The 57671-nt window shown below is 56.5% G+C and carries 53 protein-coding genes and 5 pseudogenes (2 of these 58 running past the window's edge); 33 read left to right on the top strand and 25 right to left on the bottom strand.

The genetic code is table 11. The features are described 5' to 3' along the window. From EE949_RS02025 to dxs, 3 genes are all read left to right on the top strand, one after another. Positions 1-94 carry the final stretch of an exodeoxyribonuclease VII small subunit gene (locus tag EE949_RS02025; RefSeq protein ID WP_020289635.1) on the top strand. The gene continues 149 nt to the left of window position 1, outside the view, so the window shows 94 of its 243 coding nt (coding positions 150-243); its start codon lies off the left edge, out of view; the stop codon is at positions 92-94. Next, positions 91-978 (top strand): polyprenyl synthetase family protein, encoded by an 888-nt coding sequence (locus tag EE949_RS02020; RefSeq protein WP_122662397.1) that lies wholly within the window; start codon positions 91-93, stop codon positions 976-978. The genes EE949_RS02025 and EE949_RS02020 overlap by 4 nt, the downstream gene beginning before the upstream one ends. A 160-nt stretch (positions 979-1138) precedes the next feature. Further along, on the top strand, positions 1139-3034 hold the full coding sequence (gene dxs, locus EE949_RS02015) for a 1-deoxy-D-xylulose-5-phosphate synthase (RefSeq protein WP_122662395.1): 1896 nt from the start codon (positions 1139-1141) through the stop codon (positions 3032-3034). Positions 3035-3202: 168 nt separating this feature from the next. Here dxs and EE949_RS02010 read toward each other — a convergent pair whose 3' ends face one another. From EE949_RS02010 to nrdR, 11 genes are all read right to left on the bottom strand, one after another. Next, complete coding sequence (locus tag EE949_RS02010; RefSeq protein WP_122662393.1) at positions 3203-3835, bottom strand: Vat family streptogramin A O-acetyltransferase; 633 nt, start codon at positions 3833-3835, stop codon at positions 3203-3205. A gap of 121 nt (positions 3836-3956) precedes the next feature. Beyond that, positions 3957-4376, bottom strand: a complete 420-nt coding sequence (locus EE949_RS02005; protein WP_122662391.1) for an MFS transporter — start codon at positions 4374-4376, stop codon at positions 3957-3959. Then, positions 4373-4990 (bottom strand): GTP cyclohydrolase II, encoded by a 618-nt coding sequence (ribA, locus tag EE949_RS02000; RefSeq protein ID WP_122662388.1) that lies wholly within the window; start codon positions 4988-4990, stop codon positions 4373-4375. Before ribA ends, EE949_RS02005 begins: the two co-directional genes overlap by 4 nt. Before the next feature lie 304 nt (positions 4991-5294). Further along, a complete protein-coding gene (locus tag EE949_RS01995) occupies positions 5295-5804 on the bottom strand; it encodes a phosphatidylglycerophosphatase A family protein (RefSeq protein WP_122662386.1) in 510 nt (169 codons plus the stop codon). Further along, the gene (thiL, locus tag EE949_RS01990; RefSeq protein WP_122662384.1) at positions 5801-6766 is read right to left on the bottom strand and encodes a thiamine-phosphate kinase; all 966 of its coding nucleotides are present in this window, start codon (positions 6764-6766) and stop codon (positions 5801-5803) included. The genes EE949_RS01995 and thiL overlap by 4 nt, the downstream gene beginning before the upstream one ends. Before the next feature lie 158 nt (positions 6767-6924). Then, the gene (nusB, locus tag EE949_RS01985; protein ID WP_122662382.1) at positions 6925-7425 is read right to left on the bottom strand and encodes a transcription antitermination factor NusB; all 501 of its coding nucleotides are present in this window, start codon (positions 7423-7425) and stop codon (positions 6925-6927) included. Further along, positions 7422-7898 (bottom strand): 6,7-dimethyl-8-ribityllumazine synthase, encoded by a 477-nt coding sequence (gene ribH / locus EE949_RS01980; RefSeq protein ID WP_027901702.1) that lies wholly within the window; start codon positions 7896-7898, stop codon positions 7422-7424. Before ribH ends, nusB begins: the two co-directional genes overlap by 4 nt. Before the next feature lie 114 nt (positions 7899-8012). Then, positions 8013-9104 (bottom strand): bifunctional 3,4-dihydroxy-2-butanone-4-phosphate synthase/GTP cyclohydrolase II, encoded by a 1092-nt coding sequence (ribBA, locus tag EE949_RS01975; protein WP_122662380.1) that lies wholly within the window; start codon positions 9102-9104, stop codon positions 8013-8015. Between the two features lie 17 nt (positions 9105-9121). Continuing rightward, positions 9122-9793 (bottom strand): riboflavin synthase, encoded by a 672-nt coding sequence (locus tag EE949_RS01970; RefSeq protein WP_087267514.1) that lies wholly within the window; start codon positions 9791-9793, stop codon positions 9122-9124. Between the two features lie 47 nt (positions 9794-9840). After that, on the bottom strand, positions 9841-10941 hold the full coding sequence (ribD, locus tag EE949_RS01965; protein ID WP_162874188.1) for a bifunctional diaminohydroxyphosphoribosylaminopyrimidine deaminase/5-amino-6-(5-phosphoribosylamino)uracil reductase RibD: 1101 nt from the start codon (positions 10939-10941) through the stop codon (positions 9841-9843). A gap of 41 nt (positions 10942-10982) precedes the next feature. Continuing rightward, positions 10983-11447, bottom strand: a complete 465-nt coding sequence (gene nrdR, locus EE949_RS01960; protein WP_027901698.1) for a transcriptional regulator NrdR — start codon at positions 11445-11447, stop codon at positions 10983-10985. Positions 11448-11664: 217 nt separating this feature from the next. Between nrdR and EE949_RS01950 the strand changes: the two genes are divergently transcribed. The 3 genes from EE949_RS01950 to trxA all read left to right on the top strand — a co-directional run bounded on the left by EE949_RS01950 (position 11665) and on the right by trxA (position 13821). Further along, positions 11665-12117 carry a hypothetical protein gene (locus EE949_RS01950; protein WP_122662374.1) on the top strand — a complete coding sequence of 151 codons (453 nt, stop codon included), beginning with the start codon at positions 11665-11667 and terminating at the stop codon, positions 12115-12117. Continuing rightward, positions 12114-12815, top strand: coding sequence for a class I SAM-dependent methyltransferase (locus EE949_RS01945; RefSeq protein ID WP_122662372.1), 702 nt, complete (start codon positions 12114-12116; stop codon positions 12813-12815). Before EE949_RS01950 ends, EE949_RS01945 begins: the two co-directional genes overlap by 4 nt. Before the next feature lie 133 nt (positions 12816-12948). Then, complete coding sequence (trxA, locus tag EE949_RS01935) at positions 12949-13821, top strand: thioredoxin (protein ID WP_122662370.1); 873 nt, start codon at positions 12949-12951, stop codon at positions 13819-13821. On the opposite strand, the gene EE949_RS01930 is transcribed toward trxA, so the two are convergent. Continuing rightward, positions 13818-14174 carry a hypothetical protein gene (locus EE949_RS01930; protein ID WP_122662368.1) on the bottom strand — a complete coding sequence of 119 codons (357 nt, stop codon included), beginning with the start codon at positions 14172-14174 and terminating at the stop codon, positions 13818-13820. The two genes, trxA and EE949_RS01930, sit on opposite strands and share 4 nt — an antisense overlap. Before the next feature lie 444 nt (positions 14175-14618). Between EE949_RS01930 and EE949_RS29355 the strand changes: the two genes are divergently transcribed. The 6 genes from EE949_RS29355 (at position 14619) to EE949_RS01900 (ending at position 19166) form a co-directional block, all read left to right on the top strand. Further along, a complete protein-coding gene (locus EE949_RS29355; RefSeq protein ID WP_162874174.1) occupies positions 14619-14822 on the top strand; it encodes a hypothetical protein in 204 nt (67 codons plus the stop codon). A gap of 215 nt (positions 14823-15037) precedes the next feature. Further along, positions 15038-15631 (top strand): DUF2796 domain-containing protein, encoded by a 594-nt coding sequence (locus EE949_RS01920; protein ID WP_122662364.1) that lies wholly within the window; start codon positions 15038-15040, stop codon positions 15629-15631. Between the two features lie 75 nt (positions 15632-15706). Next, on the top strand, positions 15707-16417 hold the full coding sequence (locus tag EE949_RS01915) for an ABC transporter ATP-binding protein (protein WP_122662362.1): 711 nt from the start codon (positions 15707-15709) through the stop codon (positions 16415-16417). Between the two features lies 1 nt (position 16418). Then, complete coding sequence (locus EE949_RS01910; RefSeq protein ID WP_122662360.1) at positions 16419-17684, top strand: ABC transporter permease; 1266 nt, start codon at positions 16419-16421, stop codon at positions 17682-17684. Positions 17685-17695: 11 nt separating this feature from the next. Beyond that, a complete protein-coding gene (locus EE949_RS01905; RefSeq protein WP_122662358.1) occupies positions 17696-18217 on the top strand; it encodes a DUF3299 domain-containing protein in 522 nt (173 codons plus the stop codon). A 262-nt stretch (positions 18218-18479) separates the two neighbouring features. Next, positions 18480-19166, top strand: coding sequence for an OmpW/AlkL family protein (locus tag EE949_RS01900; RefSeq protein WP_122662356.1), 687 nt, complete (start codon positions 18480-18482; stop codon positions 19164-19166). Between the two features lie 167 nt (positions 19167-19333). Here the strand turns inward: EE949_RS01900 and EE949_RS01895 are convergent, their stop codons facing one another. Both EE949_RS01895 and EE949_RS01890 read right to left on the bottom strand, forming a co-directional pair. Beyond that, positions 19334-20263 carry an NAD-dependent epimerase/dehydratase family protein gene (locus EE949_RS01895; protein ID WP_122662354.1) on the bottom strand — a complete coding sequence of 310 codons (930 nt, stop codon included), beginning with the start codon at positions 20261-20263 and terminating at the stop codon, positions 19334-19336. Continuing rightward, positions 20256-21140, bottom strand: a complete 885-nt coding sequence (locus EE949_RS01890) for a sugar nucleotide-binding protein (protein WP_122662352.1) — start codon at positions 21138-21140, stop codon at positions 20256-20258. The genes EE949_RS01895 and EE949_RS01890 overlap by 8 nt, the downstream gene beginning before the upstream one ends. A 433-nt stretch (positions 21141-21573) precedes the next feature. Here EE949_RS01890 and EE949_RS01885 point away from each other — a divergent pair, with 433 nt between their 5' ends. Beyond that, on the top strand, positions 21574-25896 hold the full coding sequence (locus tag EE949_RS01885) for a DEAD/DEAH box helicase (RefSeq protein WP_122662350.1): 4323 nt from the start codon (positions 21574-21576) through the stop codon (positions 25894-25896). 154 nt (positions 25897-26050) lie between these two features. On the opposite strand, the gene EE949_RS01880 is transcribed toward EE949_RS01885, so the two are convergent. After that, positions 26051-28222: a mechanosensitive ion channel family protein gene (locus EE949_RS01880; protein ID WP_346010026.1), complete on the bottom strand. Its 2172-nt coding sequence runs from the start codon at positions 28220-28222 to the stop codon at positions 26051-26053. Positions 28223-28348: 126 nt separating this feature from the next. On the opposite strand from EE949_RS01880, the gene EE949_RS01875 reads away from it, so the two are divergent. Both EE949_RS01875 and EE949_RS01870 read left to right on the top strand, forming a co-directional pair. Next, complete coding sequence (locus EE949_RS01875) at positions 28349-28942, top strand: TetR/AcrR family transcriptional regulator (RefSeq protein ID WP_122662346.1); 594 nt, start codon at positions 28349-28351, stop codon at positions 28940-28942. A 29-nt stretch (positions 28943-28971) separates the two neighbouring features. Further along, positions 28972-29451 carry a DUF1348 family protein gene (locus EE949_RS01870; RefSeq protein ID WP_122662344.1) on the top strand — a complete coding sequence of 160 codons (480 nt, stop codon included), beginning with the start codon at positions 28972-28974 and terminating at the stop codon, positions 29449-29451. 21 nt (positions 29452-29472) lie between these two features. On the opposite strand, the gene EE949_RS01865 is transcribed toward EE949_RS01870, so the two are convergent. Then, positions 29473-30378, bottom strand: a complete 906-nt coding sequence (locus EE949_RS01865; RefSeq protein ID WP_122662342.1) for a LysR family transcriptional regulator — start codon at positions 30376-30378, stop codon at positions 29473-29475. 223 nt (positions 30379-30601) lie between these two features. Here EE949_RS01865 and EE949_RS01860 point away from each other — a divergent pair, with 223 nt between their 5' ends. Next, the gene (locus tag EE949_RS01860; RefSeq protein ID WP_430735924.1) at positions 30602-31594 is read left to right on the top strand and encodes an SDR family oxidoreductase; all 993 of its coding nucleotides are present in this window, start codon (positions 30602-30604) and stop codon (positions 31592-31594) included. 55 nt (positions 31595-31649) lie between these two features. Next, the gene (locus tag EE949_RS01855) at positions 31650-33014 is read left to right on the top strand and encodes an NTP/NDP exchange transporter (RefSeq protein WP_122662338.1); all 1365 of its coding nucleotides are present in this window, start codon (positions 31650-31652) and stop codon (positions 33012-33014) included. Positions 33015-33285: 271 nt separating this feature from the next. Here the strand turns inward: EE949_RS01855 and EE949_RS30080 are convergent, their stop codons facing one another. Then, a complete protein-coding gene (locus EE949_RS30080; RefSeq protein WP_122662336.1) occupies positions 33286-33555 on the bottom strand; it encodes a helix-turn-helix domain-containing protein in 270 nt (89 codons plus the stop codon). A 217-nt stretch (positions 33556-33772) separates the two neighbouring features. Between EE949_RS30080 and EE949_RS01845 the strand changes: the two genes are divergently transcribed. The 7 genes from EE949_RS01845 to EE949_RS01815 all read left to right on the top strand — a co-directional run bounded on the left by EE949_RS01845 (position 33773) and on the right by EE949_RS01815 (position 39541). After that, complete coding sequence (locus EE949_RS01845; protein WP_122662334.1) at positions 33773-34255, top strand: hypothetical protein; 483 nt, start codon at positions 33773-33775, stop codon at positions 34253-34255. A gap of 426 nt (positions 34256-34681) precedes the next feature. Continuing rightward, positions 34682-35032 carry a metalloregulator ArsR/SmtB family transcription factor gene (locus EE949_RS01840; protein WP_122662597.1) on the top strand — a complete coding sequence of 117 codons (351 nt, stop codon included), beginning with the start codon at positions 34682-34684 and terminating at the stop codon, positions 35030-35032. Between the two features lie 22 nt (positions 35033-35054). Next, the gene (locus EE949_RS01835; protein WP_122662332.1) at positions 35055-36344 is read left to right on the top strand and encodes an arsenic transporter; all 1290 of its coding nucleotides are present in this window, start codon (positions 35055-35057) and stop codon (positions 36342-36344) included. An 8-nt stretch (positions 36345-36352) separates the two neighbouring features. Further along, positions 36353-36823 carry an arsenate reductase ArsC gene (locus tag EE949_RS01830; RefSeq protein ID WP_122662330.1) on the top strand — a complete coding sequence of 157 codons (471 nt, stop codon included), beginning with the start codon at positions 36353-36355 and terminating at the stop codon, positions 36821-36823. Between the two features lie 318 nt (positions 36824-37141). Beyond that, a complete protein-coding gene (locus tag EE949_RS01825; protein ID WP_162874175.1) occupies positions 37142-37945 on the top strand; it encodes a TIGR04255 family protein in 804 nt (267 codons plus the stop codon). Between the two features lie 62 nt (positions 37946-38007). Next, positions 38008-38640, top strand: a complete 633-nt coding sequence (locus tag EE949_RS01820) for a hypothetical protein (protein ID WP_162874176.1) — start codon at positions 38008-38010, stop codon at positions 38638-38640. Next, complete coding sequence (locus EE949_RS01815) at positions 38633-39541, top strand: hypothetical protein (protein WP_122662325.1); 909 nt, start codon at positions 38633-38635, stop codon at positions 39539-39541. The genes EE949_RS01820 and EE949_RS01815 overlap by 8 nt, the downstream gene beginning before the upstream one ends. Here EE949_RS01815 and EE949_RS29750 read toward each other — a convergent pair. Further along, positions 39542-39979 (bottom strand): annotated as a pseudogene (locus EE949_RS29750) (hypothetical protein). Then, positions 39927-40049: pseudogene (locus tag EE949_RS01805) on the bottom strand (terminase large subunit domain-containing protein); the annotation flags it as partial. The pseudogenes EE949_RS29750 and EE949_RS01805, both read right to left, overlap by 53 nt. Between EE949_RS01805 and EE949_RS29745 the strand changes: the two are divergent. Both EE949_RS29745 and EE949_RS01795 read left to right on the top strand, forming a co-directional pair. After that, positions 40049-40496, top strand: a pseudogene (locus tag EE949_RS29745) (integrase); the annotation flags it as partial. The pseudogenes EE949_RS01805 and EE949_RS29745 sit on opposite strands and share 1 nt — an antisense overlap. A gap of 15 nt (positions 40497-40511) precedes the next feature. Then, a complete protein-coding gene (locus EE949_RS01795; RefSeq protein ID WP_122662323.1) occupies positions 40512-40712 on the top strand; it encodes a hypothetical protein in 201 nt (66 codons plus the stop codon). 88 nt (positions 40713-40800) lie between these two features. Here the strand turns inward: EE949_RS01795 and EE949_RS01790 are convergent, their stop codons facing one another. The 4 genes and pseudogenes from EE949_RS01790 to EE949_RS01775 all read right to left on the bottom strand — a co-directional run bounded on the left by EE949_RS01790 (position 40801) and on the right by EE949_RS01775 (position 42505). Then, entirely contained in the window at positions 40801-41061 is a 261-nt protein-coding gene (locus EE949_RS01790; protein WP_122662321.1) for a hypothetical protein, read from the bottom strand. Positions 41062-41138: 77 nt separating this feature from the next. Further along, positions 41139-41378 carry a hypothetical protein gene (locus EE949_RS01785; protein ID WP_122662319.1) on the bottom strand — a complete coding sequence of 80 codons (240 nt, stop codon included), beginning with the start codon at positions 41376-41378 and terminating at the stop codon, positions 41139-41141. Positions 41379-41380: 2 nt separating this feature from the next. Then, positions 41381-41643, bottom strand: a pseudogene (locus EE949_RS01780) (hypothetical protein). A 346-nt stretch (positions 41644-41989) separates the two neighbouring features. Further along, complete coding sequence (locus EE949_RS01775) at positions 41990-42505, bottom strand: hypothetical protein (RefSeq protein WP_162874177.1); 516 nt, start codon at positions 42503-42505, stop codon at positions 41990-41992. A gap of 163 nt (positions 42506-42668) precedes the next feature. Between EE949_RS01775 and EE949_RS01770 the strand changes: the two genes are divergently transcribed. The 4 genes and pseudogenes from EE949_RS01770 (at position 42669) to EE949_RS01755 (ending at position 47015) form a co-directional block, all read left to right on the top strand. Further along, the gene (locus EE949_RS01770; RefSeq protein ID WP_162874178.1) at positions 42669-43340 is read left to right on the top strand and encodes a hypothetical protein; all 672 of its coding nucleotides are present in this window, start codon (positions 42669-42671) and stop codon (positions 43338-43340) included. Between the two features lie 140 nt (positions 43341-43480). After that, entirely contained in the window at positions 43481-44242 is a 762-nt protein-coding gene (locus EE949_RS01765) for a hypothetical protein (RefSeq protein ID WP_122662313.1), read from the top strand. A gap of 1035 nt (positions 44243-45277) precedes the next feature. After that, positions 45278-45514: a hypothetical protein gene (locus EE949_RS01760; RefSeq protein WP_103713279.1), complete on the top strand. Its 237-nt coding sequence runs from the start codon at positions 45278-45280 to the stop codon at positions 45512-45514. Between the two features lie 126 nt (positions 45515-45640). After that, a pseudogene (locus tag EE949_RS01755) lies at positions 45641-47015 on the top strand (transposase). A gap of 256 nt (positions 47016-47271) precedes the next feature. On the opposite strand, the gene EE949_RS01750 reads toward EE949_RS01755, so the two are convergent. Together EE949_RS01750 and EE949_RS01745 are read right to left on the bottom strand one after the other, a co-directional pair. After that, positions 47272-48489, bottom strand: coding sequence for a hypothetical protein (locus EE949_RS01750; RefSeq protein WP_162874179.1), 1218 nt, complete (start codon positions 48487-48489; stop codon positions 47272-47274). A gap of 175 nt (positions 48490-48664) precedes the next feature. After that, complete coding sequence (locus EE949_RS01745) at positions 48665-51259, bottom strand: hypothetical protein (RefSeq protein ID WP_122662308.1); 2595 nt, start codon at positions 51257-51259, stop codon at positions 48665-48667. Positions 51260-51757: 498 nt separating this feature from the next. Here EE949_RS01745 and EE949_RS01735 point away from each other — a divergent pair, with 498 nt between their 5' ends. The 3 genes from EE949_RS01735 to EE949_RS01725 form a co-directional block, all read left to right on the top strand. Continuing rightward, the gene (locus EE949_RS01735) at positions 51758-52372 is read left to right on the top strand and encodes a LysE family translocator (protein WP_122662304.1); all 615 of its coding nucleotides are present in this window, start codon (positions 51758-51760) and stop codon (positions 52370-52372) included. Between the two features lie 182 nt (positions 52373-52554). After that, positions 52555-53715, top strand: coding sequence for an HD-GYP domain-containing protein (locus EE949_RS01730; RefSeq protein WP_122662303.1), 1161 nt, complete (start codon positions 52555-52557; stop codon positions 53713-53715). A 29-nt stretch (positions 53716-53744) separates the two neighbouring features. Continuing rightward, positions 53745-57671, top strand: partial view of a response regulator gene (locus EE949_RS01725; protein ID WP_122662298.1) — the 5' portion only. Its footprint extends 480 nt past the window's final position; the window shows 3927 of its 4407 coding nt (coding positions 1-3927); its start codon is at positions 53745-53747; the stop codon falls past the right edge of the window.

Here is a 57671-nt window from a genome sequence, read left to right as displayed (position 1 = left end):
TGCCCTGGCGCAGGCCGAACAGAAGGTTCAGGTGCTGCTTGAGCGCGACGGTGAACTGGCCGAAGAGCCATTCGACGCGGAACAACCTGAATGATCGCGACCTATCAGGCACTGAGTCAGACCCGCGTCAACGCGGCGCTGGAAGGTCTGTTTGCAGCACCCGCTCCAGAGTTGACTCGCCTGTATGCTGCCATGCGCTACAGCGTGATGAACGGCGGCAAACGGGTACGCCCATTGCTGGCCTACGCCGCTTGCGAATCGATGGGCGGCAATGCAGAAGACGCCAACGGTGCAGCTTGCGCGGTTGAACTGATCCACGCTTACTCGCTGGTTCACGACGACTTGCCCGCCATGGACGACGACGATCTGCGTCGCGGGCAGCCAACCACCCACAAGGCATTCGATGAGGCCTGCGCGATTCTTGCCGGTGACGGTCTGCAGAGCCTGGCTTTTACTGCCCTGCTCGACCCACGACTGACCTCGCAGGACGCAGATACACGATTGCAAATGGTGAATACCCTGGCATTGGCTGCTGGCCCTGCCGGTATGGTCGGTGGTCAGGCAATAGACCTGGGTTCGGTGGGTTTGAAACTGGATCAGGCGGCGCTGGAGTTCATGCACCGGCACAAGACCGGCGCGCTGATCGAAGCCAGCGTAAAGCTCGGTGCCCTATCCAGCGGCAATGCCGATCAGGCCCGGCTTGATGCGCTGCAAGTCTATGCCCGTGCCATCGGTCTGGCTTTCCAGGTGCAGGACGACATTCTCGACGTTGAGAGCGATACCGAAACTCTCGGCAAACGCCAGGGTGCAGACATCGCTCGCGACAAGCCGACTTACCCGGCGTTGCTGGGGCTGGAGCCCGCCCGGCAATATGCCTTGCAACTACGAGATCAGGCCATCGACGCCCTGCGACCATTCGACGCGTCGGCTGAGCCGTTGCGCGAACTGGCCCGCTACATCGTCGAACGGCGTAACTGAACCCGAATCCGGAACCGAAAATATCTAGAACCGGCTTTGATCGGCCGGGTCAGATACTTGTGTTTGACAGGTTTGCCTGCGCATCAGCGGCTGCACTTCATGGGCAGCATGCGATGCATCAGGTAAACTGCCGCCTCTTTTACTTATAACGATTCGCCTGATGCCCACGACGTTTAAAGAGATTCCCCGCGTGCGCCCAACCACGCCGCTGCTCGACCGCGCTGAAACGCCGGACGGCTTGCGTCGCCTGGGCGAAGCCGAGCTGGAAGCCCTGGCCGATGAACTGCGCCTGGAGCTGCTCTATTCCGTTGGCCAGACCGGCGGGCACTTCGGTGCCGGGCTGGGTGTGATCGAGCTGACCATCGCCCTGCATTACGTCTTCGATACCCCGGACGACCGTTTGGTCTGGGACGTGGGCCATCAGGCGTATCCGCACAAGATCCTCACCGGCCGTCGCCAGCGCATGAACACCCTGCGCCAGAAGGACGGGGTTGCTGCCTTCCCGCGCCGCAGCGAGAGCGAGTACGACACTTTTGGCGTCGGTCACTCCAGCACCTCTATCAGCGCCGCACTGGGCATGGCCATTGCCGCCCGCCTGCAAGGCAGCGACCGCAAGTCCATCGCCGTGATCGGTGACGGCGCGCTGACCGCGGGTATGGCTTTCGAGGCGCTGAACCATGCGCCTGAAGTCGCCGCCAACATGCTCGTTATCCTCAACGATAACGACATGTCGATCTCACGCAACGTCGGCGGTCTGTCGAATTATCTGGCCAAGATCCTTTCCAGCCGTACTTACAGCAGCATGCGTGAAGGCAGCAAAAAGGTCCTGTCGCGCCTGCCCGGCGCGTGGGAAATTGCCCGCCGTACCGAGGAGTACGCGAAAGGCATGCTGGTGCCTGGCACCCTGTTCGAAGAGCTGGGCTGGAACTACATTGGGCCAATCGACGGCCACGACCTGCCCACCCTGATCGCGACGCTGCGTAACATGCGTGATCTCAAAGGTCCGCAGTTCCTGCATGTGGTGACCAAGAAAGGTAAGGGCTTCGCGCCTGCCGAAGTCGATCCGATCGGCTACCACGCCATTACCAAGCTGGAGCCTTTGAATGCTCCGGCAGCGGCGCCGAAAAAGGCCAGCGGGCCAAAATATTCTGGCGTATTCGGTCAGTGGCTCTGTGATATGGCCGAGGCCGATTCGCGTCTGGTGGGTATTACCCCTGCGATGAAGGAAGGCTCGGATCTGGTCGAGTTCAGCGAACGCTTCCCCGAGCGCTACTTCGACGTAGCCATTGCCGAGCAGCACGCCGTTACGTTGGCAGCGGGCATGGCTTGCGAAGGCATCAAGCCGGTGGTGGCGATCTATTCCACATTCCTGCAACGCGGCTATGACCAGTTGGTGCATGACGTAGCTGTGCAGAACCTCGACGTCCTGTTCGCCATTGACCGTGCAGGCCTGGTTGGCGAAGACGGTCCGACTCACGCAGGCAGTTTCGATTTGTCGTACCTGCGCTGCATACCCGGCATCGTGGTCATGACGCCTAGCGACGAAAATGAACTGCGCCTGATGCTCAGCACCGGCTACCTGCATAACGGCCCGGCTGCCGTGCGTTATCCTCGCGGCACCGGCCCCAATGCAGTGATCGACAGCAGTCTGGCGCCTATCCAGATTGGTAAAGGTATCGTCCGCCGTAACGGCCAGGGCGTTGCCATTCTGGTGTTCGGTGTGCAGTTGACCGAAGCCCTGAAAGTAGCGGAAAAAATCGACGCGACGGTGATCGACATGCGCTTCGTCAAACCCATCGACGAAGAGCTGATTCGCGAAGCCGCAGCCAATCACGAACTGCTTGTCACCTTAGAAGAAAACGCCGTGATGGGCGGTGCTGGTGCCGCTGTCAGCGAGTTTCTGGCACGGGAGAACATCCTCAAGTCCGTGCTGCACCTTGGCTTGCCGGATGTCTACGTCGAACACGCCAAGCCTGCACAAATGCTGGCTGAGTGTGGATTGGATGAGGCGGGTATCGAAGCGGCGATCAACGAGCGACTGGCGTTGATTGGCTGATTACAACAGTCCTGTAGGAGTGAGCTTGCTCGCGATAGCGTCCGTGGAAACGATAAATTCGTCGACCAGGACACCGCATCGCGAGCAAGCTCACTCCTACAGTGGATTGCATTTCAACTCGATGAGTATGCGTTGTTGATAACCGCTCTCCCCGCCACTGATACTGCACTAAACCGCTGCCTGTAACGCCTCGATATCACCTGAAACGATCACTTGCAGATTCCGGGTGATTTTCTCTATCGGCCAGTCCCACCAGGCAATGGCCAAAAGTCGCTCGCTGACTTCAGCAGGGAAGCGGTGCTTCAGGACTTTGGCTGGATTGCCGCCAACAACGCTGTACGCCGGGACATCACTGACGACGACCGAGCGCGAAGAAATAATCGCCCCGTCGCCGATCTTCACACCCGGCATGACCAGCACGTCGTAGCCCATCCACACATCGTTACCCACAACGGTGTCGCTTTTGTAGGGCAAGTCACCAGATTCAGGCGTGACCTTCTCCCAGCCATTGCCAAAGATCTGAAACGGATAAGTAGAGATGCCGCTAATCTTGTGGTTGGCACCGTTCATGATGAATTTGGTGCCTCTGGCCAACGCGCAGAATTTACCGATGATCAGTTTGTCGCCAATGAACGGGAAATGATAAAGCACGTTGCGCTCGAAGTTTCCCGAGTCTTCGGGGTCATCGTAGTAGGTGTAATCGCCCACGATGATGTTTGGATTGCTCACGGTGTTTTTAATGAAGCACACCTGCGGGAAACCGTTCATCGGGTGGGGGTTTTTGGGGTCCGGTCCGTTCATGGGAATTTCCTTTTTTCACGCAAGTACAAACAGCGTCTGTAGGAGCTGCCGCAGGCTGCGAATTCGGTCTGCCATGAAAATGCTTTCGCAGCCTTCGGCAGCTCCTACAGGGGGCAGTACTTCACGCTAGTTGCCGGGGTATGCGGTAGAGGTACAGAAGCACCACACTGGAAAACGCCAGCAGCAACAATGGCACCGTTTCCAGCCCGACAAAGACAGCCAGCGCCGCAATCCAGGCGGGCAATCCAGCGGCAAGAAACGCTACACGGCGGGCGTCCGCGAGGGCGATCCAGGCGGCGGGTTCTTCGGGGGTGTCACGGGCAGCGCCAGTGGCGATCAGTGCATGTTTATAGCGGCCGAAGGGCCTTAGGCTGACAAACATCGACAGCAGGCCTGCCACGAAGAATGGCATCGCCAAAACAGGAAGAATGGCGTTTTTGCTATCGAACGCGCCACTGATCACAAACAGCGGCGCCAGGGTCAACACCAGTTGCCACCACCACGCGAGGGCGAAGCGGCGTCTGGTGTTGTTGCGGTTCAAGCGCGATCAGCCTCGCCCTGATGCTCGTTGCCCATCATGTGGCCGAGCTTGCCGGCCTTGGTGGCCAGGTACAGTTTGTTGTGCGGGTTATGACCGGTGTGCAACGGCACGCGCTCAGCGACGTTGATGCCCATTTCGGTCAAGGCTTTAACCTTGCGCGGGTTGTTGGTCATCAAGCGCAGCGCATCGACACCCAAGTGCTGCAGCATTGGCAGGCAAATGGCGTAGTCGCGCTGGTCAGCGGCAAAACCCAGACGTTCATTGGCTTCAACGGTGTCAGCGCCGCCGTCCTGCAATTCATACGCACGGATCTTGTTCAGCAGGCCAATGCCACGACCTTCCTGACGCAAGTACAGCAAAACACCGCGACCTTCAGACGCGATGGCACGCAAAGCTGCTTCGAGTTGAGAACCGCAATCGCAGCGCTGACTGAACAACGCGTCGCCGGTCAGGCATTCGGAATGAACGCGCCCCAGCACCGGAGCGCCATCGGATACGTCGCCCAGGCTCAACACGAGGTGTTCACGACCGGTCGCATGCTCAAGAAAGCCATGCATGGTGAATTCGGCAAAAGGGGTAGGCAGCTTGGAAGCGGCTACAAATACGACGGGCACCGTGTGCTCCTGATCAGTATGGGACTGGAAATTCGCAAGGCACGCATTGTAACAGCACGCCCCTGTAGACGCTTATGCCGAATTGTCGACCATACAGATCGGGAAGTTAGATTGATGAGAATCTACTGTAGGAGTGACCGGGGTGGCGCTCCACCTTGCTCGCGATAGCGTCAGCACAGGCGATATATTCATCGACTGACAGACCGAATCGCGAGCAAGCTCACTCCTACAGGTACTGTGTTTGCTACGCAACAGCGTGGTATCAGGGACACCGGGGCCGCTCCTACAGGGTTATATTTTCAGCTCAAATCCACGCCCAGGCCCAGACCAGCCCTTGCATGGCGGCCCAAGCGAAGACGCCCGCCAATACATCATCGAGCATGATGCCTACGCCACCGTGAACATGCCGGTCGATCCAGTGGATTGGCCAGGGCTTGAGAATGTCGAAAAAGCGGAATACCAGAAACCCCACCAGCAACCAGACCCACCCCTCGGGCACGAGCCACAGCGTGATCCACATGCCGACCATTTCGTCCCAGACGATGCCTTCATGATCGTGCACGCCCAGATCGTCAGCGACTTTGCCGCACAGCCAGAAGCCGAACAACATGGTAATGCCGAGCATCAGCCAGTAGCCCCAGTCCGGGAGCATCTGCCAGAGCGGAATGAACGGCACAGCCACCATGGAGCCCCAGGTTCCCGGTGCTTTTGGCAGCGTGCCGGAACCGAAGCCGAACGCCAGGAAATGCCATGGGTTGGTCCATACCGACGGTGGAACGAACTCTGCCGGGACCTGCTTTGGATGATCTGTCACGGTGTCTCCCGAAAATGTTGGTAGCCGCGTGCCAGGACAGGAATGTCATGACCATTGGTGTCGATCAGCGCGACGCCTTCGCCGGCCTCGACCCGCCCGATTACATGGATGGGCAACCCTGCGTCGAGCAACGGCTGCACGTGTTCTGATGGCAACGTGAACGCCAGCAAATAATCGTCGCCACCACTCAATGCAGCCTCTCGCGCAGCCTGTAACCCGGTGAAGGCTAGCAAATGCTCAGACATCGGCAGCTTGTCCTGCTCAACCAGCAACCTGACGTGTGACGCACGTGCGATATGGCCGCAGTCGGCCAACAGGCCATCGGAGATATCCAGAGCGGCTGTAGCCTTGCCACGCAACGCCAACCCAAGAGCCAGTTGCGGCTGCGGCGACCAGTACCTCGCCAACAAGGCGTCTGCGGTAGACGCCTCAGTGGTGCGCTGGTTCAACACAAGGGGCAATGCGCCCGCCGCATCGCCCAACGGTCCACCTACACACAGCAGGTCGCCGGGCCGTGCGCCGCTGCGAGTCAATGCCTGCCCCGCCGGCACCCGGCCAAAAACCGTCACCGTGAGGCTCAATGGCCCACGCGTTGTATCACCGCCCACCAATTGCAAGCCGCAACCCTGTGCCATGAGGTTCAAACCTTCGGCGAAAGCCTTTAGCCAGTCAGCAGACACTTCAGGGAGGGTTAACGCGAGGGTGAAGGCAACGGGGGTTGCGCCCATGGCTGCCAGATCGCTGGCTGAAACGCCAAGCGCACGCTGGCCCAGGAGGAAGGGATCGCAGACGTCAGGGAAATGCACACCGACGACCAGCGTATCGGTCGAGATTGCCAACTGCTCACCGGGCGGCAGCGTCAGCAAAGCGCAGTCATCACCAATCCCCAGCGCCACACCCTCGCCCGCTTGAGCACAAGGCGCAGCAGCGAAGTAATTGCGGATCAGCTCAAACTCGCCCATCAGGATCTCTTATTGTTTTGAAGCTGTGTGGGTGTCTATCTGTGGGAGCGAATTCATTCGCGAAGAGGCCAGTACATCCGATAGAAATTTATCGTCTGCACGACCACATTCGCGAATAAATTCGCTCCCACAGATGAAGCTCACAGCCGAAGCAATAATTAGCGCTTGTACGCCTTCACTTCAGCTTCACGCAGGCTTGGGGCCAGTTTGTCCAGCACGCCATTGACGAACTTGTGGCCGTCAGTGGAGCCGTAGACTTTCGCCAGCTCAATGCCTTCGTTGATCACAACGCGATATGGCACGTCGACGCGCTTGAGCAACTCATAGGTAGACAGGCGCAAAATGGCCAGCTCAACCGGATCGAGTTCTTCAATGGTCAGGTCCAGGCAAGGCTTCAGCGCGATGTCGATTTCATCGATGTTGGTCGGCACGCCGCGCAACAGCTCGCTGAAATAAGGGCCGTCGACGTCTTTGAAATCGTTATCGACGCGGAACTGCGCCTCGATTTCATTCAGCGAATGACCCGCCATGTGCCACTGGTAAAGCGCCTGAGTCGCAAGCTGACGGGCTTCCCGACGCTTGACGCTCTTGGATGGCTTGCCCGCGTCCGCAGGTTTTGGATCGCGCGGGTTGAACTGATCGCTATCGTCGGAAATCACTTGGCCTCCAACTGCGCCAGCAGGCTTACCATTTCAAGGGCAGACAACGCAGCTTCTGCGCCTTTGTTACCGGCTTTGGTGCCGGAGCGCTCGATGGCTTGCTCGATGGTATCGACAGTCAGCACGCCGAAAGCAACCGGCACGCCGAACTCCATGGAAACCTGGGACAGGCCTTTGACGCATTCGCCAGCGACGTATTCAAAGTGCGGAGTACCGCCACGAATCACTGCGCCGAGAGCGACGATGGCGGCGAACTCGCTGCGCTGGGCAACTTTCTGCACAACCAGCGGGATTTCGAAGGCACCCGGAGCGCGGATGATGGTGATGTCGCTTTCCTTGACGCCGTGGCGTACCAAAGCATCAACAGCGCCGCTCACCAGACTTTCCACGACGAAGCTGTTGAAACGGCCAACTACCAGAGCGTAGCGGCCTTGGGGAGCGACGAAGGTACCTTCGATGGTCTTCAGGGTCATTCGTGTAAGTCTCGTATTAAAGAGCAAGTACGCCTTGGGGCGGACTATAGGGATGTTAGGCCACGAAACAGATTAGCCGGTGGCACGCACAAAAGCGCACCACCCGACCGGTCTTTATTCGGAGGGCACGTATTCTACAACTTCCAGATCGAAACCGGATATCGCATTGAACTTCATTGGTGAACTCATCAGGCGCATTTTACGCACGCCGAGGTCACGCAGGATCTGCGAGCCGGCACCGACGGTGCTGTAAGTGGTCGGCGATTTGATCGGCAACTGCCCGGCAGTTTCACGAATATGTGCGAGCAAAACGTCGCCATCCAGCGGATGACCGAGTAGCAGCACAACACCGCTGCCCGCTTCGGAAACCGCGGTCATCGCGGCGCGCAGGCTCCAGCGGCCGGGCTGTTTGACCATCAACAGGTCACGCAAAGGGTCCATGTTATGCACACGAACCAGTGTCGGTTCTTCAGCGCAAATCTTGCCCAGGGTCAGCGCGAGGTGGACGTCACCTTCGACGGAATCGCGGTAAGTCACCAGGTTGAACTGGCCCAACTCGCTGTCCATTGGTTGCTCGGCAATCCGCTGAACGGTACGTTCGTGGATCATCCGGTAGTGAATCAGGTCGGCAATCGTACCGATCTTGATGTCGTGTTCCAGTGCAAAGGCTTCCAGTTCAGCACGACGCGACATCGTGCCGTCGTCGTTCATCACTTCGCAGATCACGCCACTTGGCTCGAAACCGGCCATGCGCGCCAGATCACAGGCTGCCTCGGTGTGGCCAGCACGAGCCAACGTACCGCCCGCCTGGGCCATCAACGGGAAGATGTGGCCAGGGCTGACGATATCTTCAGCTTTGGCGTCTTTGGCAGCAGCGGCCTGCACAGTACGGGCGCGGTCAGCCGCAGAGATACCAGTGGTCACGCCTTCGGCTGCTTCAATGGACACAGTGAACTTGGTGCCGAAACCGGAACCGTTGCGCGGCGCCATCAAAGGCAGTTTGAGGGTTTCGCAGCGCTCGCGGGTCATCGGCATGCAGATCAGGCCACGGGCAAAGCGGGCCATGAAATTGATGTGTTCGGCCTTGCAGCATTCGGCGGCCATGATCAGGTCGCCTTCGTTCTCGCGGTCTTCGTCATCCATGAGGATGACCATTTTGCCCTGGCGAATGTCTTCAACCAGTTCTTCGATGCTATTGAGCGCCACGCGGCACCCCCTTCAATTCAGGATTTGAGGTAGCCGTTGGCGGCCAGAAAACTTTCGGTGATGGTGCCAGCCTGCCCTTTCGAGGAATCGGCGGCCTTGTCGCCCATCAGCAAACGCTCCAGATAACGCGCCAGCAAATCCACCTCAAGGTTCACCTTACGGCCCGGACGGTAGTCGGCCATGATGGTTTCGGCCAATGTGTGCGGCACGATAGTCAGCTCGAACTCGGCACCGTCAACGGCGTTCACGGTCAGGCTGGTGCCATCAACCGTGATAGAACCCTTGTGCGAAATGTACTTGGCCAGCTCACGGGGGGCGCGCACTTTGAACTGGATGGCCCGGGCGTTTTCCTCACGGGAAACGATCTCGCCAACCCCATCAACGTGACCGCTGACCAAATGGCCACCCAGACGCGTCGTCGGGGTCAAAGCCTTTTCCAGATTGACCGGACTGCCAGTCTTCAGGTCAATGAACGCCGTAACGTCGAGGGTTTCACGGCTGACGTCAGCCCAGAAGCCATCGCCGGGCAGCTCTACAGCAGTCAGGCAGACGCCGTTGACCGCGATGCTGTCGCCCAGTTTGACGTCACTCAGATCAAGTTTGCCGGTCTCAACATAAACGCGGACATCGCCGCCTTTAGGGGTGATGGCGCGGATGCTGCCGATGGATTCGATGATGCCAGTAAACATGGGTCCTCCAGGAGAACAAGCCCAGCGCGCTGAGCGAAAGGCCGAAATTATACGCCGGGGGCGAGCTTGGGGGTGGCAATGACTCGCCAGTCATCTCCAACGGCGCGGATATCGGTGATTTTCAGCTCCAGCGCTTCGCTCATCTGCGCCAATGGCAGGTCCAGCAATGGCCGGGCTGAAGAGCCGAGAAACTTGCCCGCGACAAAAATCTGAAACTCATCCACCAGCCCCAGGCGAGTAAAAGCGCCCGCCAGACGTGGACCGGCCTCGATCAAAACGTCATTGACGCCACGCGCAGCCAACTCGACCAGTAACTTGCGCAGGTCGACATGACCCCCACTACCGGCCAAGGCCAGCATGTCATGACCTTCATCGTGATAACGCTCGCGGGCCGATGCGGCTGCGCAGGTCGCGACCAGCGCGTGCCCGGCCTGGAAGAAAGGAGCATCCAGCGGCACTCGCAGACGCCCATCGATCAGCACTCGCAGTGGCGGACGCGTCATTGCCAGCGCGGTGAGTTCGGCATTCAGGCCCAACTCATCGGGACGGACAGTCAAACGGGCTTTGTCGGCCAGCACCGTATCGGCACTGGTCAGCACGACACTCGACTCTGCACGCAAACGCTGCACCGCCGAGCGAGCCGCAGGACCGGTAATCCACTGACTCTCGCCGCTGGCCATGGCAGTACGGCCATCAAGGCTCATGGCGAGCTTGACCGTCACATACGGCAAGCCTTTGATCATGCGCTTGAGAAAGCCTTTGTTAAGCGCGCGGGCATCGTCTTCAAGCACGCCACACTGCACCGCAATTCCGGCATTCATCAAACGCAGCAAGCCACGCCCGGCCACATCGGGATTAGGATCCTGCATGGCAGCGACGACCCGGCCCACGCCTGCATTGACCAGTGCATCGGCGCACGGCGGTGTACGCCCGTGATGGCTGCAAGGCTCCAGGGTGACGTAAGCCGTCGCGCCTTTGGCCTTGTCGCCCGCCTGTCGCAGTGCATGCACTTCCGCGTGCGGCTCGCCAGCCCGGGCGTGCCAGCCTTCTCCGACAATCTGCCCGTCGCGCACGATCACGCAGCCGACCCTTGGATTGGGATGGGTGGAGTAAATCCCTTTGCGCGCCAGTTCCAGCGCACGTGCCATGTAATGGGTGTCTAGTGCGGTTTGTTCAGTCAACGAAGCACTCACTCTTTAGCTGGCTCGCGAGCCAAACGATCGATTTCTTCGCGGAATTCGTTGAGGTCCTGAAAACGCCTGTAAACAGAAGCAAAGCGGATATACGCCACTTCGTCGAGCTTTTGCAGTTCGCCCATGACCAGATTACCCACCACCAGCGACTTGACCTCGCGCTCGCCAGTCGCGCGCAGCTTGTGCTTGATGTGCACCAGCGCAGCTTCAAGACGTTCAACGCTGACCGGACGCTTCTCAAGGGCACGCTGCATACCGGCGCGCAGCTTTTCTTCATCGAAAGGCTGACGGCTGCCGTCTTGCTTGATCAGGCGCGGCAGCACCAGTTCGGCGGTTTCGAAGGTGGTGAAACGCTCACCACAGGCCAGGCATTCGCGACGACGGCGAACCTGATCGCCCTCGGCAACCAGGCGGGAATCGATAACTTTGGTGTCGTTGGCACCGCAGAAGGGACAGTGCATGGTGGCAGGCAACAAAAATAGGAAGGGCCGCCATGGTAGCGCATCCCGCTGGCAAGACAAGTCTTGGGCTTTGCGCTATATAGACGCGCATCTGACGCAGTGTTCGGCGATACTGCGCCTTATCGGGCTATTTACCGGCGTTTGCGGGTAATTTAGCACTGCCGTCATCGAGCGGTTTGCTGCTGTCCTTCGTATTGATTTTTTGTTGGAGCTGTTCATGACGCTACGACCGCTGATGTTCCTCAGCCTGTTCGGCTTGCTTGCCGCGTGCAGCAGCAATGAAACACCTGACCCTGTCCCGGCCAAACCGGTTTCAGCGCCGGTCGCCAAAGCGCCGGCTGGCCCTGGCCCGTTGCAGCCGTTCCAGCGTGAATTGAGCGGCCAGTTGCTGGGCGTGCCCGCCGGAGCAGAAGTCGAGTTGGCACTGCTGGTGATTGATGAGCGCGGTCGTCCGCAAAAGCTGCTGACCAGCACCAAACTGCAGGGTAATAACCAATCACTGCCCTTCCAGCTGCGATTCAATCCGGAAGCCTTTCCGGTCGGCCAGCGCGTTGAATTACGCGGTCGTGCCAGCAAGTCCGGGCAACTGATCCTGCACCTGCCGTCATTGCGCATTGAACAACCGACCACACAAGCACTTGGGCCTCTGCAGTTCGAAACTGCGCCATGATTGCACCGCTACACCTGCAACGGGCGCTGAGCGAATTGCTCGGCGATGCACAACTGGTCGCCACAGTTTTGCCTGAAACAGAGTTACAGCTGTGGTTGATCGACGCCGAAAATATGGACCGTGCCTTTAGCCCCGAAGAGACCCGGCGCATTCTTGAAGACCCGCCCTACTGGAGTTTCTGCTGGGCCAGCGGCCTGGCCCTGGCGCGGTTTCTGGCTGAGCATCCGCATTGGGTCGCTGGCAAGCGGGTGCTGGATTTCGGCGCAGGTTCGGGCGTGGCGGGGATTGCAGCGGCTAAAGCGGGCGCGCTGGAGGTGGTGGCCTGTGACCTTGACCCACTGGCCCTCGCAGCCTGCGGCGCCAATGCCGAGCTTAACGGTGTGCAGTTGAGCTATTCGGCGGACTTCTTTGCCGAAGCGGATCGCTTCGACCTGATCATCGTCGCTGACGTGCTGTACGACCGGGCCAATTTACCTTTGCTGGATCAGTTTCTCAGTCGCGGGCGGCAAGCCTTGGTGGCGGATTCGAGAGTGCGTGACTTTCAGCATCCTTCTTATGAACGGCTGGGCGTCTTTGAAGCGCATACGCTGCCGGATCTGGCTGAGCCCCATGAGTTTCGCAAAGTAAGCCTCTACCACGCTGCCCGAGTTGAAATGCAATCCCCTGTGGGAGCGAGGCTTGCCCGCGAAGAACGATAACGCGTTGTCCCTGCCACACTGAGGCGACTGATTCGCGGGCAAGCCTCGCTCCAACAGATCCCTCTACTCATCGCTTTGCGCAACTCCACGCGCCCTTTATAGTTGGCCCCATTCAGATTCCCCGAGATTCGCAATGAACCAGGACACTACCTACATCTTCGACGCTACGGCGGCGACCTTTCAGCAACTGGTCATCGACAAGTCTTTCGACCAACCCGTACTGGTGGATTTCTGGGCCGAATGGTGCGCGCCCTGCAAAGTACTGATGCCACTGCTGGCGCAAATCACCGAGAGCTATCAGGGCGAATTGCTGCTGGTGAAGGTCGATTGCGACGCCGAGCAAGACATCGTCGCCCGCTTCGGCATCCGTAGCCTGCCGACCGTTGTGCTGTTCAAGGACGGCCAGCCCATCGACGGTTTTACCGGCGCACAGCCTGAATCAGAGATCCGCAAGATTCTCGAACAGCACGTGGTCATGCCTGCGCCAGTCGCCGCTGACCCACTGAAGCTGGCTCAGGAAATGTTTGCCGAAAGCCACTTCGCAGAAGCCGAAGCTGCGCTGCAACAGATCTTGACCGAGGACAATACCAACGCCGCCGCGCTTATCCTGTACGCACGTTGCCTGGCAGAGCGCGGCGAGCTCGGTGAGGCTCGTCAGGTGCTGGACGCGGTAAAAACCGACGACCATAAAGCAGATCTGGCCGGTGCCCGCGCGCAACTGACCTTTTTGGCTGAAGCCAAGGCGATCCCGGATGCGGCAGACCTTAAGGCTCGTGTGGCGCAAAACCCGCAGGATGACGAAGCCGTGCATCAACTGGCGATTCAACAACTGGCCCGCCAGCAATACGAAGCGGCGCTGGAAGGCTTGCTGAAGCTGTTCATCCGCAACCGCAACTACGCCGACGGCCTGCCGCACAAAACGCTGCTGCAAGTCTTCGACCTGCTGGGCAACGACCATCCGCTGGTCACCGCCTATCGTCGAAAGTTGTTTGCTGCGCTGTACTAAGCGCTTGTATCAACCCAGCTGTAGAGCGGCGCGTCCTGCCCGCTCTCGACCTTGACTTGCGAACTGTGGCGCAAGCGCACTAACAGGCGCTTGCCTGCCGCTGTGCTGCCGGTCAGCCCTTCCAGTTGATCCAGTAGCTCTGGCCCATTGATCTGCCCGGCCTTACGCAGCAGGTCCAGCGCGATCTGCCAGGTCTTGTCGTCCTGGCTTGCCGGCTTGCTGGCTTCAACTGTTGCTGCAACTTCAGGCTTGGCCGCCTTGAGTTGAGCGCCGAGTTGCGCCCAATCGCCTTCGTCCAGCTCCAGGGTCAAATCCACCGGCCAGTCGCCAACGGTTCCACGAATACGCAACATGAGTGCTTCCTTTTTTTTGCAGGGGGACATGCTCGCATAGGTTAGGCATTTTTCTGGAAGATCTTCTTCGTCTGAATTGACGCCTTCGCGAATGAATTCGCTCCCACAGGTAGATCGCATTTCACAGTGGGAGCGAATTCATTCGCGAAGGGGCCCTTTCACTCACAGAAAATTCCTACGTGACGAATAGCATCTGTTACCTCGTGGATCGCATCCCGTATCGGTAATGTGCGCCGGTCGTTGCAGCAGCAGCGAACGGGTTTCGCAGCCTGCCTCATCAACGTTCGTCAGTATCGCTAAGCTATAAAGCTCAATGGCGGCTGTACGTGTGGACACCTTAGGGTGTGCCGGGTTGGTGCGTTGCTCGGTCTGCGAACCCATGTACAGCTGCCACCTATCGATCGCGGCGATGAGTGGTAGCCCTTTTTTATTTAGGGAACGCACATGACTAAACTCAAAAAAAATCGCAACGCGCACCAACCCATCGACTGCCTCCACGAAGCCAGAACCCAAGGCTTCGCCTACCTTACGCCCGATGAACATCGCCTTATAGAAACCCTGCGCTGGACCACTCATGCCGGACGGACAATTATTTACACGTTGGCTCAAGACCTGCGCCGGGCACGGCCTTGGGAACAGCGCGTTTAACGACTGGAATACATACCCCCTGTAGGAGCGAGCTTGCTCGCGATGGCGATCGGTCAGCTATACAACCGTTCGACAAGCACACCGAATCGCGAGCAAGCTCGCTCCTACAGAGACTTCATCGCTCCCTGAATCCAAATTCCAGCTCACGCCCGCGGCGATAATTGTTATAAGATCACATAACGATCTTTATCCAGTCATGTCCGGAGTCTGTTTTTATGCGCCGTCTGCTGCTCGCTTTGCCCTTCGCCCTGCTTCCACTCGCCATGGCTAATGCGGCCCCCGAGCATGATCACGACCATGAACAAGGCAGCCTCGGCGCGCACGAGCATGGCGTGGGTCGGCTGGACGTTGCGCTGGTCGGCGGCACGCTGGAGTTCGAACTGGACAGTCCGGCCATGAACCTCGTGGGTTTTGAGCATCTGGCGACCAGCGCTGAAGACAAAGCCAAAGTCGCCGCTGCCAAAGATGTGCTGCTCAAACCCCATGCCCTGTTCAGCATTCCGGAAGCTGCCGAGTGCAACGTGGTTTCCCAGAAGCTGGAAAGCCCGCTGTTCGGTGACAAGCCTGACGCTGACGCAGGCCATGATCATGACCACGACGCCAAGGGCGGTCACGATGAGCACGAGCACAGCGAGATCCATGGCACTTACAAATTCACCTGTAAGGTCCCGGCTGTGCTGAAAACCCTCGATCTGTCGAACATCTTCAAGTCGTTCCCGGCCACCGAAAAGCTGCAGGTGCAGTTGATTTCGCCAAAAGGTCAGTCGGGTGCCGAAGTACGTCCGAGCAATCCAAGCCTGAAATTCTGATTCAGCTATTGTTGAACACCGACCGGGCTTGCCCGGTCGTTTGATTTCCAGTCACGGCGGATTCCTACAGCGGTTATGACCCAGGCACTTATCGAACTGTCCGACCTTGGCTTTAGCTGGCCAGGCCATGCGCAATTGCTGGATATCCCGGCGTTTCGCCTGGAGCCGGGCGAAACCCTGTTCCTCAAAGGCCCCAGCGGCAGTGGCAAAACGACGCTGCTGGGCTTGTTGGGCGGTGTGCAGAAACCCAATCGCGGCAGTATTTGCCTGCTGGGCCAGGAGCTGACCGAGCTCTCATCGGGTGAGCGTGATCGTTTTCGTGTCAATCACACCGGCTATATCTTCCAGCAATTCAACCTGCTGCCGTTTCTCTCAGTGCGTGAAAATGTCGAGCTGCCGTGTCACTTCTCCAAGGTCCGCGCAAAACGGGCGAGCCAACGCCACGGCAGCGTAGAAAATGCCGCTGTTACGCTGTTGGCTCATCTGGGTCTGAAAGATCCGCAGATGCTCAGCCGCCGCGCCGACTCACTGTCCATCGGCCAGCAACAACGGGTGGCGGCCGCACGGGCGTTGATCGGCCAGCCTGAATTGGTGATCGCTGACGAGCCGACCTCCGCGCTGGACACCGACGCACGAGAGGCCTTCATCAAGCTGCTGTTCGCGGAGTGTCGTGAAGCCGGCAGCAGCCTGTTGTTTGTCAGCCATGACCAGAGCCTGGCACCGCTGTTCGATCGCAGCCTGTCGTTGTCCGAACTCAATCGCGCCGCCACCGCCGCAGAGGTTTGAGATGTATTTGTTTCGCCTAGCCATGGCCAGCCTGGCTAACCGCCGCTTTACCGCTTTCCTCACTGCGTTTGCCATTGCCTTGTCGGTCTGCCTGCTGCTGGCGGTTGAGCGCGTGCGCACCGAGGCCCGCGCCAGTTTTGCCAGCACGATCAGCGGCACGGATCTGATCGTCGGCGCTCGTTCCGGCTCAATCAACCTGTTGCTGTATTCGGTGTTTCGTATCGGTAACGCGACCAACAATATTCGCTGGGACAGCTTTGAAGAAATCGCCCAGAGCAAACAGGTGAAATGGGCTATTCCGATTTCCCTAGGCGACTCTCATCGCGGCTATCGGGTGATGGGCACCAACGAAAACTACTTCGAGCATTACCAGTTTGGCCGCCAGCAACACCTGGAACTGGCTCAGGGTCGGGCATTCGCCACAGATCCGTTTGAAGTGGTGCTCGGCGCCGAAGTGGCCGACGCCTTGAAGTACAAGCTGGGTGACAAGCTGGTGCTCGCCCACGGCGTGGCGGCGATTAGCCTGGTCAAACACGACGACAAGCCATTTACCGTGGTGGGCATTCTCAAACGCACTGGCACGCCGGTGGATCGCACGTTGCACATCAGTCTCGGCGGTATGGAGGCTATCCATATCGACTGGCAAAACGGCGCGCCCGCTCACGGCAATGGACGTATCACTGCGGATCAGGCGCGCAACATGGATCTGACGCCCAAAGCGATTACGGCCTTCATGCTGGGCCTGAACAGTAAAATCGCCACCTTCTCAATGCAGCGCCAGATCAACGAATTCCGCGGCGAGCCGTTGCTTGCCATCCTGCCCGGCGTCGCGCTTCAGGAGCTGTGGAGCCTGATGGGTACTGCGGAAAAAGCGCTGTTTGTGATTTCCCTGTTTGTGGTGCTGACCGGCTTGATCGGCATGCTGACGGCCATTCTCACCAGCCTCAATGAAAGACGCAGAGAGATGGCGATTCTACGTTCGGTGGGCGCTCGCCCTTGGCACATCGCGACTCTGCTGATCATGGAAGCGTTCGCCCTGGCGCTGGCGGGCGTGGTCAGTGGCATGGTGCTGCTGTATATCGGCATCGCTGCCGCCCAAGGTTATGTGCAAACCAATTACGGGCTATTTCTACCGCTTTCGCTGCCCAGCGAATATGAATGGACGCTGCTCGGTGGCATTCTGGCTGCCGCGCTATTGATGGGCGTTGTGCCTGCGTGGCGTGCGTATCGGCAGTCCCTCGCCGATGGCTTGTCGATCCGTTTATGAGGACGTTGAACATGCGGCGCCTGTTGTTGGTTTTATTGTTGTCGATCAGCTCACCGTTGTGGGCGGCCGAAACGCGGGTACTGACCTGGGAAGAGATGATCCCACCGGACGCACCCAAAATCGCGCCGATTACTGCGCCTATTCATGACATGTCCAAGCTGTCCGATGCGCTGTCAGTGGAGTCAGCGCCCGCCGCACATCAACAAGCCCCTCATGCGCCGGTGGTGAAAGCGCTGGATGGTCAGCAGGTGCGTCTGCCCGGATACATCGTGCCGCTGGAAGTCAGCGAGGAAGGCCGGGTAATTGAGTTCTTGCTGGTGCCGTATTTTGGGGCCTGCATCCACGTGCCTCCACCGCCCTCGAATCAGATTGTGCACGTCACCAGCGAACTGGGCGTCAAAGTTGAAGAGTTGTATCAGCCGTACTGGATTGAAGGGCCGATGCAAGTCAAAGCGTCCACCAGCGAGCTGGCCGATGCGGGCTACAGTATGGAAGCCGACACGATTCTGGTTTACGAGCTGCCCGATAATTAGGCCCTACTGGAGGGGGTTGCATGAACAGTCGCGCGATCCCGTGCAGACTGTGTGGGACCGGATTCATCCGGGAAAGCCGTATTCCTGACGAAGCAGATGCAGCGGATGTGCCGGCCCTTTCGCGAACAGTCCGCTCCTACCGGTTTGGCGCAAAGATCGTTTCAGGGGCTTCATTGCGATTTCATTGAGCTGTGTCAAAGCCTTGGTTCAGACGCTCCGTACCATTGGCGCCAGACAACTTGAATCGCCTTTTGGAGCTCCCATGAACAAGACCTTGCTCAGCGCTTCCCTCTTTGCGCTGGCGCTCAGCGCCCCCTTCGCCGCTCAGGCTTACGAGGCGGGTGACTTCATCGTTCGCGCGGGTGTTGCGCACGTTGAACCGAATGAAGACAGCGGCGAAATCAAACTCGACGGCACCAAAGTCTCCGGCACCAAAGCAACGGTTGATGGTGAGAATCAACTTGGCCTGACATTCGGCTACATGATCACCCCGCACGTGGGTATCGAGCTGCTGGCCGCGACGCCTTTCAGTCACACTGTTTCGGTCAAAGGCCTTGGCCCGGGCCTGGATGGCAAGCTGGCAGACGTTAAACAACTGCCGCCTACGCTGTCGTTGCAGTACTACCCGCTGGACGCGTCGTCGAAGTTTCAGCCGTACGCGGGCGTCGGCATCAACTACACCACGTTCTTTGACACCGACCTGACCGGCAATCGCAAGGATCAAGGCTTCAGCAACCTGAAGATGAAAGACTCCGTTGGCCTAGCCGCGCAACTCGGTATGGACTACATGCTGACCGACAACATTCTGGTCAACGCCTCGGTCTGGTATGTGGACATCGATACTGAAGCCACCGTTGATGGCCCTTCAGCGCTGAGCGTTGGCAAGACCAAAGTGAGCGTGGACATCGATCCATGGGTTTACATGGTCGGTGTGGGTTACAAGTTTTAAGACGCGGCGCACACTGGACCTGTAGGAGCTGCCGAAGGCTGCGAAGCATTTCTTCTGGCACACCGCGATCGCAGCCTTCGGCAGCTCCTACAGGTCAACGGTTTGCAGTAACCGCCCCAAAAAAAAAGCACCTCGACGGTGCTTTTTTTGTGGGTCTCGATCAGCTATCAGCGACCGAGCAATTTCGCCAGACCGACTTTCAACGGTGTTGGCTCACCCAAGGCGAACCGCTCCAGCAAGCGCTGGTTGTTGGCTCGTGAGTGACGGATGTCGCCGGAACGCGCGGTTTGATACGTCACTTGTGGCTGCTTGCCCACTACTTCTGCCAATGTTGCCAACAGCTGATTCAACGACGTGGTCTGGTTCAGACCCACGTTGACCGCGCCCGAGTCGACCTTCGGCAAATCCAGCGCTTGAGTCAGTAGCTTGACCACATCGCCCACGTAGAAAAAGTCCCGGGTTTGCTCGCCATCGCCAAACACCGCGATGGGCAGACCTTTTTCTGCGCGCTCGGCAAAAATGCTGATGACGCCAGAATAGGGAGACGAAGGATCCTGGCGAGGGCCGAAGATGTTGAAGAAACGAAAGACTACCGGCTCCAGACCATGCTGACGGCCGTAGAAATCGAGGTAGTGCTCACTGGACAACTTATCCGAAGCGTATGGCGTCAGAGGAGCTTTGGGCGTGTCTTCGCTAATCGCTTCGCCTTCGCCATTGTTGCCGTACACCGCCGCACTGGAGGCAAAAACCACGCGTTTGATACCCGCCTCGCGCATGGCTTCACACACATTCAGGGTGCCGATGAAGTTGCTCTGATGTGTACGCACCGGATCATCCACAGAGGCTTGCACCGAAGCAACCGCCGCTAGATGCACAACAGCCTTGCAGCCCATCGCCGCGCGCTTGACCAGACCGGAATCTGCGACATCGCCTTCGATCAGTTCGATACGTGGGTTATCCAGCGGCAAGTTACTGCGTTTGCCCGTGGAAAGGTCATCAAGAAGACGCACCGCATGCCCTTGGGCCAGCAGTGCGTCGGCCAGATGCGAGCCGATGAAACCGGCACCGCCGGTAATCAGTACAGGAGAATCAGACATGACGGTAATAACGATCCAGAAGGCTCGGCAACCCGGCACGCCATGCGCGGGGTTTGATACCGAAGGTATGGAGGATTTTCTTGCAGGCAAGCACGCCATGTTGCGGCTCGTCGCTGGCATCGGCACCCGCAGCATGGGCCTGCGCAGTCGGTGCTTCAACCGCAAGAGGATGTAGCAAGCGGGCTTCAGTGAGAATGGCCTGCCCCAGCGCCAGCGGCGTTGTCGCCTCGTGGCCAGCGTAGTGGTAGGTGCCCCACAGCGGCGCTTCGCAATCGAGTTGCTTGAGCACTGCAATCATTACCCGGGCTGCGTCATCCACAGGTGTCGGGTTGCCACGCCGGTCGTCGGCCATCAACAGTTCCTGGGCCAGTTCGGCACGGCTCAGGAAACGCCCCAGCACGCCATCGACGCTGTCATCGAGCAGCCAGCCAAAACGCAGCAGCAGATGTTGCGGGCAGGTGGCACGCACGCTTTGCTCGATACGCAGTAGCGCCTGGCCACGAGCACCGAGCGGGACCGGTTCGTCCTTTTCACTGTAGGCAGTCGCTCGCGAGCCATCGAATACCCGATAGCTGGAAGGTTGCAGCAGAACAATGTTGTGGTGCTGACACAGCTCGGCAAGGCGCTCAACCGAGCGTTCCTGACTGGACAGGCGGGCCTCACTTACCGACTCCGCCTGAAACCAGTCGAAGTAGTAGGCAAGGTTAATCAAGGCATCGGGACGGGTGTCATCAAGCAATTGCGTCAGACTCGCTGCATCCCAGCCGTCTTGCGGCGGACGCGGTGCCAGGAAGCCAATGTCTTCCTCGGCACCCAGACGAATCAGCGCCTGCCCAAGGGCATTCCCGCCGCCCAACAGCATAAGGCGCATTCGCATAGAGTCAGCAGGCTCGATATCAAATTCAGTTGAAATATTAGATGTAAAACGCCTGCAAACATATCACGTTGACGCGCAACCCCCAACCGTTGAGGGGTGTGGGATTTTTCTCATAAGAATGCAGGTGCAGGATTAACACCGCGCCCACAGGGAGGACATGATCTCAGGCTGATGATGGACGTGTGGGACCGACCCGGGTGACGCTCCACTTCATTTCGGGAAGGCGGTGTTTCAGTCTATAAAAAGGCTGAGGATGTACCGGCCCCTTCGCGAATAAATTCGCTCCCACAGGAATTCGAGCTTGCAGGCCAGCATAGAATCTCCCGTAGGCCGCAGCATTCCCGTTCAACAATGTCAGAGCTTCCATTCCCTGCAAGCAACCGCCGATCAAAGGCGCTTGCATCTTCCCCTCGCCACCCTCATTAATTCGCCCATGAACCTCCCGCTTATCCCAGACCCGGCACTCGATGGCTTTCACCCGGCAGTCAGCGCCTGGTTTCGCAGTACATTCCCGGCGGTGACACCCGCCCAGGCGCAAGCGTGGCCGTTGATCAAGGCGCGACGCTCGACACTGATTGCCGCACCCACCGGTTCAGGGAAAACCCTGACGGCGTTTCTTGCGGTACTCGACGACCTGGTCCATCAGGGCCTTGAGCATGGCGGGGAACTGCCCGAGCAAACCTTCGTGGTTTATGTCTCGCCGCTCAAAGCGCTGTCCAACGACATTCAGATCAATCTGCAAAACCCGCTGGCGGGCATTACCGAGCAGTTGCAGCGCATGAATCTGCCGCCACTGCGCATAAGCACTGCTGTGCGCACCGGCGACACGCCGCAAAAAGTACGCGCCGCCATGCGCAAAACGGCGCCACACATTCTGGTGACCACGCCCGAATCGCTGTATGTGCTGCTGGGGTCAGACTCCGGACGGCGCATGCTGGCAAGCACCCGCACGGTGATTGTCGACGAGATCCATGCCATCGCTGCCAGTAAACGCGGCAGCCATCTGGCGCTGACGCTGGAACGTCTGCAAGCGTTGTGCAGCGAGCCGTTGCTACGGATTGGCTTATCGGCCACGCAGAAGCCCATCGAGTTGGTATCACGCTTCCTGGTGGGTGCCGATCCACTCAAACGGCCCTGCTCTATTGTCGATATCGGCCACGCCCGCCCTCGCGATCTGGGGATCGAAGTCCCGCCCGTGGCGCTGGGCCCGGTCATGTCCAACGACGTCTGGGAACTGGTTTACGACCGCCTCGCTGAACTGGCACGCGAGCACCGCACTACGCTGATTTTCGTCAATACACGACGCATGGCCGAGCGCATGGCCCGTCATTTGAGTGAGCGGTTGAGTAAAGAAGCGGTGGCTGCGCACCATGGCAGCCTGGCAAAAGAACAGCGACTGGACGCAGAGCAGCGTCTCAAGCGTGGTGACTTGCAGGTGCTGATCGCCACCGCCTCGCTGGAGCTGGGTATCGATATTGGCGACGTCGATCTGGTCTGCCAGATTGCGTCGCCTCGTTCCATCTCGGCATTTTTACAGCGGGTCGGACGCTCCGGCCACCACGTCGGTGGTACGCCCAAAGGCCGGCTGTTTGCGACCTCCCGGGACGACCTGATCGAATGCGCCGCATTGCTTGACTGTGTGCGGCGTGGCGAGCTGGATATTTTGCAGATCCCCAAAGCACCGCTAGACGTACTTGCGCAGCAGATTGTTGCGGAAGTCAGCCTCCAGGAATGGCCTGAGCAAGCGCTGTTGGATATGTTCCGTCAGGCATCGCCCTACGCAGATCTGGACGCCGATCACTACCAGGCTTTGCTCGGCATGCTGGCTGACGGGTACAGCGGACGGCAGGGTGTGCGCAGCGCTTACGTGCATCGCGATGCTCTGAACCGAACACTGCGTGGCCGCAGAGGTAGCAAGCTGACGGCGGTGACCAGTGGCGGCACGATACCGGACAACGCCGATTACAGCGTGATTCTCGAACCTCAGGCGCTGAACATCGGCACGGTCAACGAAGACTTTGCTGTCGAAAGCATCGCGGGCGACATTTTCCAGTTGGGCAACACGTCTTATCGCATCCTGCGGATTGAAACCGGCCGGGTACGCGTAGAAGACGCCAACGGTCAACCGCCCAATATTCCTTTCTGGCTGGGTGAAGCCCCTGGCAGAAGTGATGAGCTGTCGTTCGCTGTAGCACGCCTTCAAGGTCAGATTGATGAACTGCTGGGCGCCCACCCCGGTGATCTCCAGCCCTGTACCGACTGGCTGATCGACACGCTTGGGTTGAACCTGGCCAGTGCCGAGCAACTGGTGGATTACCTGGCCCGAACCCGCTCGGTCTTGAGTGCATTACCGTCGCAAGACACGCTGATCATGGAGCGTTTTTTCGATGAGTCTGGCGGTACTCAACTGATTATCCACACCCCTTTCGGCAGCAGGCTCAACCGCGCCTGGGGGCTGGCATTGCGCAAGCGTTTTTGTCGAACGTTCAACTTCGAGCTGCAAGCGGCTGCCAGCGAAGACGCAATTGTCTTGTCGCTGTCTACCAGCCACAGCTTTGAGCTCGCCGAGGTCTGGCGCTATCTGAATTCCGGCACGGCAGAACATCTGCTGATCCAGGCGGTGCTGGACGCGCCGTTGTTTGGCGTGCGTTGGCGCTGGAATGCGGGCACAGCGCTGGCTCTCCCCCGCTATACCGGCGGCCGAAAAGTCGCGCCACAACTGCAACGCATGAAAAGCGAGGACCTGATCGCGACGGTATTTCCAGACCAGATTGCCTGCCTGGAAAATATCGTTGGCGAGCGCGAGGTGCCCAATCATCCATTGGTGGAACAAACCCTCGACGATTGCCTGCACGAAGCAATGGACGCTGAAGGCTGGCTGCACCTGCTGCGCCGCATGGAAAGTGGTGAAGTCAGGTTGATCGCTCGTGACTTGCCCGCACCCTCGCCGCTGGCCGCCGAAATTCTCAACGCCCGACCTTACGCCTTTCTCGACGACGCGCCTCTGGAAGAGCGACGAACCCAAGCCGTGCTCAACCGGCGCTGGAGTGATCCGCAATCGTCGGACGATCTCGGAGCTCTGGATGCAGACGCCATTGCCGCCGTGAACGAAGAGGCGTGGCCGCAACCGCAAAACCTTGATGAAATGCACGAAGCGTTGATGAGCCTCAGTTGTGTGACCAACACCGAGTCCGCGGCAAATGGGGACTGGCAGAGATGGCTGGAACCCCTGGCCCGCTCTGGACGGGTTACGCGCCTGCAGGTGGGCGTCGATCAGGCGTTATGGATACCTGTGGAACGCCTGAATTGCTTCCGGGCAATTTATCCACACGCGCAAATGCATCCACAGCTGAGCGCATTGTCAGGCTTCGATGAAGATTGGGATCGCGACGAAGCGATTGTCGAGGTGGTTCGCGCTCGCTTGAGCGGTTTCGGTCCACTGCCAACGCGAGATATTGCTCAACCGCTGGCTTTAAGCGTCAGCCAGATCAGTCAGGCGTTGGCGCGCCTGGAAAGCGAAGGCTACGTGCTGCGTGGCCGCTTCAGCCCTGGCGCCAGCGAGGACCAGTGGTGCGAGCGGCATCTGCTGGCAAGGATTCATCGCTACACGGTGCGGCGTCTACGGCGCGAGATCGAGCCGGTTTCGCTGCAGGACTTCATGCGTTTCCTGTTCGACTGGCAGCATTTGTCCACAGCCACTCGCAGCGAGGGCCGCGCCGCACTGCCGGAAATCATTGCCCAGCTTGAGGGCTTCAGCGCTGCCGCCGGGGCTTGGGACAGCGACTTGTTGTCCGCACGGATCAAGGATTACTCGCCCACATGGCTGGATGAAATCTGCCGTTCCGGCAAAGTCGTCTGGACGCGATTGGCGGCCAACAGCAAAACCGGGGGAGCGGCCTTACGCAGTACGCCGATTGTGCTGCTCCCCCGCAGCCAGGTCAGTGTGTGGAGCGGCCTGGCCGCACAGCCGGAACCAGACGAACTCTCGCCTAAAGCGCAGAAAGTACATGCTGCGCTGCTCGCCCACGGAGCGATGTTTTTTGACGAGTTGGTGAGCGAGGCGCACTTGCTGCGAGCCGAACTGGAAATCGCCTTGCAAGAGTTGGTGGCCGCCGGACTGGTCAACGCCGACAGCTTTGCCGGACTGCGCGCCTTGATCACGCCCGCCAGCAAACGGTCGGCGCACACCAGCCGACGTAATCGCGGGGCGTTTATCGGCGGGATGGACGATGCTGGACGCTGGGCGTTATTAAAGCGTTCGCCACGGCCAGAAGTCACTACCGGCAAGCGCCCTCAGCCCGTAGCCCCGGAAGTACTGGAACACGTTGCGATGACCTTGCTGCGGCGCTATGGCGTTGTGTTCTGGCGCTTACTGGAACGTGAAGCCGATTGGCTACCGAGCTGGCGAGAATTACTGCGCACCTTTCATCGCCTTGAAGCCCGAGGCGAAATACGGGGCGGAAGATTTGTCAGTGGCCTGGCCGGCGAACAGTTTGCGCTGCCGGAAGCAATTCCAGTGCTTAGGGAAATCCGCAAGCGCGCCTTGGACGCCAGCCTGATCAGCCTGAGCGCTGTGGACCCTTTGAATCTCGTCGGTACGTTGTTGCCGGGCAGCAAAGTCCCGGCGCTGGCAGGCAACAGACTGGTGTACCGAGACGGCATTCCGGCTGCGGCAATTATTGCGGGCAAGCCGCAGTATTGGCTGGAGCTGGATCAGGAAGCGATGGCTCAGGTGCGCGACAGGTTGTTGCGGTAGACGTGTCTGGACGAGACCTCGGCCCCCTATCACGGTTGCAGGAGATGCATATCGATGTGGGAGCGGTGCTTGCCCGCGATGGGCGATTAAACGATATGCCTGATGTACCAAGGCGTCTGTATCGCGGGCAAGCACCGCTCCCACAGCACGACATTTATGCCTTCGGCTGAACCGGCGGGCTCTCAGAGCCATCGACGTTCACCACATTGCCTTTGCCCGATGCCGGTTGGGCATCTCTGTCGACGGAAAGCTGCTGCACGTGCCCGGCATTCGGGCTGATCACGGCCTGTGGATAAGTTTGCGCGAAACGCACGTCATCGGATTTATCCACAAGCTTTTTCAGTCGCTCATTGAACGCACGACCCACGCTGTATTGCCCGCCGGAGGATGTCCGGAACTGCGCGGTGAGCACTACGCCATTGAGATCCATACGGTCTACGCCAAACACCTCCAGCGGCCCCTGCAGATTGCTCTTGAGCAGAATGTCTTCAGTGATCGACTGCCCCACTTCGCGAATCAGAGAGAGCGCGCTGTCGATGTTGGAATCGTAAGTGAACTGCACGGAGAAGAACGCATAAGCAAACTGCCGGGATTGATTGGTCACCGCCTTGATCTGACCAAACGGCACCGAATGCACAAAACCTTTACCGTCGCGCAAGCGCACCGTACGAATGGTCAGGCTTTCAACGGTTCCGGAATGCCCGGTGCTCAGCACCACCCAATCACCGATGGAGAAGGTGTCTTCAATGATGATGAACAGACCGGTGATCACGTCCTGTACCAATTGCTGCGAACCGAAACCAATCGCCAGACCTACGACACCGGCACCGGCCAGCAGTGGCGCGACGTTGATGCCCAGGTTTGCCATGGTGGTAATGGCACAAATCACCACCAGAATGATTTTTATCGCGTTACGCAGCAGCGGCAGGATGGTCTTGACTCGCGTACTGGGCTGACGCGAAGCACGATGGTTGAGCGGCGCTTTCAGTGCTTCCTGAATGGCCGTATCGAGCACCACCCATAGCATCCAGGTGACCATGAAAATCAGACCGATACTGCTGAGCGACTCGCCGATCGCTCTCCCCAAGCTGTTGCTCTGAGCGAATTCGAACAGCGAAAAGCCCCAGATCTGGCCGAGGATTTCAATAAACGCCACCGCCAGAATAATCCGTGTCAGCCCATGCGCCAGATTCAACAGCCGCGCTTTGTAGATATGCCCGCCACGCCCCTCAACGCTGGCCGGCTTGAACAGGTGCTGAAATACCGTACTCAGGAACACTGTGGCGATCAGCAGCACTGTGGTGAACAACGCGCAACGCAAAGCTTTCTGACTGTCTTCTCCAGCGCCGATCAAATTCACGGCCGAGACCAGGATCATCAGCAGAATCGGCAAATACCAGAGATTGGAGAACACCTTCAGGGACTCTTGCAGCGCAGGTCGAGCCATACGGCTGCTCAACGGGCGGTTGCGAATAAGGTGCGCGATAGGACGGCGCATCTTGATCACCAACATGCAGAAGACCACCGAAGCGAACAATCCGGTGAACACCGCTACACTGGTGGTGACGTTATTACCGATCTGACGAGCGATCTGCGGGCTGGTCAACGCGTCGCTGAGAGCCGCCATGAAACCGATAACGAACAGCGGTTTGGGGCTGAAACGACGAATCATTCTGACAGCCGGGCGTTTGTGCCCGGAATTGAACATGACAATCACACACAACAGCACCGACGTAGACACGATGCCGCTACTGGTGGAGTAAGCCAGGCACAGCGCCAGCGCACGACCCACAGAAGCTGTCAGAAAATGACTGACATAGAGGGTCAGCGGCAGGCTGATCAACGCCGGCAAGGTGTAGGGCAGTACATAACCAAGCAGCGCCTGACTGCGCTCACGCACCTGAAAAAACGGACGGCGGCTCAGACGCATGGCAACGAAGCTGCCGAGGGTGGTCAACGCCGCGAAGGCACCGATCCAGACCACTGAGAGCATCAGGAAATCACCGACTACCCCCCACTTTGAACGCGAGGTGGGTTTGTTGACCAGCTTGTCCAGCTCATCGGCCGCCCGATCAGCTCGCAGGCGCCAGCTATCGAGAACTCGCCCATCCAGAGCCAGGGTTTCCTGCACGTCATCAATGCTGGAGCTGATCACGCCAAGCAACCCGCCCTGCACGAGGATTTCCGGTGTTGCCGGGGCCTCAGGCGTTTCGGCCGCTGTATCGGCGGCAGGAGCAGCCGCCACTTGCTCGGCAGCCTGCACGTTGAAGCTGCCAGCAAAGAGCAGCGCGCAAAGCAGAACGATGGATGACTTGAAGTTCAACAAGCGCGGGGCGCTCCTCTGGTAATCAGGCACTAGGAACTGATCCGTATGCCGTGGACAAGTTCGTTTTTGGACCATGAAAACCTCGACACCTTGACCAAGGTAGAATGATCGTTCTACTCTTTGACCATGAATAAGACATCGACCACAGCCGTGCAGGACAAAATCCTGCAAACCGCCGAACAACTCATCTACACCAACGGGATTCATGCCATGGGCATGGACTTGCTGGTGCGAACGTCCGGCGTTGCGCGCAAAAGCATCTATCGATATTACGCCACCAAAGAAGACGTGGCCGTGAACGCGCTCAGCGCTCGTGACGTGCGCTGGATGCACTGGTTTCGATGCGAAACCGAAAAGGCAGCCACCCCTGAAGCGCGCATTCTTGAAATGTTCACGGTGCTAAAAGGCTGGTTTAAGTCGGAAGGCTTTCGTGGCTGCGCGTTTATCAACACCGCGGGTGAAATCGGCAACCCTGAAGACCCGATCCGTCAGTTGGCAAAAACACACAAACAGAAGCTCTTTGACTACGCCCTGGAGCTTTGTCAGCAGTTAAACATCGAACAGCCGGAAACGCTGGCCAAACAACTGCTGATCCTGATCGACGGCGCCATCACCCTCGCTTTGGTCATGGGCGACCACAGCGCCGCCGACAGTGCCAGGGACATGGCGCAACTGCTGTTGAAGTCTGCCCTGAAAAATCCTGCTCCCGCTGCAAGCTGATCATCCACTCTTCGTCCAGAGGTTATGCCATGTCATCCAGCACTGAAACCCGCCCGCCTTTGCCGCCCTTCACCCGGGAATCCGCGATCCAGAAAGTCCGCCTGGCTGAAGATGGCTGGAATGGTCGCGATCCTGAAAAAGTCGCTCTTGCCTACACGCTGGACACTAAATGGCGCAACCGTGCGGAGTTCGCGACTAACCGCGAAGAAGCCAAGGCGTTCCTGACCCGCAAATGGGCCAAGGAACTGGATTACCGGTTGATCAAAGAGTTGTGGGCCTTCACCGATAACCGTATCGCGGTGCGCTACGCCTACGAATGGCACGACGACTCGGGCAATTGGTTCCGCTCATATGGCAACGAGAACTGGGAGTTCGACGCCAACGGTCTGATGGCCAACCGCTTCGCCTGCATCAACGACATGCCAATCAAAGAGTCCGAACGTAAATTCCACTGGCCGCTGGGACGCCGTCCGGATGATCACCCGGGGTTGTCGGAGTTGGGCTTGTAATCAACCGGTCCAGCAATTGCCCTACATTTCAGCGGGTGCCTGCTCCTTTATAAAATCGACGAAGGCCCTTAGCGGTGAGGGCATATGGCGACGCCCGTGATAATAAAGATAGGGGCCGTCGAAAGACTGCCACCAATCTTGAAGCACAGGCGTCAGGCGCCCATCCGAAAGAGGCTCGCGGATGAAATCCTCGAAGGTATAGACGATGCCAAATCCATTGATGGCGGCGCTGATCTTGAGATCATGAGAAGAGGTCAACAGCTGCCCATTGGGTGGAATACGCAACGTCTTGCCTTCTTTTTCAAACTCGAAGATCCCGACTTTACCGCTTTCAAAACGGTGGCCAAGCAAGTCATGATCCGTCAGTTGCGAGGGATGTAGAGGCGTTCCACGGGCAGCCAGATAGGCCGGTGCAGCCGCCGCGACGAAGCGCTGCCGACGCGGGCCTATGGGTATCGCAATCATGTCTTTGGCCAGACTCTCCTCATAACGCACACCGGCGTCATACCCTGCCGCGATGACATCAATGAACGTATTCTCCATGGTCACCTCGACATTCACGCCAGGATAAAGCCTGAGAAAGCGAGTCAGCAGATCGGGCATCAAATAACGCGCTACCGGGACCGGCACATTCAGCTTCAAATTGCCCACCGGACGCTGCGATTCATCATCCAGATCGTTGAACGCTGCGCCGATCTCATCAAGCGCCGGACGCAAACGCTCAAGCAAGCGCTCGCCAGCGGCCGTTGGGGTAACACTGCGAGTCGTTCGGTTGAGCAAACGCACCCCCACCTCGCGCTCCAGGCGACGCATGCAATCACTCAGTGACGACGCAGAAATCCCGCATTTCTGTGCTGCCGCCCTGAAACCTCCGAACTCGACAACAGTGGCAAAGACCGCCACATCACTCAGGTTGGGTTGACGCATGACGCCTCCATTATTGGTCGCCAACTGTACGACTGCCCGTACGACCCGTCCACCTCCGCCTGGATTATCGGGACCAGACCGTACGGTGATAATCGTCTGCGTCGACCGACTGCCCACCTGCAGGCCGGTCATCCCCTTAAACGACGATCAGGATACCGATATGTGGAGCACAACCAACGCTCTTGAAACCGGCACCGCGAGCATCGCGCGCCAACTTATGAACATGACCAAAACGCTGGTGGCGGGACTGGCTCTGACAGGCGCGGTCACTGTTGAGGCTGCCAGCCAGATTCCGCCGAAACCTGACTGGACCGCAGCCGACATACCCCCGCAGCGAGGCCGAATCATCCTGATTACCGGCGGCACCAGCGGCATGGGCTACGAGGACGCATTGGCTCTGTCCCGTGCTGGCGCCCAAGTGATCATTGCAGCGCGTAATCCCGAGCGCGGCGAAGAAACTATCACCCGCATACGTCAGGAAGTCCCAAACGCCAGCGTGCAGTTCGAAACGGTGGACCTGGCCAACCTGGACTCGGTTCGCAGCCTTGCTGATCGTCTTAAAGGCCGGTTGTCGCGGCTCGACGTATTAATCAACAACGCCGCCATCATGTCGCCACCACAACGGGGCACATCGGCAGATGGCCTTGAACTGCAACTGGCAACCAACTATCTAGGGCCCTTTGCGCTGACAGGCTTGTTGATGCCTTTGCTACGGCAGAGCGATGACGCCCGAGTCGTGAGCCTGTCGAGCATCGCCGCCGCTCGTGGCCAGATGAACTACCAAGACCTGCAGGCCGAAAAGACCTACAACCCCTTTGCGACTTATGCACAATCCAAATTGGCCGTACTCAAGTGGGCTTTTGAGCTGCAGCGCCGCAGTGATATCAACCATTGGGGTGTTCGCAGCTTAGCGGTACACCCGGGTGTCGCGGTCACTGAGTTGATTGCGCGCGGTCCTGGTCTGGACAGTAAATTCGGCCAGGAATGGGCTCAGGATCGCGAAAAATACCATTCAGCGGCGCAAGGTGCATTGTCGTCCCTGTATGCCGCTACCGCGCCGGAAGCCGTTGGAGGTGCGTATTACGGTCCGATCGGCGAAGAGGAAAAACGCGGCCCCCTGGGATTTGCGACAGTCCCTCCGGCCGCTGTAGCGCAAGACGACGTAGAAAACTTCTGGCAACTCTCGGAACGCCTCACCGGCGTCACCTACCCCTGAATGCAGCGACACGGGCATGCGTCCGTGTCTCGCCCCTCACTTTTCAGGAGCCTCTATGAGCACGCCCTCTGTCCTGCACCGTCTGAGCGCCACCATCAATGCCGAGGATCAGGAACTGCGCCCTGCGCTGTCTGGTTTTCTATTATTTTTTTGCCTGTTTACCGGCTACTTCATGCTGCGCCCCATTCGCGAGTCCATGGGCATTTCGGCGGGCGTGGAAAATCTGCAATGGTTATTTACCGCAACCTTCTTCGTCATGCTCGCCGCTGTTCCTCTCTTCGCATGGCTCAGCTCCAGGGTTCCGCGCCTGCATTTCATCGACTGGGTTTACGGATTCTTCTGCGTAAACCTGCTGATTTTCGCGGCGCTGTTTCAGTCATATGGCGAAAGCATCTGGATGGCCCGCCTGTTCTACGTATGGATATCGGTCTACAACCTGTTTGTCGTCTCGGTCGCGTGGAGCCTGATGGCTGATGTGTTCGACGGCGCCCAGGCCAAGCGCCTGTTTGCTTTCATCGCCGCAGGTGCGAGTGTCGGCGGTCTGGTTGGGCCAGGCCTCAGTGCATTACTGGTCAACAGCATCGGCGAGTCGGGGCTGATACTCCTGGCCGGGCTGTTACTGGGCATCGCGCTAAGCCTCAAGCACTCACTGATGCGCTGGCGTGAAACCGGCGGCGCTGGCCGACCCGGCGCAACGGCAGTTGAAAGCACCCGCAAGCCATTGCCCGGCAATCCCTTTAGTGGCATCACCCGCGTACTGCAATCGCCCTACCTGCTGGGCATTGCGGGCTTCGTGATTCTGTTGGCCACCGTGACCACGTTTCTCTATTTCGAGCAGGCACGTTTGGTCGCCGAGCTGTTTCCGAACAGGCAAGAGCAGATCAGGGTATTCGGCACCATTGACCTGATTGTCCAGGCTGGGGCACTTCTCTCGCAGATATTTCTAACCGGTCGAATCGCGCAACGGCTCGGCGTGCGAGTCCTGCTGGCGATCGTGCCATTGTTGATGTGCATCGGCTTCGTGGGTCTAGCGCTGGCGCCGAGTTTCGCCATGCTCGCAACGCTGATGATCGTGCGTCGTATCGGCGAGTACGCCTTTGTTCGGCCCGGTCGGGAAATGCTCTTTGCGCCCCTGGACGCCGAGAGTAAGTACAAGGCAAAAAATGTCATCGATACGATTGTCTACCGCGCCGGTGACGCCCTCAGCGGCTGGGCCAAAAGCGTGTTGGACATGCTCGGCCAGGGAGCCGGACTGGTGGCAGTGGTCGGCGCCGTCTGCGCTCTGCTGTGGGGCTATCTGGGATGGAGACTTGGCAAGGAGGCCGATGGGCGAATGCAGCGGCCAGCACAAGCGGGCACGGAGTTACTTAGACCCGCCCTTTCAAGAGCGACTCGCAGGCATAGCAGCTCAACAGAGTAAAACCTGCAAGAAACCTGATTCGTACGCCATAAAAAAACCCCAAGAGCAACGCTCTTGGGGTTTTTAGGCAACCGGTACAGGCTAAGCCAGAGATATCCTAATACTTTTCGTCATACCAGAGAAAACAAGCAATCGAACCTAGGCACTGATTATAAAGAAATTTTCCCAAAAAATAACGAATTTGTTAGGTTTTTTGTAAAAAATATCTCCCTTTGAAGGCCCTTTCTTTACACAGTCCGATTGAGGAGGAGATTACATCCGCGCAGCCTATTCATTTCCCTAAATCCTCAAGCTCCTGCTTCACTTTTGCCAGTAACCTCTCAGAGCTCTCATCTTCTCCTAGGTGTGAAAAAGCGAGAAGGGTCACCGGATTGATATCCAGACTGGCGGCAAGTTGCTCAAACCTCTCAAGCGTTGGACTCCGCCTCCCCCGCTCGATGCTGCTGATGAACGATTGGCTTGGGCCAAGTGACTCCTGTGGGATTCGTTTCTGGTTTCTGATCTGTCTTAGCGCTATCCCGAAATCGCTCTTACTAGCCATGTATTAACTCGCAAAAGGTACGATAAAGCCCTCTTGCTCGCTCAAGTGCTATGCTGCATACAGCATATGTGGCATTCTTTTTCTAATTTGGTGTGACGTTTGACACCATACTGTTTATCTGTAGCCCTTCCGAAGCAGGTAGAGGTTATGGAAACTCACCTTGGCTCGATATTCAGAGTTACACCACTAAGAATATCTACGCACTGCTGGAGGAAAAATGTTCTTCACCGACTCGCTAGATGAAGTGGGAAGCACTGAGAGCGTTCTTTCTCAGCCCCACAGAAAGATATGGCGGAGATTTGATACCTATGAGACAGTTTTTCAGATTTTTCAAAAATGTGTACGTAATGGAGCAGTAGATACCAGGGCCACGTTCGTAAGCGACCCGTATGAGCTAGAGTTTTTGACGACTGCCTCAACTAGACTGATAGACTCCGAAGCTCCTTTAGTTTTAATTTCCACTCCAGGGCATGTGAACGGCACAGAAGACTGGTCGCACGACACCCTCCTGATCCTATACCTCGCGGCACACAAAGTTAGGGACGATTTTAGAATCATCTACGTGACTGACAGCGGTGTGTTCGGGATGAATCCCGGCGAAGACCTAGCTATGTACTTGAGAGAAATCTTATACATAGCTCCGGAACAAGCGATCGACTTGTTTGATCAAGATATTTGTCGACTAAGGAACGGTAGTTAGGCAGCGCGGTAACCGAATGCACCGGCATTTGCCTATGCGCGCCGGCATCGACACGGCACAAAGCGCACAGGCCAGGCATTGATGATTGACGCAATGGCATCCGGTGATGCGCTCTGCCTGGAAAATTACCTAGCATCTGACCACCCATTTCCATTCGCGCTGACCACTCAATTGCATTCCACCTGACCAGCTATCCTGCCATTACGCTTAGCGTACTGAATCCAAAATCGCGCTCAGCGAGCATCCATTCGAACATCAAACCACCGCACGCGTGGTGAGGCGAATGCTAACCCCTCCGTGTCGTGCCCCGTGGTTGACCGGTGAGCTTGATCCCCATCGTTAATCCCGTCACAGGCATTTGTGCAAGCGGGCTGAATGTGGTTACATCTGCATATTCGATTATCCACATATGCAGAGCAATTGCTTATCAGCATGGCACCACACACATTCTTCAAATGCCTTGGAGACGAAACCCGCGCTCGGATCATACTCATGCTTTGGGCTGAAGGTGAGCTGTGCGTGTGCGAGTTGATCTGGGCACTGGACGATAACCAGTCGAAGGTTTCGAGGCACCTCGCCCAGTTACGTGCCTGCGGGCTACTCGCGAATCGCAGGCAGGGTCAGTGGGTTTACTACCGCCTGCATCCCGAGCTTGAACAATGGGCAGTGGATGTTCTGAACGTCACTACGCAAGCCCACCAGTCCTGGGTTAACGATCATCAAGGACGGCTGGCTTCCATGGAAGACAGACCCGTGCGCCAAGCCTCCTGCTGCTGACCTTCTGATTCGGAACATACCCATGCTCATCGCTGCGTCAATTTTCGTAGTTACCCTCGTCTTTATTATCTGGCAACCCAAGGGGTTAGGTGTCGGCTGGAGCGCGGCAGCGGGTGCCGTTCTGGCACTACTGACTGGCGTCGTAAGTCTGGGGGATGTGCCAGTTGTGTGGCACATCGTCTGGAACGCGACCGCGACCTTCATTGCAGTGATCATTATCAGTTTGCTGCTTGATGAAGCGGGCTTTTTCAAATGGGCGGCGCTTCATGTGGCCCGCTGGGGTCTGGGCAAAGGCGGACGCCTGTTTGCACTGATGATCCTGCTCGGGGCAGCGGTCTCAGCGCTGTTCGCTAACGATGGCGCAGCGCTAATCCTGACCCCCATCGTTATCGCGATGTTGACGGCGCTTCGTTTCAGCCCGGCATCCACTCTGGCATTCGTGATGGCCGCAGGCTTCATCGCCGATACCGCCAGTCTGCCCATGGTCGTGTCCAATCTGGTCAACATTGTTTCGGCTGACTTTTTCGGGGTCGGTTTCGGTGAGTACGCCTCAGTGATGTGGCCAGTAAACCTGGTGGCGGTGGCCGCGACGCTGTTCATGCTCTGGATGTTCTATCGCAAGGACATTCCCACCCAGTACGACGCGAATCAGCTTGAGGCACCAGAGGCTGTGATTCGTGACCGGGCGACCTTCATTGCTGGATGGTGGGTGCTTAGCCTATTACTGGTTGGCCTGTTCGCACTGGAACCATTAGGTATCCCCATCAGCGCCGTCGCTGCTGTGTGTGCGCTGATCCTGCTGGTCATCGCAGGGAAAGGCCGCATCATCTCGACGAGGAAAGTCATCAAGCACGCACCCTGGCAGATCGTCGTGTTCTCGCTAGGCATGTATCTGGTGGTCTACGGCCTGCGCAATGCCGGTCTGACTAACTCCCTCTCGGGGCTGCTTAACACATTTGCCGAGCATGGACTGTGGGCCGCGACCTTCGGCACGGGCATCACCGCCGCGCTGCTGTCCTCGATCATGAACAACATGCCAAGTGTGCTCATCGGCGCTCTGTCCATCCAGGGCAGCGACGCTACGGGGCTGGTGCGTGAGGCCATGATCTACGCCAATGTTATCGGTTGCGATCTCGGCCCAAAGATTACGCCAATTGGAAGCCTGGCCACGCTGTTGTGGCTGCATGTCCTGGCGCAAAAAAATATCCGTATCACCTGGGGCTACTACTTCAAAGTCGGCAGCATCCTCACCCTCCCTATCTTGCTGGTAACGCTTGCGGCACTGGCGTTGCGGCTGAGCATCCCCGTCTAGGAGGACCCATGAAAGTACTATTTATGTGCACGGCCAACAGCTGTCGGAGCGTTCTCTCGGAGGGGCTGTTCAACCACTTGGCCCCGAACGGTTTTACTGCCGTCAGTTCAGGTAGCCTCCCTAGTGGACAGCTGAATCCCCGCGCGATGAGCACGCTGGAAGCGCTGGGCATCGATACCTCAGACCTCTACAGCAAAGGTTCAGAAGTGTTCTCTGATTCGCCGCCAGATGTTGTGATCACCGTGTGTGACAAGGCTGGAGGCGAACCCTGCCCGGTCTATTTTGGGCCTGCTGTCAAAAGCCACTGGGGCCTTGCCGACCCTTCTGATGTAGACGGAACGGACAGCGACATCCAGGCCGCATTTGACGCGACAGTCATCCAGATCAAAGATCGTTTCGCAGCATTTTTCAGTCTGGATCATTCGACGCTTACACCACAGGAACTGAAGCGCGAGCTAGATCGAATAGGTGAACTGTAATGGACGAATTTTCCTCGGAAAGCAGTCTGGATCTTCCAAGTCTGGATCTATCACTGGTTGATATCCCCACACTGGACCTGCTTCAGGGCCGCGATCGACCTGCCCACTAAGGGCGCATGCAGCGATAGCATCCATCCCGAGTACCTGACGTCGGCTTTCAGGATGGTAGAGAAATCTCAGCGTGCATTTCTTTATGCTTATAAAGCGGCGAACTGCGCTAGCGAAGGCCCCCTACTCGTCTGAAAAATGCGCAAGCAGGTGTTTACTTTGGTGTATAGTTAAGTCTAGAAGTTAACTACACCTATTCCAGGCATGAAAATGACCAACCGCACCGGCATCCTTCGAAACTCGCCTCTCACCCATGCGGTGGCTTCCGTCAGGTTCGCCCCTTGGGCAAATCTGCCGAATAAGATCGCCGAGATTCAGGATGAACTGCGCGACATTTTGCCACTGCTGAATGCGATACAGTTTGAGCAAGGCGTTCCCGGCCAACACTCTGCGGCACCGGTTGCTCAAGCGTGGATGCTCATGTCCTCTGACAAAAGCCACTGCATCCAATTCGCTCCTGACCAGTTGCTCATGTTCACTACGCGGTACACACGCTTTAGTGACTTTATAGCCATTTACCGCAGAGCGCTTTCGGTCTTGTTAAATCATATGCGCTTTGTTGACGTGATAAACATGGGTGTTCGATACGTAGACAGAATTACTGCACTGCCAACCGAAAGCCTATCCCAATATATTACTGACAAGTGGCTCCCTCCTGTGCTCGCCAATTCAGAGCGAGTAGGCGGAGCTATTATCGGCCAATATAAAATAGGCTCAACTTATCTAAGAGTGAATGCTCAATCACTACCCAATGTCCTTCCTATCCCTAACGATATTATTGGGATGACGTTAATGGCTCAAGGTCAAGCTGGAGAAATACAACTCCAGCCCACCTCTGACAAAGACTTAATATTGGATATGGATTCAACAGGTGCTTTTTCTCCACCTGAAAGAATGGATCTAGAACAAGTTATTTTACACCTTAATAGCTTACATAAGATCGCCAACGAGTTCTTTCGAAATTCAGACACACTGACAGATCACGCATTTAATGTCTGGCAAGGGGAGGCATAAAAATGTTTCTAGATACCGTACCAGTGCAAACTGCTGATCAGACCTCGCTCAGGATGGTCCCTATGAGCAGAGGCTGGTCTTCAGAAGCAGATCTTTCACTCGCTCAGCGTATCGGTGATTACTACCAGCAAGATATGGGGAGAACCTCTTTTCTTTCCAAACGCAGTGCGACCGTACGCGTAAATACAAGTCCAGTGGTGATTGGTTACGATCGCACAATTGATCGCGTAGTCATATTCGCACCAGTTAACGATTTAGTGCCCTTTAAAATTAGTGCGCCGCTACCTTTCTCTGCACGCATGGAATCGGTACAAAACAAGTACAATCTATCCATAACTCAGTTGGCGCAGCTTTTCAGTGTTACACGCAAATCGGTCTATGACTGGATGGAAGACAAAAGCAAACCACGTGCGGCTATAATTGAAAAAACCGAAATACTAATTGATATGGCGAATGAAGCCCCGCCAGGCATAGACCTTTCGCGGTTGAAAACGGTGTGGAGCATTCCAATGGATGGACAGTCGTTTCTAGACCTGCTCCATGATGATCGTATTTCGACTGAAGCCTTGAAGGATCGTGCGCTTGTCAAACTTGAAGCGTTAGGCCCTAAGCTGGGCAAAGGTGAAATTTCATCAAAAGAGGTTAGGCATCCTCTTTCAACAATTATTGATATCGACCGGTCTATAGATGCATGACGCAGAAGTTTTAGCAGATATTAAGTCGGCCAATTGGTGGCAGGGCTCCATAGTGAGCTCTGCACAGCTATCAAAAGCAGGAATTGATTTATCAGAAAGCGGCAACCATTGGATTGTGTCATCTCAGACATGTAACCTTTACAGCGCTGACTTTGTTGGAATTCCGGTAATAGAGCTGGTCGGAGCCGAGCGTATCGACAAAATAAATCCTGCTTTGGTTAAAGGTGACCATCCGCGCACCCTACATGTATTAAGTAGCATAGAGGATGAGACGGCGTGCTTTAGCCTCAATATATTGAACCGAAAATGGATATCCAGAGAGACACTCAGCCGTCTCCGCCCGGAGTTCAATCTGTATGATCATCTTCCTGACTCTGGGCCTGAATGGAGAAAGAATCAGTGGCTAAACCTATACTCCGGCTGGCTTGGCAGGAGCTATACTCGCGTTGCACTCCCGGATGAGTTCAATGATGCGCTGCGTGCATCGAAGATCCGCGACGTGCTAAACGATAAACTCGCTAAACAAGGCGATAAGCTCTATGGAATTTACCTATCAATAGGCCCAGACAGGGAAGAGCCTTGGGAGGGGATTCTTGGGCTAATGCCGCCACCGTACCTGCTTAGTGTCAAGTTGGTAGTTGATGCTGGGGAGGATGCAGACTCAATTAAATCGATATTACTAAAGCAGCTATTTGAGGATAAGGTCGAAGATAAAACAGATATCGAAAACCCGTCAAAGACCAGAGCTGAACTTGCTGTAAAACACGGAATTAGAATAATTAAACAGGGTATTGAAGCTCAGTCCACTGAAGAAATCACACTGGATGAGCTTCGGTATTTTATCCGTTACTCAATGGTGGATCACTTATCAAACGCCTCTATGGCGGCCCCAGCCCACTGATTAATCAGCTCGCTCCTTAACGAGCATATCAAAGCTCGAAAACCTAACAACTTCCTCACCAAGCCAGTCGTTCACTTGCTGCAGGCGAGCCTGTATAGGCTCCAGCTCGTTCATCGCCCAAATCTGCGCGGCCTCTTTGATCGATCCGAAGCCGCCAGCGTTTTGCGGAACGATGCCCATCAATTGGGGCGGGATGGGGAATGAAGGTGCGGGCCAGCATGTTGCGTTTGAAGTTCAGGCCCGACTGAAGAACACGCTGGCCCGGGAGGACTTGGCCAGCCCGTCTAATGACATCGGCGGCTCGTACCAACGACCGTTCAGCCAGCACTCCAGGTAATCAAGAATCCCGCGCTCATCAAGCACAGGTGTCGGATCGCCGAAGGTGGTTCTTCGATGCCGACAGGAAGATCTGATTGCGCCCAGTGACCAACGCGTCAATGAACGCTTCGCGAGCGAAATAATAGGTAGCCCCGATCTGCCGGCTTTTCAGAATCGCTCTGGTGCGCTGAGGTCGTGACCCTAACAGACGCCAACGAGCTGGAGAGCGGGATTCTGACCAACCGCCGTAAAGGCAACCGTGACAACATCGTTCGCTGGACGCCTCGGTTACGCAAGGTGTGGGACAACGCCAAGGCCTACCGTGCCAAGGTGTGGACAAAACGCAAGACGGCGATCCCTCTTCCCCCGCACGCAGAACCATCATCGTGGCCAGCCACGGCGGGCCACTTAGAAAATCGAGCCTCGACACCGCCTGGCAACGCTTCATCACCTTGGCCCTGAAGATTAGATCATCACACCGGAACAGCGCTTTGCCTTGCATGACCTTAAACGACGGGGCATCACCGATACGGCCGGAAGCCGAGCGGACAAACAAGAGGCCAGCGGCCATCGTGATCCAAAAATGATGGATGTGTATGACCTTAGCCTGCCGGTTGTTTCGCTTGCAGCCGACTGACGATGAGGAACACGAATGAATTTTGTGGCGCTGGACCCGGCAGGTCGTGTGCAAGCCGATCAGCTGGATACGTTCATTGAGCGTTGGCATGCGGGCGTCGCTGGAGCGGACCTGACGCTGCATGACTACCTGGGCTTCACCTCGGCCGAATATCAGGTGTGGGTCGCCCGCCCGGCGGCTCTGGATTCGCTACTGCTTGAAAGGACGCACGCTTGAAAGCGGGGGGACCTGGCTCAGCCAATATGTGAGATGGGTTAGGTGCGCAGCGCTGTGCAGTTGCGCACCGGTATTTCCACTGCCCCCCCTAATGAAGCAATTGGGGGATCTGCTTCAGCAGCGAACTCAGCTCCTGCCAAGGATAAGCACCGTACTGCGTGGCGAGACATCCCGGAAGATGCACAAACTTCTGATGGGCCATATCAATCGGCTGGGCCACCAGACACTGCGAGCACACGACAAAGTCGCCCATTAATGTCCATCGGCCAGACCAACCGATCTGTTGTTCATTCAGCACCTGGCTCGCGCTGAGCTCTACGCACCGCTCAAAGATTACATTCCTGTTCATTGCACACCTCCCTATGTGATCCGACCACTGTCCAGTGGATACCGCCTACAAAGCATAGACGAGTAATTCAGGCTGCGTCAGACCTCGACCTGAAAGGCCCGGATCCCCGCCGACTCGGCAAAGCGGCCCACCGCCGTCAGGCTGGCCCAGGTCCGCACCGCCTCTCGCCGCGAGCGTATCGGTAGCCAGCGACTTCCGGCACCGCCGAGTCGAATGGCCAGCGTCCATTTTTTATCCTGCCGACTGACCGGCACATCACGTACCGCGCCGCCTTCAAGCATGGCGCGCAGCGCATCTTCGTGAATCCCTTGGGGCATGATTAAGCCAGCTTCCTGATCCGGTCGGTAAAGTCAGTTACCTGTGCGGGCGACAGACAGTTCAACTCACCAAGTCGCTCCAAGTGCAGGATCATGGCTTCGTGACTGCCTGGCTCACCGGCGACGATGCGGCGGCAGGTCTTCTCCAGAAGCAACCGGGCCAGTTCCGGGTTGTCGATGGTCGAGGCGTCGAATGCCAGCGCGACTGCAGTGGCCAGCTCCCCAAGGTGGGGTCGGTGCGTTTTAGTGCGCGCAGGGCATTCAGTTGCCGAGCGGTTGTGACATTTCACAATAGATGCACATTATCGAAAATAGATGAATTGCAGAATCATCAACCACACTGACTGACTATGCAGCCGACCCAGAGAAGACGGGGCTTCGAGAACGCTACCGAGGCTGTAGCGCTGCCGGAAGGCGTATGGGCGGATGTTTTGAGAACCCCAACCAGGGGACCGCCAACGTCAGGCATTGAATGAGCGGGATACGAGGATATTGACTGAAGACCTTTCGCAACGACAGGTATTCGAAGACAGGTTCATCGGTCGTGAGACCAAATTCGCGCTGCCTCGAGCTTTGCGCATCGACGGCGTTCTGGTCACTCATGTGATCATTCAGCAGGGAGTGAATCGTGATGCGGTAGTGAGGTGCGGCCAGTTTGCATGCAGTGTTTCAATAACCGACCTGTCCGACCAGGCATCATGCTGATAGATGCCAACTGCATAGAATGCATCATCAGTTGGAAAGCCGAAGGCCCCTAGACCTGTGCGTTCGACGAAACTCTTGTTTTTTGCGTGCTGTGTTTGCCCAAGATGGAGGTGGTAAATGCCCCAATCCAGTAGCAGCCCATCCTTGCCCTTGAAGTATTCAATTTTCAGGCTCAGATGAGGCGAAAGGTCTTCACCGGTTTCTATTTTAACTTTGAGCTCTGCCCACCCTGCTTCGTGTTCAATTGGGCAGGCGAAGGCATCAGATAAATGTACGGCCCTGGCCCTAGGTTCCACTCGGCGTGTTCTGGCATGGAAAAACAGCGCGGCCAATTCGTCGCTCCGCGCTGAAGTAAGGTCCATAGACCAATGCTTTTCCATAATCCGCTGCATCTCGGCGATCCAGACTGCCTCAAAGTCCATTTTCAGGAGCACCAACTCAACCTCTGGTCATTGGTAGATGGCTCCTGTCGAGCAGGGTTCTCGACTGGCGCCAAGCATATTAATGCCACATTGGCATCACGACGGTATAGTTGCGCAACTCGGACGCATGCCACGTACTAAATACTTGAAATCAGAGATTAGAATGAAACGTCAGGAAAGATTTAAGCGGTTCGACCGTAAAAATAAATACAGAGCAATCGCCATGCGCTCACTCAAAATTCTGTCAAGCTTGGGGGGGGGCGGTATTGTTATCGCAACTTCCTACAGCTTTCTTATTGGCGACACCCAGCTCGTTTATGAAAAGCCATACGGACGCTCTTACGTTTTTTCATTAGTAAACGATTCGCCTGCTGACATCCTCGTTGAAAAATTCAAAATCTCGTATCCCGAACAGCCCGTAATCGCAAAAACCACCAAAGACATCTATGTAGAGTCTAAGGACGGTGGGTTGGTGATGCCTGGTGGAAACATCAGCACGATTCCAATCGTCGAATTTCATGAGCTGGATGGGGAAATGATTTCCGCCAGAGGCACCCATAAATTCAGGCTTCCTCCTATTAACAGTCGAGATTATTTGCAACTGGAAGCTGCCATTTTTGAAATAACTTATGAGGTAACTCCTAAAAATAAATTGCTCAGACATATCGATCGGTCACTTAAATTTTTCGCACTGAGAAGTAGAGAAAAAGTTACTCGTTACATAGTAGTCGATAACTACTGGATACCTACTCGCTCTAAATCCCCTTATGAAGCTATCCGTATCGCATGTCGAGATAATGACACGCTTTCCAGAGGGCATTTATGCACGCAGTGAATTAATTGCAAGAGCTTGCACTCGGGGCTTTTCGCCCGCGAATTGGATCTATAGTGGAAACGAATTCGTCATTCCATGGCAACCTTCCTAGGTAGCCGTAAACTACGCGACTTAACAGGGACACACCCCTAAGGAAAACCATGACAAGTTTGAAGCAGGCCCAAATGAATATGGAGCCTCTAGCTACAGTTCGCGAGGTGTATCTTTTCGAGTCGCCTCGCGAGACCGGCCGCATGCTTTTGATTGTAGCATTGGAGCAAGCGCACATCACATCCAGCAGTGACAGTCGCCAACTTAAGCCGGACTTCGAATATTTCCGTGCACGGGCAGAAATGCCGCAGGGCCACGGCAAGCACTTCGACCTTTTTGGAAACTCTATCTCTGTAACGGTCTGCCATAACACGCGAACAGTGATGTTCGGTCCGACCAGCCAGATCCAGATGTACCCTGAGGGTCATGGCCTAGGTCCAGCGCTGATGGTCAGGGTCATCGCATGGCTTCACGTCAATAAACTGCAGGCTTATTTAGTCCAATCAGGAATGCTTTCCAGTGCGACAGTAAGCACTCCTGAAGAGCGCATCCGCCGCAACCGGTTTTACACCAACGTTGGCTTCACAGTGACTGGCAGCAATTCCAACCAACAGCCCGCTGTAGGTGACGATGTCTTGAACGGCCAATTCGCTGCTCAGACTGTCGGTCACCTGCAGGTACCATCCGACTACTTCAAGCGCTTGGAACGCTCCTCGTCGTTCTACAGCAAGCTCGTGACCGAACGCTACGTCGCGCAGCAGAGCGTTTTGGAACTTGAGGGCATCAAAAAATGGGCGAAGGGTAGTAGCGCATTAGCCGTCGTAAAACGGGCAGTTCTATCTTTGATGGGATCGGAAATCGGCCGCCGCTGACCCATCAAGTAATACCGCAGGCCAGTGCAATATGCCTGGCCTGTGATTTGGACACTTGGTTTGGGTTAAGCGCCGTAATCCCAATTTCTACCGCTTGGTGAAGTCACAGCCAGTTTTCGGCCCCCCCTGCATGATCACAGCTGCGTCCTGTGCTCATCTCATACCTGCCCCTACAGATTAACTACTCTTGATCATCCTTAATCTGCTGCCGCAAATTCAGCAGGATGTACAAAAAGCGTGGGATTTGGATGAATTTTATTCAAGCGATTGATAGGATTTTTTGAAATGATCAAATCGCTCCATTCGGAGTTTCGAAAAACAGGGGTTTTGTAGTTGAAAAATACGGATGTGGTCTTTAAACACCTGTTTTACTGCGCAGCAACGGTGGGCCTTGCGTGCATAATCGTAGGATGCGGCGATTCCGAAAAGCAGAAGCCACTCCAAGGTGATGGTGCGTGGTTATTGATCAGCGGAGATGTGCTCGCCCAAGACTCAACAGGCCAAGCACAGATACTGATCCAAAAAGGCGACAATCGAGCCATTCTGACTGCCCCCTACAAGGTGACACGACACGGTTTCGGAGGTGCGACTGTCACACTTTCAACCAAGTGCGGAGCGCTACCAGTATTGGTGACAGCAAGTGGCGACGCTGACCCCATCAATAGCAGACCCATTCCCGCAGACACAAACTCGATTCCCAATTGTGGACTGGGTTCGACCTTAAAGCGTGCGGGGACTTGGCACACTCTCACCGGCAGAGACATTTAGTGCAGAACGCCGAATCAACCCGTGCATCCTCTACACAGGTGTGGCATGCGTAATTGCAAGGGCTTGACCACCTGTTTTGCATTCGACTTGACCAGTTGTTACATCTGATTTGACCTGCGTACTGCGTGCCCTGTGACCGGCAGAAGTCGGCCGATTCTGTTGAAAAAAGTCGGCATTTGGATTCAGTTCTTCTAGCGAATCGATCCGTCGCGGCATGCCGTCAGAGTTTGGGGCATCATGACAACCCTAGAAAACTGAGACTCGAAGATGAATCACGAACTTTGGCAGGAACCTGATGGTTGTCAGACCTTTTGCCTAGCTGGTGCTCACGGTGATAGTGCGCGTGTGCTTATGCATTCAGAAGCAGAGCTTGTTTGGGAGGTCGAGGCTGAAAGTCATTTCGAGGCGATGACTAAATATTATGCGCACATGCAGTGGGGTGAATACCTGACTGACTTTCCTGAACAAGACATGACCCCCTACAGAAAACTGGGTTGGGAATGACTAGCCATGGTCAGATCTCTGCACGCGCGAACCTAGCTCAAAAACAGCACAGCGCGTCGGAAAAAATAGCGCTTCCCGCCGACGTGGAAGACAATCTGCACATCGGCCCGCGTGAGGATTCGCAGCATGATGGGACAGTTATCGAGTGGGCAGGAGCGGCTGTTTTACTCGTTCAACCTTGAAGACCACATCCCAACAAATCACCTCCTGCGCAGCATTGATCGATGCCTCGATCTAAGCGATCTGCGCCATTATATCGCCGATTTTTATAGCTCAATCGGGCGTCCATCGATTGATCCCGAACTGATGATTCGCCTGTTGGTGGTGGGCTACTGCTACGGCATTCGCTCCGAACGTCGGTTGTGCGAAGAGGCTCATTTGAACCTGGCGTATCGCTGGTTGTGCGGCTTAAGCCTCGAAGACGAAGTCCCCCAATCACTCTACGCTCTCCAAGAATCGCCACGGTCGTTTTCGTGACAGCTCGCTGTTTCGCTGGCTGTTCAATGAGGTGCTGCGTCGCTGCATGGATGCGGGTCTGGTCAAGGGCGAAGGTTTTGCTGTGGACGCCAGTGTCATCAAGGCAGATGCCAGTCGGCAACGTGGCGTACCTGGCGATGATGAAATCAACTGGCGCGATCCGTTGCTGAGTACTCGCGCGGTGCGTGAGTATCTCGAAGCGCTGGATGAAGAGGCGTTGGCCGAAGCACTGCCCAAGCGCCTGTCACTGACTGATCCACTTTCTCGTTGGACAGCAGCGCCAGGAGGCCCGGCGTTTTTCGCTTACTCGACGAACTACCTGATTGATGTCGAGCATGGTGTGATCAAGGATGTGGAGCCGACCCCAGCGCATCGAACCGCCGAGGTCGAGAGCACCAAGACCATGATCCAGCGGGTCGAAGAACAGTTCGACATCAAGCCGGATCGGCTCATCGGCGATACCGCTTATGGAACCGCACCGATGTTGGCCTGGATGGTCGACGAAAAAGACATCGAGCCACATGTACCGGTTTGGGACAAAACCGAGCGCAAGAACGAAAGCCTCTCAATCAGCGATTTTCAATGGCATGAAGAAGCGCAGGAATATCGTTGCCCCACCGGACACGCTCTGCGTAGCGAATGGCGGGCCTTCAAGAACCAACGCTCACATATCACGAAAGCCGACACCATCATCTTTCGATCCCGGCAAACCGACTGTGCTACATGCTCAATGAAAGAGCGCTGCTGCCCGAACACTTCGTTTAGAAAAATCGCACGCAGCGTCCATGAAGCGGCGCGCGAAGTTGCGCGGCGCATCGCCAAGACACCTCAATACGTGTGCTCTCGCCATGAGCGCAAGAAGGTCGAAATGCTGTTCGCTCATCTCAAGCGAATCCTGAAACTGGATCGGTTGCGACTACGAGGAATGACCGGTGCGAACGACGAATTTACCTTGGCGGCTGCGGTACAAAATCTAAGACGACTGGCGAAACTTACCTCACAAGGGCCTCCGGCCACGGGATAGGCATGCCCGAAGTCAGCAAAAACCCTCAAATCAATCCACCGACCAAGATGCAACGATCAACACAGAACCAAAAAGCCACGCAACGTGGTGAACAGGTTCTGAAGAGACGATCAACTTCGAAATCGTCCAGTTTGAAAATCCGACTTTTTCAACAGAATCGGCCCTATTGCGAACATTCAACGGCGCGCAATCAGCGCACTATCAGCACTGGCGCAACGAGCTTGGGCATTCCCTGATACATACAGTTATGCACCATCTACCTCGACAATTTGCTTGGCCGAGTGATATTTCCCTGCACAACCACGGTGATCACCGACACGTTGGCGGGTGGCTGGGACTTTAGAATCGCGATGCCTTCTCCGGCCGGCCAAGGCGCTGCAGTTTTTATTCGGCAGTCCAGCACGCAGAGCACAGCAACACGCTTTTCCTTGGATACTGCATAACTTGCAGTTTGCTCAACATAGACTTGGCAGTCCTCTATCACCTTTACTCCAGCTGGTAAGGACTTTAACTCGATAACGATACCGCGATAGCTGAGGTCTGTGATACCGCCTGAAGCCTTGGGATGTTCGTCAAGATCAGAGCCAATTTGAGGGTTGCGCCGAAGCTCCTTGCGAATCGCATCCTGGAACTGCGCCTCTGACCAGACACCATCGAATTCAGCGTCTTGGATGGCACGCCCCGCCACCCCTCCTAAAACCTTAAGCACTTCAAGCACATCACTAAGTTCGATGCTGTTTACGAGACCATTTCGACGCAAAAAGTCCCGAATGCTCAGAATTTTCTCGTCAACTTTCGGATATCCAGTGATGGGATTTGACCTGACATCAAGGCCTTCGATTAGAAGCGTTCGGTGTCCTACTATAGCTACTGGCTGTTCTGAACTGATCGGCTCAAATGAGGCTGAATACTTGAACTCGTAGGGCCGTGCGTTCATCCCTTGCACTAGCTGCAGGGCAGCGCGCCCCCGCTGGAAAAGGGTGTACGGTGGTTCGCCCGTAGGCTTGTCGAAAACGAACTCCGAGAGGTCGTAGCTGGTACGCAGCTCCGTTGAAATAGGGGACAGTCTCAGCGTTACTGCAGATTCGGGCCAGCGTGATACACGTACTTCAATTTCAAGGTCATGAAGCACTAATGGTGTCAGGTGGTGAATGCTTCCGGCGGCCTGCCCATCAATTTGGAATTTTAGGAAAGCCACCGAAAGCTCGGCGGGAAGAGGAGGAGGTGTTTGTTCGTCAACGGATCTGGGCATGCTCAGAGCCCCTTGGGAAAAAACGCCCACAGGCAAAGGTACCGCAGCGATTGCCACGCAAAGGTCTTCGAAATCGGCAAGTGATCCTACGCGGGGGAGAGCCTCAGCAGCTTTGACGAGCGATTGAGCGGCGGCCTGCTCGCCATATTCATTCTGCCACATGCGATATCGCTCGAATGCGCTTCGTAAAAAACGCTCCACTCCGTCACTTGCAGCGAGCACACCTTCCCTCCATTCAGCAAGACTGGCGACAAGCCTAAGTAGGCCGGCCAAAGCGCTGTAGGTAGTTCCGTTTATGGCTCGCCCATACCGAAGTGAAGCTTCGTCTAGCTCTGCACTGATAGCTCTTAGAACCTCTGGCTCGACTGAGTTTCCAGCCCCCAACGACCTCAGTACTTCAACTGTCCGAATCCGGCTGTAGAAAGCTTGGGAGAGAACTACGTCTGCTTGCATATTGTTTTTCATCCTCCTTGAGGGTTTCTTCGAGTTGAAGCCATTCCATTTGCAGAGCTTCCTGGCGGGGAGGATCTTTTGCAGCGACTGCAGCCTCAAACTGCACGGCAATCACATGAAGCCTCCGATACCACTTTAAACGTCTTTCTGGCGCCGTATCTGGAACAGCCTCCCAAGAGGCTTGCATCGCCGCAACAGCTTGGGACCAAGCACCTACGCGAGACAGCAGCTCCACTACTGCCCCCACGAGCATAAAGCGATCACATTGTCGCTTAACCAATTTAACTAAGTCATCGGCCCGTTGGAGGGCTACCGCCTCTGGAATGAGATGCACGAGGCTACTGGCATCCTCTTCACCGTGCTCACTCAGTTCTGGATCATCGAGCGTGCGAATCACCAAATCAGTAAAGTTTGAGGCGGTAGCGAGTGCTTTCCCCATTCGTGAGAGGTCATGGGTATGAAGATTGGCAGGTGCTGTCATCAAAAATTTGATGAAGAGACTGCCAAGACCGTACTGAAGCTGTTCAGAAGATGCGAACCGAGATACGTGTAAGCGAATGCACCGTATCAGAAAGTGGTGCTCATCCCTTTTGCCATTGTAGTAGGGGATGAGCTGCAACAGAGCCTCACCAGCACGTCGCTCTAGATGCTCCGGCAGAACGATGCTGGGAAGTGCGCATACGGCCGCCTTGTGCACCATCACATATTGATCCAGCAACAGCAGTACAAACGCTTCTAGTACAAGCTCAGGGAGGTCGGAGATACGAGCTCTGCCTAGGTTTCCTAGTGCTTCACTTGCAGCCGCACGTTTACGAACTGAGGCTCCTACCAGCGATGAATAGAGGGCAGGTAGAACAACATTTAGTGTGGAGGGGCTATCAATTAGATACGTAGTCGCTTTGGTAATTGTGGAGCTCAGTCCATCGCGCCGTTCATCAATGCTATTGAGAAATTCAACGTAAGACAGAACGAGCAGTTCACTTCCCTTCGCAGCTTTGGCAGCAATCAGAGCGCATGAGTCGCGGAGTTGGTAGAGGGTGGTTGCCGAATTCTGGGCCTCAAGGTACTCATTGAAGTTGGCCGCTGGCGTGGCGTTTCGTTCCGCTTCAAAAGCTTCAATGCGCGCATCTAAAACAGCTGCTGTGCCGAGCAAAGCATCAATATTCTGTTTTCCAGCTGCGACGATTTCGTCTGGCTCGTTTCTGAACGCCTGAATAACGAGTCGCAGAACCTTCTGATTTGTAGACGTTCCTGCGAGGTTGAGTAGACGCCTCAGGACCACCACATATGCGGCAACGTCAGCGGGTGTCATTTCGCTTCTACGGTCCCCACCGAGCCGTATTGAATGCCGCGAAAGTTCCTCATAGACCCGGGTTAAGCGCTCCTCACCTTCAGAGGATGCGCTATCGAAAAACTCAGAGATTAATGCGTCGGTATCTTCAGGCGCAGCAAGGAGGGCTGCTACGACGATACGTCTTAGGTCGCCGCACACCATTCCAAGTTCTCGATCAGACGGATCCTTCTCAAATAACAAGTGAGCACGGGCGAGCTTTGAAATCGTTGTCCTAGCAAAGCTTGGAAGTAGTCCAGCATCATCTCTGAACAGGACGTGCAGAGCGGCGACACCCAAACGAACTGGGTAAGACTGCTTCGAGTCGAGCAGACGCTGGATAGCGTGTCGGACTACCTCCGGCCAAAGTTTGTAGATTTTTTTGAGCGGTTCTGGCTTAGAGATCGGCTCATCTATAGACAGATGTGCTCGAGGACGTCGGGCAAGAGCTATCAGCGCCGGTACAGCGCTCTCCACCTTGGGTGGTGCCACCATCCCTGGGTATGCAAAGACGATATCCGCGGCAACCCCGATAGCCTCGTGCTTTGCAAGGCAGTCGAAGGCCATTTCGGAAAGGCGAGGCTTGTCTGCACTGACTAGACGTAGAACCGAAAGTGCTTGCTCTTTAAGATTCATTTTGTCGGAGGTGGCAAGCTCGAAGAAGTACTCAACAATCGGAGCGGTGAAGACTTCAGGAGCTAGCTTAGCTGTCTCGACGATGCGGATCTTCACCTCATCCGATGAGCAGGCATCAAGTGTGTCGAGATCGTCGAGAAGAGAACAGCACGCAGCGCTCTGCCCTACTCTGAGAGCTGCCCTCTGCGCGACCCGCCCTTGATGGGCTGCTTCAGCTTGGGCTTGAGCTTTCTTTTGGACCTCCCTTTGCCTTTCTAGAGCTCTACCTCGATCCTCAACTAGCGAAAGCAAATTGGGCATTCGAACAGCCAAGCGCTTATCGCAATGAGCGCAATTCCGGTCATGGAAATCAACAGCAATAGGTTCGAGATACCAACCTGCCATTCCAGACGCTGGTGCGTGGTCACAGTGCACGCCAAGCATTCCGAGCGGGAGCCCGGTCGCCTGGGCAATCAAACCTACCCCGCCGCGGTTGACGACTCGAGCGTGAGAGCAGTAATTGTGCACAAGCTTAAGAACTTCATTGTTGCGAAGGCCTGTTTGGATCGCTTCTTCGTACTCGTCTTCGTTCATGTTCAAACGTATCCAACCTTGGGTGGATGTGTATAACCATGTAAACCTGCCATTGCCGCTATCAATAATGCTGGATTTCACCGTGCAGTGTTAGGGGTACCGTATGGGCAGCGTTTGCCTTTCATTTGGTCCGGCCCGTTGTATAAAGCCACTGAGGATTTCCCTAAATCCAAGTTGATCTACCCTAGGTTATGTAGGCGCCTTAAAAACCAAAGTCGAGCCTAGGTAGACGTCCGCTTTTGGCCAAAAGCAGACTCACTCCTTCCTCGAACTCAGGGTGACTATGCGCGAAGCATTGTTGATTGGACATTAGCTATCCATCGCTTAATGGTCGCCGAGCAGGGCTTAATTGGCCTAAAGGTCCACTGTATGGGAATTTTTCGGAGAGTCTGTGCCTGACCCAACTCCCCGTTGCTCGCTAACATCAGTGCTTTCGCGCCGAAATCTTGATGGAAGTCCAACAGGACGCCGATTAGCGAAAAGCTACGAGGAATCGACATGTTCGACACTGCGGCAGTGATCACTGTTTTTTGGGTATACCTGGCGGGCGTGGTAATACCCGGGCCTAACTTCGTCGCCGTTGTTCACAAGGCAGTTGCAGCGACACGGGCCGAGGCGCTGGCCTTGGTCGCAGGTATCGTGACCGTGAACCTGCTCTGGTCTGGCTGTGCGATTACAGGCCTGGGCTTGGTGTTTGCAACTTTCCCTTGGGCGGCATTGGTCGTGAAGATACTGGGCGCGGCGTACCTTATGTGGTTTGGCGTAAAGCTGATCATCAACGCAGGCAAACAGTCCGCCGTGCACAGCAGCGAGGAGTCGACGGGCAGCGTCCGAAAATCCTTTCTGCAGGGCATCATTACCAACATCGGCAATCCTAAATCCATGGCTTTCTACGCCGCTGTGTTTTCAGCAGCAGCCCCCACCTCCGTCTCGGTCAGCACCTTTACCTCAATGCTGGCGGTTGTCCTGATCGTTTCGTTGACCTGGTATGGACTTGTCGCGGTGGCCTTGTCGCAATCAAGGATTGCCTCGGCGTATCAGAAGGCCCGGAAAGTGATTGATCGCCTGTGCGGTGGTCTGATTCTAGGGTTGGGCGTACGACAGCTGACCTAAGTCAATAGTCAAACTCGAGAATCATGGCAGGCGGCTCTCGGCCAGAAGCGGACGTCAGACATCGGCGACTAAAATTATCTAGAGGCGGCAGGGCGTAGTAGCGATGGCACATTTCTCGGCTACGCTCCCAAAAACGGAGCGGCTTTTTGAGCTCTCCTCGATTGGCAAGGGAGCCGAAACCCATGGATAGCCTGCACGATATTCCTCAGCCACCAACTACTGTCCTGGTGGTCGACGACACCGCCGACAATCTGATGCTAATGGTCGATCTGCTCAAGGATCGTTATCGCATCAAAGCAGCCAATAGCGGCAAGAAGGCGTTGCGTATTCTTGAAAGCGACCCGTTACCGGATCTGATTCTGCTAGACATAATGATGCCTGGGCTGTCCGGCTACGAGGTGGCCGAGCGCCTAAAGAGTTCCCTGCGAACTTGCGGTATTCCAATCATCTTCCTTACCGCCATGGCCACCATAGAGGATGAGATCCTCGGCCTTGAGATGGGAGCTGTCGACTACATAACCAAGCCGATCAGCCCACCTTTAGTTCTGGCAAGAGTCGATACCCAACTCAAGGTGAAGGCGGCTGCCGACTTCCTGCGCGATCAGAACGACTTTCTTGAGCAGGAGGTGCAGCGGCGCACCCGTGAGGTGATGGCGATTCAGGACGTCACCATCCATGCAATGGCTTCTCTTGCCGAGACCCGTGACAACGAGACCGGCAACCATATCCGCCGTACTCAGCACTACATCCGTTTATTAGCGGACCTGCTGCGAGAGCATCCACGATTTCGGCATTTTCTAGATGAGGACACCATTAGGCTGCTGTTCAAATCCGCGCCTCTGCATGACATAGGCAAGATCGGAATTCCCGACCACATTTTGCTCAAACCTGGGCGCTTCACCCCGGAAGAATTCGAGGTAATGAAGACTCACACCACATTGGGACGCGACGCCATCCAGCATGCCGAGAATCAGCTGGGAGTGAAGGTTGATTTTTTACGCCTTGCCAAGGAAATCGCTTACAGCCATCAGGAGAAATGGGACGGCAGTGGCTACCCAGAGGGGCTGGCTGCTGACGATATTCCTATCAGCGCCCGCTTAATGGCGGTAGCGGACGTGTACGACGCCCTGATCAGCCGTCGCGTGTACAAGCCGGGTATGCCCCATGAGCAGGCAGTCGGCATTATTCGCGAAGGGCGCGGCTCGCATTTCGATCCAGATATCTGCGACGTCTTTGTGGCTAATGCAGGGCGCTTTCGGGAAATATCCGAGCGCTTCTCTGACACCGACCAAGACATGGCCAAGCAGCTGGCAACGCTCAACAGCATTGCCCTGCAGCCTTGAGTACAGTGCGCCCTGTTAAGAGACGATAAATGACCCGATTATTCGACTTGCTGGAACGGCTTCCTCTGGGGCATAAGCTGCTGATTGGCTTCACCACTCTGCTCGCGATGATCCTATTGCTTGGTGTGCAGAGCCTACGTACTCAGAACTCTCTCAAGCACGAGATGCAGCAGCTGTATCAGCAAGACTTGGTGGGGATAGAACTGGTGCAGGAGGCCCGGGTGCAGTTGCCCCACGTGATGCAGGCCCTGCAAAGAGCGGTCGGCACCAACAATGCGGAAATCCGTATAGCTGCATTGACCCACATGCATGACGCGCAGAAGCGCTTGCAGGAAGCTGTAACTCAGGCACGCCCCACCCTGCGTCGACAAACTAGCCTGAAGGGCTTGGCTGAGTTCGAGGCTTCCCTGCAACGCCTGCTGGACAGCGGTGATGATGCGCTCGCGCTGGTAGATCGCGGTTCTCTGGGCCAGGCCATGGCTGTGCTCAATAGCCAGCAGTTCATAGATCTAGAAATGGAAAGTGACGCGCTGTTGGATCGTGTGGCGGAAAATAAGAGCGCCGATATCCACGATACGGCGAAATATCTCGCAGATTATGCAGTGCGCAGCAGCAATGTCACCTACGCCCTGTTGTGGGGTGGTTCAACGTTGGCACTAATACTTGCGTGGTTGGTGAGCCGATCGATTCGCCTGCCTCTCAACCGGGTGCGCGTTGCTGTGGACGAGCTGGCCTCCGGCAAGCTTGATCAGCAGATTCCCCATACAAACCTGCAAAACGAGACCGGCGACTTGGCGCGTGCTATAGCCAAGCTCCAGCTTGAGTCGCGTCAGCTTGAGCGTCAGCGATGGATCAAAGGGCACGCTTCCTTGCTGCAGATCGACCTACAGCAAGCGGAAACGCCGCAGGGTCTGGCCCAGGCCTTCTTCAGCCGCATAATCCCGCAGTTGGGCATGTGTCAGGGGGCGCTGTATGTCCTCCATCAGGGAGCTTCACAGCTGCGATTGCTAGGAGGCTATGCCGTGGATGGCAAGAGCCCGCCGTGCTTAGAGGTGGAGCTCGGAGAAGGGCTTGTAGGCCAATGTGCCCGTGATCACGAACCGCGTCAGCTAAGCAATCTTCCAAAATCCTTTTGGCATGTACGTTCCCAATTGGGCGAGGCTCGAGTCAGCCATCTACTGATACAGCCGATAATGCGTGGCGAGCGCCTGCTCGGCGTGCTGGAGCTAGCCGGGTTCCATCCTCTGGACGAGAACGAGGAACTGCTGCTGCAGGAGGTGCTGCCCAGGTTGGCTGGTGCGTTGGCGATCATGGAACGTAGCGAAACCGCTCAGGCATTGCTGCAAGAGACGCGTCGCCAAGCAGACGAGATGGGAAATCAAGCGCAGCAGCTGGAGCGCCAAACTCAGGAGTTGGAGGCCCAGCAGGCAGCACTGCGAGCGACCGAGGCCTGGTATCGCGGCATCATCGAGGCATCGCCTGACGGCATGTTGGTACTGGGTGCTGACGGCCGCATCATGATGACCAATCCGCAACTCGACGTTCTATTTGGCTATGAACAGGGCGAACTAATCGGAGCTTTTGTCGAGCAGTTGGTACCGCATGCCGCTCGCGAACGGCATGTTGGTTTGCGGGACGGTTTCATCGCTAGCGGCACCACTCGTCAGATGGGGGGTAACTCAGATGACCTGCGCGGCGTGCGTAAAGACGGCAGCCAATTTTCGGTTGAGATTGGCCTCTCACATCTGCCTAGCCTTGAGGGGCGTGGTATTTGCGTTTGCGCATCGGTGCGTGACGTCAGTGAGCGCCGGGCGATGGAAACCAAGCTGCGCACGGCAAGCGACCGCTTGAGTCTGGCTCAGGAGGCGGGTGACATTGGCCTGTTCGACGTTGACTTGGTTACTGGTCACGACTACTGGACGCCGCAGTTAGAGCACATGTTCGGGCTCGAAGCTGGTGATTTCGGCGGGACTATGGCGCATTGGAATGCTCTCCTGCATCCCGATGATGCGGATGCTGCCCATGCCTCTTACGCGGAGGCGATTGTCAGCGGTGTTGACCGTTTTGAACTGGATTTCCGCATAGTGCGGCGGAACGACGGAGCGGTGCGCACCTTCAAGTCGCTCAGCCGTTTCACTCGTGCCGCAGACGGCAAGCCACTGCGTGCTACTGGTGTCAACATTGACATCACTGAACTGGTCGAGGCGCGGGCCGTGGCTGAGGAGGCCACTCGAGCCAAGAGCGAGTTCCTCGCCAATATGAGCCATGAAATTCGCACTCCGATGAACGCCATCATTGGCATGAGCCACCTGGCGCTGCGCACCAAACTGGACAGCAGGCAGCGCAACTATATCGAAAAGGTGCATCGCTCGGCGGAGAATCTGTTGGGCATCATCAATGACATCCTCGACTTCTCCAAGATCGAGGCGGGCAGGATGAGCCTTGAGCACACTCCCTTCCGACTGGAGGACGTACTCGACAGCTTCGCGAGCATGGTCGGCTTGAAGGCTGAGGACAAGGGATTGGAGTTGCTGTTTCATACCCAACCGGAATTGACTACTGCGCTGATTGGCGATCCCCTGCGCCTGGGACAGGTGCTTATCAATCTGGGCAACAATGCCGCCAAGTTCACAGAGCGTGGTGAGATTGTGGTCGGCGCAGAGCAGATTGGTGCGAATGACGAGCAGGTTGAGCTGCATTTCTGGGTGCGTGATACCGGTATCGGTATGACGCCCGAGCAGTGCGAGCGAATGTTCCAGTCGTTCAGCCAAGCCGACAGTTCGACCACGCGCAAGTACGGGGGCACCGGGTTAGGTCTGTCCATTTCTAAGAAGCTGGTGGAGCTGATGCAAGGACGGATCTGGGTGGAGAGCGTCCCGGGACTGGGCTCTACCTTCCATTTCCAGGTGCGCCTAGGCATTCAACAAGGTGTACAGCCTCGGCGCATGTTAAGGGCAGACGAATTACCGGGTATGCGTGTGCTGGTGGTGGACGACAACGCCAGCGCCCGCGAAATCCTATCAGGTATGGCGCGCAGCTTCGGCCTAGAGGTAGACGTCGCCGAGAACGGCAGTATGGCCCTTCGTCTATTGGCCGATGCCGAGGCGCGGGAGCTGCCTTACGACTTAGTGCTGATGGACTGGCGGATGCCTGGTATGGACGGTATGGAAACGGTGAGCCGAATGCGTTCTGGCAACCTGCGCCTCACGCCGTCAGTGATCATGGTTACCGCGTTCGGTCGTGACGACGCCCGCGATGAGGCCGAGCGGCAGGGCATCCAACTGCCAATTGTGTTGACCAAGCCGGTTACCCCATCGTCATTGCTCGAAGCCATCGGCGCAGTGTTGGGCCGGGTGCCCCAGGGTGAGACCCGGACGAGCGAGCGTTCCGAGCAGAGTGCCAACACTGTTGCCGGACTACGCGGCGCACGGCTGCTGCTGGTGGAGGACAATGAGTTGAACCAGGAACTCGCATGGGAGTTGCTGGAGAGCGCCGGGATACAGTTGCGCCTGGCGCGGCATGGCCAGGAAGCTCTGGACATCCTTGTTGTCGATGCCGACTTCGACGGGGTACTGATGGACTGCCAGATGCCGGTAATGGACGGCTATACCGCCACTCGCAGGATTCGTGAGCAGGCACGTTTCTCGGAATTACCGGTACTGGCTATGACCGCCAACGCGATGGAGGGTGATCGCGAGCGGGCGCTGGCTTGTGGTATGAACGACCACATATCCAAACCACTGAACGTCGACGGTATGTTCGCCACTCTGGCCAAGTGGATCCATCCCAAGACTTCTCGCCATGAGCCTGCACCCTCATTGCCGGAGCCGGCTTTGGACGACCTGCCGCAGCGTATCGAAGGCATCGACATCACGGCCGGCTTGAGCACCTGCATGGGGCGTCGTGATCTCTACCTGCGTCTGTTGCGCAAATTCCGTGACACACAAACTGGCTTC

The organism is Pseudomonas viridiflava (assembly GCF_900602065.1).
In the GTDB taxonomy this organism is placed as follows: Bacteria; Pseudomonadota; Gammaproteobacteria; order Pseudomonadales; family Pseudomonadaceae; genus Aquipseudomonas.
This window is presented reverse-complemented; position numbering and strand designations above follow the sequence as displayed.

What these genes read in the sequence shown, in the direction of transcription:
- nrdR (WP_027901698.1), bottom strand. Translation starts at nt 11,447, where the DNA reads ATGCACTGTCCCTTCTGCGGTGCCAACGACACCAAAGTTATCGATTCC.
- EE949_RS01815 (WP_122662325.1), top strand. Translation starts at nt 38,633, where the DNA reads ATGCATGACGCAGAAGTTTTAGCAGATATTAAGTCGGCCAATTGGTGG.
- EE949_RS01845 (WP_122662334.1), top strand. Translation starts at nt 33,773, where the DNA reads ATGTTCTTCACCGACTCGCTAGATGAAGTGGGAAGCACTGAGAGCGTT.
- EE949_RS01760 (WP_103713279.1), top strand. Translation starts at nt 45,278, where the DNA reads ATGAATCACGAACTTTGGCAGGAACCTGATGGTTGTCAGACCTTTTGC.
- EE949_RS01860 (WP_430735924.1), top strand. Translation starts at nt 30,602, where the DNA reads ATGACCAAAACGCTGGTGGCGGGACTGGCTCTGACAGGCGCGGTCACT.
- EE949_RS01730 (WP_122662303.1), top strand. Translation starts at nt 52,555, where the DNA reads ATGGATAGCCTGCACGATATTCCTCAGCCACCAACTACTGTCCTGGTG.
- EE949_RS01785 (WP_122662319.1), bottom strand. Translation starts at nt 41,378, where the DNA reads ATGCCCCAAGGGATTCACGAAGATGCGCTGCGCGCCATGCTTGAAGGC.
- ribD (WP_162874188.1), bottom strand. Translation starts at nt 10,941, where the DNA reads ATGGCACGTGCGCTGGAACTGGCGCGCAAAGGGATTTACTCCACCCAT.
- EE949_RS01865 (WP_122662342.1), bottom strand. Translation starts at nt 30,378, where the DNA reads ATGCGTCAACCCAACCTGAGTGATGTGGCGGTCTTTGCCACTGTTGTC.
- trxA (WP_122662370.1), top strand. Translation starts at nt 12,949, where the DNA reads ATGAACCAGGACACTACCTACATCTTCGACGCTACGGCGGCGACCTTT.
- EE949_RS01830 (WP_122662330.1), top strand. Translation starts at nt 36,353, where the DNA reads ATGAAAGTACTATTTATGTGCACGGCCAACAGCTGTCGGAGCGTTCTC.
- EE949_RS01890 (WP_122662352.1), bottom strand. Translation starts at nt 21,140, where the DNA reads ATGCGAATGCGCCTTATGCTGTTGGGCGGCGGGAATGCCCTTGGGCAG.
- EE949_RS01790 (WP_122662321.1), bottom strand. Translation starts at nt 41,061, where the DNA reads ATGAACAGGAATGTAATCTTTGAGCGGTGCGTAGAGCTCAGCGCGAGC.
- EE949_RS01735 (WP_122662304.1), top strand. Translation starts at nt 51,758, where the DNA reads ATGTTCGACACTGCGGCAGTGATCACTGTTTTTTGGGTATACCTGGCG.
- thiL (WP_122662384.1), bottom strand. Translation starts at nt 6,766, where the DNA reads ATGGGCGAGTTTGAGCTGATCCGCAATTACTTCGCTGCTGCGCCTTGT.
- EE949_RS01820 (WP_162874176.1), top strand. Translation starts at nt 38,008, where the DNA reads ATGAGCAGAGGCTGGTCTTCAGAAGCAGATCTTTCACTCGCTCAGCGT.
- EE949_RS01945 (WP_122662372.1), top strand. Translation starts at nt 12,114, where the DNA reads ATGATTGCACCGCTACACCTGCAACGGGCGCTGAGCGAATTGCTCGGC.
- EE949_RS01915 (WP_122662362.1), top strand. Translation starts at nt 15,707, where the DNA reads ATGACCCAGGCACTTATCGAACTGTCCGACCTTGGCTTTAGCTGGCCA.
- dxs (WP_122662395.1), top strand. Translation starts at nt 1,139, where the DNA reads ATGCCCACGACGTTTAAAGAGATTCCCCGCGTGCGCCCAACCACGCCG.
- EE949_RS01970 (WP_087267514.1), bottom strand. Translation starts at nt 9,793, where the DNA reads ATGTTTACTGGCATCATCGAATCCATCGGCAGCATCCGCGCCATCACC.
- EE949_RS01775 (WP_162874177.1), bottom strand. Translation starts at nt 42,505, where the DNA reads ATGGACTTTGAGGCAGTCTGGATCGCCGAGATGCAGCGGATTATGGAA.
- EE949_RS01855 (WP_122662338.1), top strand. Translation starts at nt 31,650, where the DNA reads ATGAGCACGCCCTCTGTCCTGCACCGTCTGAGCGCCACCATCAATGCC.
- EE949_RS29355 (WP_162874174.1), top strand. Translation starts at nt 14,619, where the DNA reads ATGACTAAACTCAAAAAAAATCGCAACGCGCACCAACCCATCGACTGC.
- EE949_RS01825 (WP_162874175.1), top strand. Translation starts at nt 37,142, where the DNA reads ATGACCAACCGCACCGGCATCCTTCGAAACTCGCCTCTCACCCATGCG.
- EE949_RS01930 (WP_122662368.1), bottom strand. Translation starts at nt 14,174, where the DNA reads ATGTTGCGTATTCGTGGAACCGTTGGCGACTGGCCGGTGGATTTGACC.
- EE949_RS01900 (WP_122662356.1), top strand. Translation starts at nt 18,480, where the DNA reads ATGAACAAGACCTTGCTCAGCGCTTCCCTCTTTGCGCTGGCGCTCAGC.
- EE949_RS02020 (WP_122662397.1), top strand. Translation starts at nt 91, where the DNA reads ATGATCGCGACCTATCAGGCACTGAGTCAGACCCGCGTCAACGCGGCG.
- EE949_RS01765 (WP_122662313.1), top strand. Translation starts at nt 43,481, where the DNA reads ATGACAAGTTTGAAGCAGGCCCAAATGAATATGGAGCCTCTAGCTACA.
- EE949_RS01920 (WP_122662364.1), top strand. Translation starts at nt 15,038, where the DNA reads ATGCGCCGTCTGCTGCTCGCTTTGCCCTTCGCCCTGCTTCCACTCGCC.
- EE949_RS30080 (WP_122662336.1), bottom strand. Translation starts at nt 33,555, where the DNA reads ATGGCTAGTAAGAGCGATTTCGGGATAGCGCTAAGACAGATCAGAAAC.
- EE949_RS01950 (WP_122662374.1), top strand. Translation starts at nt 11,665, where the DNA reads ATGACGCTACGACCGCTGATGTTCCTCAGCCTGTTCGGCTTGCTTGCC.
- EE949_RS01770 (WP_162874178.1), top strand. Translation starts at nt 42,669, where the DNA reads ATGAAACGTCAGGAAAGATTTAAGCGGTTCGACCGTAAAAATAAATAC.
- EE949_RS01745 (WP_122662308.1), bottom strand. Translation starts at nt 51,259, where the DNA reads ATGAACGAAGACGAGTACGAAGAAGCGATCCAAACAGGCCTTCGCAAC.
- EE949_RS01905 (WP_122662358.1), top strand. Translation starts at nt 17,696, where the DNA reads ATGCGGCGCCTGTTGTTGGTTTTATTGTTGTCGATCAGCTCACCGTTG.
- ribH (WP_027901702.1), bottom strand. Translation starts at nt 7,898, where the DNA reads ATGACCCTGAAGACCATCGAAGGTACCTTCGTCGCTCCCCAAGGCCGC.
- EE949_RS01910 (WP_122662360.1), top strand. Translation starts at nt 16,419, where the DNA reads ATGTATTTGTTTCGCCTAGCCATGGCCAGCCTGGCTAACCGCCGCTTT.
- EE949_RS01875 (WP_122662346.1), top strand. Translation starts at nt 28,349, where the DNA reads ATGAATAAGACATCGACCACAGCCGTGCAGGACAAAATCCTGCAAACC.
- EE949_RS01885 (WP_122662350.1), top strand. Translation starts at nt 21,574, where the DNA reads ATGAACCTCCCGCTTATCCCAGACCCGGCACTCGATGGCTTTCACCCG.
- EE949_RS01835 (WP_122662332.1), top strand. Translation starts at nt 35,055, where the DNA reads ATGCTCATCGCTGCGTCAATTTTCGTAGTTACCCTCGTCTTTATTATC.
- EE949_RS01870 (WP_122662344.1), top strand. Translation starts at nt 28,972, where the DNA reads ATGTCATCCAGCACTGAAACCCGCCCGCCTTTGCCGCCCTTCACCCGG.
- EE949_RS02010 (WP_122662393.1), bottom strand. Translation starts at nt 3,835, where the DNA reads ATGAACGGACCGGACCCCAAAAACCCCCACCCGATGAACGGTTTCCCG.
- EE949_RS01795 (WP_122662323.1), top strand. Translation starts at nt 40,512, where the DNA reads ATGAATTTTGTGGCGCTGGACCCGGCAGGTCGTGTGCAAGCCGATCAG.
- EE949_RS01895 (WP_122662354.1), bottom strand. Translation starts at nt 20,263, where the DNA reads ATGTCTGATTCTCCTGTACTGATTACCGGCGGTGCCGGTTTCATCGGC.